We start from the raw sequence: 54934 nt of genomic DNA, 5'->3' as shown, positions 1-54934 counted from the left end.
TGCTGGCGCAGCTGGGGCCGACTCCCGGGGCGTGACCTGCCCGGCAGCTGTAACGGGCAGCGGCACTGCGGGACGCCGTGTCAGGGCTGCAGCCTTGCCACGGCCTCCTGGCGCATCTCCACTTTGCGGACCTTCCCGGACACGGTCATGGGGAACCGATCACGGACCTCGACGTAGCGGGGAATCTTGTAGTGGGCCAGCTTCCCCCGGCAGTACGCGGCAAGCGAACCCGCGTCCAGCGGCTGGGCGCCGGGCTTGAGGATGATGCACGCCATCAGCTCCTCGCCGTACCTGGCATCCGGCACCCCGATGACCTGCACATCCTGGATGGACGGGTGGGTGAAGAGGAACTCCTCAATCTCCCGCGGATAGATGTTTTCGCCGCCCCTGATCACCATGTCCTTGATCCTGCCCTCGATGACGACGTACCCGTCGTCGTCCATCCGGGCAAGGTCGCCGGTATGCATCCAGCCCTCGGCATCGATGGCCTCGGCGGTCTTGTCCGGCTGGTTCCAGTACCCCTCCATCACGGCATATCCCCGGGTGCAGAGCTCCCCGATCCGGCCCCGCTCCAGCACTTCCCCCGATACGGGATCGATGATCCTGCTTTCCAGGTGGGGCATGGTGCGTCCCACCGTCTCGGTGCGCTGCCGCAGGCTGTCCCCCAGCCGGGTCATGGTGGACACCGGCGACGTTTCGGTCATGCCGTAGCAGATGGCCACATCCACCATGTTCATCTCCGACATCACCCGGTTCATCACCTCGACGGGGCACAGCGAGCCGGCCATGACACCCGTGCGCAGGGTGGACAGGTCGTAGGAAGCAAAGTCCGGCAGCGCCAGCTCGGCGATGAACATGGTGGGCACCCCGTACAGGGAGGTCCCGCCGAAATCCTGGACGGCCTCCAAGGCGGCGGCCGGACTGAAGCCCCGGCCCGGGATGATGGTGGCAGCGCCGTGGCTGAGGGCGTTCAGGTTGCCGATCACCATCCCGAAGCAGTGGTAGAACGGCACCGGGATCACCACCCTGTCGTGCTCTGTGTACCCAAGCAGTTCGCCGATCGAGAACCCGTTGTTGAGGATGTTGTGGTGCGTGAGCGTTGCCCCTTTGGGGAAGCCCGTGGTCCCGGAGGTGTATTGCAGGTTGATGGGATCGTGCGGGTCAAGTTCATCCATCCGGGCCTGCAGTCCGGCATGGCCGACGTCGTCCGCCCGCCGAAGCAGCTCGGCGTACGTCAGCTCCGCATCACCGAGGGGGACGCCGGCGTCGAACCCGTCCTCCGCGGGCGCGGGCAGGAAGACCAGCTCGCGCAGGTCCGGGCACTCCGCGAGCGCTTTCCGGGCCATCCCCACGTAGTCGCTGTTCGTATCCGACGGGGCAGTGACCAGCATCCGCATGCCGTTCTGCCGCACCACGAATTCCAGTTCGTGGCTGCGGTAGGCAGGGTTGACGTTGACCAGGATGGCCCCGGCCTTGGCGGTGGCGTACTGGAGGAGGGTCCATTCGGCGCAGTTGGGACTCCAGATTCCCACCCGGTCACCCTTGGCGACGCCCAGGGCGAGGAGCGCACGCGCGAGCCGGTCGACGTCGTCGTTCATCTTGGTGTAACTCCAGCGGCGGGCGTCGGCGCCCGGAACAGGTGCCGCCTCGATCAGCGCGTCGTGGAAGGGAAAACGGGCCGCCACCCGCTCAAAGTTCCGGCCGATGGTTTCATGGAGCAGCGGGACGTCAGTGTCCCCGGCTGTGTAGGCGCGCATGCTGGCACGCTACCAAGTGGCTTCCGGCAATGAAAGCACCAGCGGAAGCGGTGTCCGGCGCAACAGAACGAAAGCCGTCCGCAGGTGCCGGTATTGTGAAATCCATGACTTCTCCCATTGACCTGCAGGCAACGTTCATCCCCAACGACGGCGAGTTCCACCGCGTCAAGCTGGCCCTCGAAATCGCCATCGACGAGGTGGTGAATGAGCCCGGCTGCATCCGGTACGAGCTGACGGAAGCCACCGAGGAGAAGCTGGTCCTGACGGAGCAGTGGGCGTCGGAGGAGGACCTGGCCAAGCACTCCAAGGGCATCGCCGTGCAGGACCTGAACGAATCACTGAGCGCGCTCCTGGCCGAGCCCGTCAAGGTGGAGCGGATCTAACTGCCTTAACTAAAATGCGGGACCTCCCAGTGGGAGGTCCCGCATTTTGCGTTATACAAGCCTTAGGCGTCCGGGATCTGCGTGCCGTCCTGCGGACCGGCCGGTTTGCCGGCTGCGGCGGCAGCCTCTTCCCGCTGCCGTGCCACGTGGGCGTGGACTTCTTCCATGTCCAGCGCCTTCACGGCGTCCACCACCTGTTCAAGCTGCTGGGCGTTCAGCGCACCGGGCTGGGAGAACACCAGCACCTTTTCGCGGAAGGCCATCAGGGTGGGGATGGACGAGATGCCTGCCTCGGCGGCGAGCTGCTGCTCCGCCTCGGTGTCCACCTTGGTGAAGAGGACATCCGGGTGCTTCTCCGAGACGGCCGAGTACGTGGGACCGAACTGCTTGCAGGGCCCGCACCATTCCGCCCAGAAATCCACCAGGACAATGTCGTTGCCTTCGATGGTGGATGCGAACTGTTCACCTGTGATGTCAAGGGTAGCCATGGGTCAACGGTACGCGCCGCTCCCCCGGCCTGTCCCGCCCGCGGCCCCTTGTTCGCTCCCCGCGTCATCGGGAATAACACGGGCAGCCGCAATGTACAGGGCAGCCGGCGGCGCCTAGTCTTGGGTCATCGCCCCGCGTGCGTACCCAGGAGGTCTGATGGCGTCCGCTATCTCAGCGAAGTCCCTCACCAAGAAATTCGGGCGCCGCGAAGTGCTCCACGGCGTTGATTTCGAGGTGGAGGCCGGCTCCGTCTTTGGTGTGATCGGCCCGAACGGTGCCGGAAAGACCACCACCATGCGCTGCCTGCTGGACATCATCCGCCCCACCAGCGGGACCATCCGGGTGCTGGGGACGGATCCGCGGGCCGGGGGCCCGGAACTGCGGCGCCGCATGGGCTACCTTCCCGGGGAGCTTTTCCTGGCGGGCCGGGTAACGGGGCGCGCGCTGCTGGCCCACTATGAGGCAATCAGCGGGCCGGTGCCGCCGGGCCGGGTGGACCAGCTGGCGGAGCGGCTGGGACTGGACCTCACCCGCCATATCCGCAAGCTGTCCAAGGGCAACAAGCAGAAACTGGGCCTGGTGCAGGCCTTCATGCACCAGCCCGAGCTGCTGGTCCTCGATGAGCCCACCAGCGGCCTGGACCCCCTGGTCCAGCAGGAGTTCCACACCATGGTGCGCGAGGCGAGGCACCGCGGCCAGACCATCTTCCTCAGTTCGCACGTCCTAAGCGAGGTCCAGCAGACAGCGGACACGGTGGCCATCCTCCGGGACGGCAGGATCATCGCCGTCGAATCCGTCAGCGGACTCCGCGAAGGTGCCGTGCGCCGCGTCCGCTTCACCACGTCCGGCATTGCAGCGCACGACGCCGTTGCGCTGCTCAGTGGGGTGCCCGGCGTCGGACACGTGGAGGTGCTGGAGGCCGACGGCACGGCGACGCTGTCCGCCACCATTGGCGGGGACATCCAGCCGCTGGTGAGGATGCTGGCTTCCCTCCGCCTGACCGACCTCGTCCTGGAAGAGCCGGACCTGGAAGAAGCAGTGCTGACGATGTACGCCGCCCCGCAGGAGGAGGCACGGTGACGGCTCTTCCACTGTTCCGCCGGGCCTTCTTTGACACCTGGCGCTCCACCCTGGGCTGGGCGCTGGGCCTGGCCGCCGCCATCTTCCTCTATCTGCCGCTGTACCCGTCCATCGGGGGCAGCGCGCAAATGCAGGACATGATCGATGCCCTCCCTCCGGAGATGACCAAGGCGCTGAACTATGACCAGATAGCCACCGGCCCGGGCTACACGCAGGCCACGCTGTTCGGGCTCCTCGGCTTCCTCCTGATGACCATCGCGTCGGTCTCCTGGGGCGCCGCGGCCGTGGGCGGGGACGAGGAGTCGGGCCAGCTGGAACTGACCCTGGCGCACGGGGTGCGCAGGGTGCAGGTGGTCCTGGAACGCGCCCTTGCCCTGCTGCTGCGCGTGGTGCTGCTGGCGGCCGTGGTCTGCTCCCTGGTGTGGCTGCTGAACGGGCCGGCGCAACTGGGCATTGGGCTGGGCAACCTGCTGGGCGCCACGGTGCTGTTCGCCGGGCTGGCACTGCTGAGCGGAACAACTGCCCTCTGTGTTGGCGCTGTCACCGGCCGCCGTACGCACGGGCTGGCAGCCGGCGCCGCCGTCGGGGTGCTCGGGTACGTGTTCAACGCGGTGGGACGGCAAAGCAAGGACGTGGAGTGGCTGCTGAACCTCAGCCCCTACCACTGGGCCTACGGAAACTCACCGGTGGCGAACGGGGCGGACTGGCCGGCAGCGGCATGGCTGTGGGCCATCTCGGCCGCGCTGGTGGTACTCGCCGGCGTCGCCCTGGAGCGGCGGGACGTGGGCGCGTAGGCCACTACGCTTTCCAGCTGTGCGGTGCTGGTGTCCGGCTCCCGGGCAGCGTGCTGGACGCCCGCCATTCGTGGATCCAGTCGGGAAGCTCCAGGTCCGCAGGCGGTTCGCCGAACTCCTTCAGGATGTCCGCCTGGCTGACGGGCCGCCCCTTGTGGACCAGCCGGGTGGCGATGTACGCGCGGGCGTACACCTCGCCGTCCGCCACCATGCGCTGTTCAAAGAAGATGGCTTTGGCATCCAGCCCGATGATGCGGGTCTCGATGGAGTAGTGCTGCCACAGCTGGAGGGACTTCCGGAAGGCGATGGTCTCCGCCGCCACCACCGGGCCCCAGCCGCGCCGTCGCATCCGCTTCCAGACTCCGCTGCGCACCATCAAGTCGAACCGGCCCAGGTCCATGAGGGACAGGTACATGCCGTTGTTCACGTGCATGGCAATGTCGATGTCCGTCGGCAGGACCCGCAGCGGCAGTGAGGAACTGTCCCAGACGGTCAGGGGCGGGCGGCGCGACGAACGGACCAGCATCAGCAGGGTTCTTAGGAGGAGGTGCATCCCCCAATGCTACCCGCCAGTAACATTGCGTTCGCAGCGCACCATGGCGCTGCCAGTAGGATTTCGTGCATGACGCAACAACGCTACCGGGACCTGGCGGACTGGCCGCTCACGGTGACGGCGCTCGTCTTCCTGGGGGCCTACGCGTGGCAGGTGATTGGCCGGATCGAAGGCAGTGCAGCCCTCCTCCTAGAGGCTGTCATGTGGGCCACCTGGGGCATCTTTGCCGTGGATTACCTGGCCAACCTGTGGCTGGCAGCCAACCGCGGAAGCTGGTTTGTCCGGAACCTGCACGAACTGGTGATTGTGGCGCTGCCGTTCTTCCGGCCGCTGCGCCTCCTGCGGCTCGTGACACTGTTGTCCGTGCTGCACCGGACACTGGGCGACACCCTGAGGGGCCGGGTGGTGACCTATGTGGTGGGCTCAGCCACCATGCTGGTGTTTGTGGGCGCCCTGGCGGTCCTGGACGTGGAGCAGTCGGCCCCGGACGCGAAGATCGTCACCTTTGGCGATGCCTTGTGGTGGGCCATGACCACCATCACCACCGTGGGTTACGGCGACATGTACCCGGTGACGCCGATCGGGCGGATGGTTGCCGCTGCCCTGATGATGAGCGGCATTGCCGTGCTGGGTGTGGTCACGGCGTCCATCGCCTCCTGGCTGGTCCAGCGGGTGGAGGATACAGCTGAGGCAGTCTCCGAGGCCGAGGAACCGGTCCGTGCGGAAGTAGCGGACCTCGCGGCCGAAATTGCCGCGCTGCGGCGTGAGATCGCTGCCCTCCAGGAACGGCGCACGCCCTAGGCCAGGGCTGTCCGGAAAACACTGCTGCCCGGCAAGTACCGGGGCTTCGGCGTTTGAGTAGCATGTTCCCCGCCACCAAGTACCGCACTCAAATATTCGGGTATTTCCTACTGGTGCCGCCTTCGGTGCGCCCTTCCTAGACTCGGGATTCCTAGGACCGAACACAGTGCCGGCGGTCCCCCGGAATTGCTTCCCGGGGTCCCGCCCCTCGCGGAGCCTCCGTATTTTCTGGGTATGCGGATGCCTCCATCCCGCGCCTTTCCTGCGGCCCCGCATCAACGGAGGCTGCCGGCGCGTTCCCCTCGATCCGTCCCGCCCGCCGAAGCGCACGTCTCCGGCCCGGCTGGACCGAGCCTGGACGGGCTACCCATGAACCAGCCATACCTTTCCACCCCCGAAGGTCCCAGCAGGAGCTTCGCCACGGATGAACCCCGCACCGAGATCACCACTGGACGGCCGGCCATCAGCAACAGGCTGTGGGCCGGCATGGCAACGGCCGCCGTGGTGGCGGCCGTTGGCGTAGGCGCCCTGGCGGCGCCTCCCGCGTCAGTGGACCAGGGCACGACGACGGTGGGCCAAGTTGCCGAGGCCGCGTTGCCGGAAGCGCCCAACGCCGCAGCAGCCGCCGAAGCCCCGCCCGCGGCCGTGGCCGCCGCCGAGGCTGTTTCCGAGGCTCCCGCCCCCGCGGCGGCGGCCGAACCGGCGCCACCGCCACCGCCGGCGCCGGAGCCAGCACCTGCGCCCGCTCCTGCTCCTGCTCCTGAACCCGCACCTGCTCCGGCGGGTGACCCAAACCTGTACACCGTGGTTCCGGGCGATACGGTCGGAGCCATTGCCGCCAGGCACGGCGTGGACATGAATGCCATGCTCGCAGCGAACGGACTGGGCCACTACAGCATCATCGTTCCGGGCCAGACGCTGGTGCTGACCGGACCGCCCGTTGCGGTCGCTTCAGCTGCGCCCGCCCCTGCGCCGGCACCGGCACCGGCACCGGCGCCCGCACCGGCGCCCGCCGCACCCGCAGCAGCTCCCGCCCCTGCCCCTGCCTTCGTCCCGGCCGCCCCGGCCATCCGCACCATCTACGTGGCCGGCGCCGGCGGGCAGTCCATGGTGGACGCCTGCATCGGGCCCATCCACTACACGCCCAACGACGGCTACTCGCTCTTTATCACTGAGCACGATTTTTGTGGCGGCTGGGCCCGGTTCTCCGGCATAGGCGTAGGGGAAACCGTCAGCATCCCGGGCTACGGAACCTATACCGTCTCAGCACGGGGACAGGTGCCCAACCCGGGTACCACCAACGACGTCCTTGCTGTCTTCGGCGGCTTCCCGCGGGCGATCCTCCAGACCTGCATCCCCGGCACCAGCCAGATGCTTCTGATTGCGCTGAACTGATTTGCACTGAACTGACGGGAATGCCTCACTGGCACCCTGGCCCGTGCGGTTGAAGATCCCCAATTTTCCCAAGCTTGTCCGCGGTTCCTAGCCTTGACGGCGGGGAGCCGCGGGCAAGGCCATGGCCGGACACAAAGAAACGCCACGGAGGGGACCCCGTGGCGTTGGTAGCGGGAAACCCTAACGGGGAGATCCCACCTATGCGTTCATCCGTTTGCGCTCCGAGATGTGCTCCACGAGCTCACCCACGCGCTGCTCGGAGTAGTTCCGGGCAATGTCGCCCTGGCTGATGATGCCCACCAGCTTGTGGTCGGCGATCACCGGGAGCCGGCGGACCTGGTGGGTTTCCATCATCTCGATCGCCTCGTCAACGTTCGCGTCCGCGTCGACCCAGTGCGGCCTGCCCGAGGCGAGGTCGCGGGCCATCATTTCGCGGGGATCGCGTCCTGCTGCCACGCACTTGAGCACGATGTCGCGGTCGGTGATCATGCCCTTCAGCTTGCCGTCGTCACCGCAGATGGGCAGCGACCCGCAGTCAAGGTCCATCATCATCTTGGCGGCATCCACCAGGGACTGGTTTTCCTTAATACACTGCGCGTCCGTCGTCATGAACTCACGTACGGCACTCATTGGTCCTCCTTCATCGATGGGGATATCGACGCAGGGTACCGGGGCACATGCGCCGATGCTGCCAGCCTACGCCGGGCCCCTGCTGATGTCGACGGCGGTTTTCCACGGTTCCGAAAGGGGACTTCCGCCCCCGGCGCCGGCTCGTTTCCCGGCTTCCCGGCCTTCCTCGCAGGCCAAGACCTTTCATGGGCTGGACTCGCGAACAAGCCCGTGACTCAGGCGCTGGATCCGGCGGCGGGCACAAAAAAGCCTCCGGAACCATTCGGTTCCGGAGGCTTTTCCTTGGGTGGCAGATGAGGGATTCGAACCCCCGTAGGCGTTGCCAGCTGATTTACAGTCAGCCCCCTTTGGCCGCTCGGGTAATCTGCCGAACTTCAAAAGAAGTACCCGCCGATGCAGTCTGCGAACCGTCCGTTTCCGGGCCGTTCCGCTTCCAGTAACCGCGGGCAAGACAACTTTACAGAACTTCCGCCGAAGAATCGAATCGGGCCGCAGAGGCCTCCAAAACCCTTGCAATACCAGGGGAAAGGGACGGAATCAGGCCCCGCCCAGGATCCTGCCGGCGAGGCGCGCTTCGAACTTCACGGCCTGATCCTCTGTGATCTGGTTCAGCTGGACAGCCCTGAGCAGGTCCTCGTGGACACCTTCCATCCGGGCTGAGGCGTCCGGCACGGGACTGAAGATGATGGCCGCAGCAACTGCCGCGGCCGCAACGGAACTGGCGGCCCCTGCAACCGCTCCGGCAGCTGCTGTGGTGGTTCGCGTGGCGTACCGGACGGCCTTGCGGTGCATGGTGTTCCCTTCGTGCAACTTCCCAACTCGTTCAACTCTGCGGCGGCCTCCTTCGTTCCCTCCGGGTGTCCGCTGAGAGGGAACTGTAAACCCGGCTTCCCCACGCTCCCTCACCAACACCAGCATCCGTATTAGGCTTTTAGGCAGCGATCAAGCCCTGTCCGCGCACAGGGTTCCCACCAGCACAAGGAGAGTCATGGCAGGCGAGTCAACGTTCGACGTCGTAAGCAAAGTGGACAAGCAGGAAGTGGCCAACGCGCTGAACCAGGCACAGAAGGAACTGGCCCAGCGCTACGACTTCAAGGGCGTGGGAGCCGAGGTGGACTTCAGCGGCGACAAGATCCTGATGAAGGCCAACTCGGAGGAACGCGTACTGGCGGTGCTGGACGTCCTCCAGTCCAAGCTGATCCGCCGCGGCATCTCGCTGAAGTCCCTGGACACCGGCGAACCGTACGCCTCCGGCAAGGAGTTCCGGCTCGAGGCCTCCATCAAGGAGGGAATCGCGCAGGACCTGGCGAAGAAAATCAACAAGCTCATCCGCGACGAGGCCCCCAAGTCCGTCAAGTCCCAGATCCAGGGCGACGAACTGCGCGTGACGTCAAAGTCCCGTGACGACCTGCAGGCAACCATGGCCCTGCTGAAGGACTTCGACGAAGCCGACCTGCAGTTTGTGAACTTCCGCAGCTAGTCCTTGCCGTCGGTTTTCGACGGCAGGATCCAGGCCGCCAGCCGTACGTCAGGCTGGCGGCCGGCCCGCCATCCGCTCCAGCCGCGCAATCCGGTCCCGCATGGGCGGATGGGTAGCGAACAGTTTGTTCATCGCCCCGCCGCGGAACGGATTGGCGATCATCAGGTGCGAGGCGTTCACAAGGCGCTGGTCCTGGGGCAGCGGGGCGATACTGACGCCGCGCTCGATCTTGCCCAGGGCTGAGGCGAGGGCCAATGGATCGCCGGTCAGCTGCGAACCGTCCTCGTCGGCGTCGTACTCCCGGGTCCGGGAAATAGCGAGCTGGATCAGGGAGGCCGCGAAGGGGGCCAGCAGCGCCATGGCGATCATGGCCAGCGGATTCGCATTGCGCCGGTCGCCGCCGAAGAAGAGGAGCATCTGCCCTACCGAAGTGATCACGCCGGCCACGGCGGCCGCCACCGACGAGGTGAGGATGTCCCGGTTGTAGACGTGCATCAGCTCGTGTCCCAGGACCCCGCGAAGTTCCCGGGCGTCCAGCAGCTGCAGGATGCCCTGGGTTACGCAGACCGCGGCATTGCGCGGATTCCGGCCGGTGGCGAAGGCGTTGGGGTTCATGGTGGGCGAAAGATAGATGCGCGGCATGGGCTGGTTGGCCCGGGCCGACAGCTCGCGGACCATCTGGTAGAGCTGCGGGGCCTGCGCCTCGGCCACGGGAATGGCCTGCATGGACCGGATGGCGATCTTGTCGCTGTTCCAGTATCCGTAGGCGGTGGTAAACACCCCCACCAGGGCCATAATCCAGATGGGCGCGGAGCTGCGGGTGCTGGTGCCGATTACCGCCCCGAGTCCGAGGAGCACCGCCCACAGCACCCCGAAGAGCGCCGCCGTCTTGAGGCCGTTGTGATGTTTGTGCACGTCTCCTCCTTACTCACTAAGGAAACGGCTGTCTAGGGAACAGGGTTCCGGGCGTCGTATTCCCTGAAGCCGGGCTGCAACTTTGCGGCCGCCCACGCGCCGGCGACGCAGAGGAAGCCGCCAATCAGCAGGACCCAGCCCTCTGCCACGACTTTAGTTGCGCCGCCTGCCAGGAGGTCACCGATCCTGGGGCCGCCCGCCACCACCACGATGAACACACCCTGGAGGCGCCCGCGGAGGTGGTCCGGCGTTGCTGCCTGCAGGATGGTGTGGCGGAAGACGCCGCTGATGGAATCGGCAATCCCGGCCAGCGCGCAGCACAGTGCCGCAGGCAGCAGCCACGGCGTCACCGCCCCGTCCGGCGCGCGCCCGGCCAGCAGCACCACCAGCCCGAACCCGGCAATTGAGGCGCCCCACCCCATCACCGAGAAGACCACGGCGCTCCCCTGCCGGCGGACATTCCCGAGCGGTCCGGAGAACAGCCCGGCCAGGAAGGCGCCGATGGCGGTGGAGGCGAGGAGGATGCCCACGGTGGCCTCGCCGCCGCCGATCATGACCGCGCCGATGGCCGGCATGAGCGCCCGCGGCTGGGCCAGGATCATGGCGATCAGGTCAATGACGAAGGTCATGCGCAGGTTGGGCCGGGTGCCCAGGAAGCGGAAGCCCTCGACGACGGAGCGGAGCCCTGGCCGGCGCGGAGTTCCCGACGGCGGGAGGGGCGGCAACCGGTACACCGCCCACAGCACGAATGCGAAGCTGATGAAGTCGAGCGTGTAGGTCCAGGCGAACCCTATCCAGGCGACCAGCACGCCGGCCAGCAGGGGACCTGCCGTCATGGCAAGGCCGAAGGACATCATGCTGAGCGCGTTGGCTGCGGGCAGGAGTTCCTTGCGGACCAGCATGGGGAGGATGGCGCTGCGGGCCGGCTGGTTGATGGCCTGGGCTCCGCTCTGCGCCGCCACCAACAGGTACAGGAGCCACACATTATCCAGCTGCAGCCAGGACTGCAGGGCAATCACGCCTGTCGTGAGCCACAGGACAGACGAGGCGAGCAGGGCCACCTTGCGGCGGTCGTGGGCGTCGGCGATGGAACCGCCCAGCAGCCCGCCAATGACCAGCGGCACCAGGGCGAAAACGGCCAGCAACCCCACGTAGAAGCTGTCCTGGGTCAGGCGGTAGACCTGCAGGCTGACTGCCACCAGCGTGAGCTGGCTCCCGACGGCGGACACGGCGGATCCCAGCCAGAGCCTGCGGAACGCCGGGCTCTCCCGGAGCGGCGTAATGTCAGCGAGCAGTTTCCCCACCCTGCAACCCTAGTGGTGCGGATGTGGCTGCTGGTTCCCGCGAGGTTAGTCCAGCCTTATTGTGAGATGTTCATAATAAGTGCTTCAATGGTGTCATGACGGAACACTTTGACGGCCACGAAGCATGGGCTGCCGCCCTGCGCGCCCACGGCCGCAGGGTGACCAAACAGCGGCTGGCGGTCCTGTCCGCCGTCGAACGCCATCCCCATTCCCCCGCCGAAAGCATCCTGAGCGCCGCCCGTGCCGAGCTTCCCGAGCTGACGGCCCAGTCCGTGTATGTGGTGCTGGGCGACCTGACGGACCTGCATATGCTCCGCAGGTTTGAGCCCCCGCACTCCCCCGCCCTGTACGAAACACGGGTGGGAGACAACCACCACCACGCCATCTGCATCAGCTGCGGCCGCGTGGAGGACGTCGACTGCGCAGTGGGCCACGCGCCCTGCCTCACCCCCCACTGGGACGAGGAAACCAAGCCGATGACCATCCAGATCGCCGATGTCATGTACCAGGGCATCTGCCAGGACTGCCAGCAGTCCCAACAACTTCCTTCCAATCGTCCCTCTGAAGAACCACAGAAATAAGAGAAATAGGAGAACAATGACTGCCATTTCAACAACCCAGTCAGGTGCCCCAGTTACGTCCGACGCGCACTCCAAGTCAACCGGTGCCGACGGTGCCATCATCCTGACTGACCACTACCTGGTGGAAAAGCTCGCCCAGTTCAACCGCGAGCGGGTTCCGGAGCGCGTAGTGCACGCCAAGGGCGGCGGCGCATTCGGCACGTTCAAGGCCACCGAGGACGTGTCCAGGTACACCAAGGCAGCCTTCCTGCAGCCGGGCGTCGAAACCGAGATGCTGATCCGCTTCTCCTCCGTGGCCGGCGAAAGCGGCTCCCCGGACACCTGGCGCGATCCCCGCGGCTTCGCCGTGAAGTTCTACACCTCCGAGGGCAACTACGACCTCGTGGGCAACAACACCCCCGTCTTCTTCATCCGCGACGGCATCAAGTTCCCGGACTTCATCCACTCCCAGAAGCGCCTCCCCGGCACCCACCTGCGCGACGCAGACATGCAGTGGGACTTCTGGACCCTGTCCCCCGAGTCCGCCCACCAGGTCACCTGGCTGATGGGCGACCGCGGCCTGCCCGCCTCCTGGCGTGAAATGCAGGGCTACGGCTCGCACACCTACCAGTGGATCAACGCCGAGGGCGAGCGCTTCTGGGTCAAGTACCACTTCAAGTCCAACCAGGGCGTGAACTCCATGGGCAGCGAGCAGGCAGAGCAGCTGGCCGGCTCGGACGCGGACTACTACATCCGCGACCTGTCCGAGAACATCGAAGCCGGCAACTTCCCGTCCTGGGACCTGCACGTCCAGGTCATGCCGTACGAGGACGCCAAGACCTACCGCTTCAACCCGTTCGACCTGACCAAGGTGTGGCCGCACGGCGACTACCCGCTGATCAAGGTGGGCACCATGGAGCTGAACCGGAACCCGGAGAACTACTTCGCACAGATCGAGCAGGCCACTTTCGCGCCGTCGAACTTCGTTCCGGGCATCGCCGCTTCGCCGGACAAGATGCTGCAGGCCCGCATCTTCTCCTACGCGGACGCGCACCGCTACCGCGTGGGCACCAACCACGCCCAGATCCCGGTGAACCAGCCCAAGAACCAGGTCAACAACTACAGCCAGGACGGCGCCGGGCGGTACCACTTCAACGCCCCGTCCGTTCCGGTGTACGCCCCCAACTCCGTGGGCGGCCCGGCTGCCGTGGAGCCGCAGAACCCGGCCGGCGGCTGGGAGAACGACGGCGAGCTGACGCTGGCTGCGCACTCCCTCCACGCTGAGGACAGCGACTTTGTCCAGGCCGGCACGCTGTACCGCGAGGTTTTCGACGACGGCGCCAAGGCCCGCCTGCTCGAGACCATCACCGGTGCCGTGGGCGGCGTGAAGAGCCCCGGCATCAAGGAACGCGCCATCCAGTACTGGACGAACGTTGACGCCGACCTCGGCGCCAAGCTGCGCGCCAACCTCGGTGCCGCAGACGCCCCGTCAGCGCCGGCTTCGGACGCAGAATCAGCCAACAAGATCGGCTAATCCAGCCTTTCCTGAGGTTGCTCCAGGGGCCACCCCGTCACGGATTCCGTGGCGGGGTGGCCCCTTTTCCACATAGGGCAGCATGTGCACATAGCGGATCCGGGCACTGTCCTCCGGTGCGGGGCGCCCCTAGGCTCGCACCATGACAACTTTCCAGGGCATCCCGGCCGGCGCTTTTGGGTTCTACGAAGAGCTTCAGGACAACAACAACCGGGAGTGGTGGCAGGAACACCGGGCGGGGTACCAGTCGCTGGTCAAGGAACCGCTGGCATCACTGCTCGCAGAGCTGGAGCCCCGGTTCGGTCCGGCGAAGCTTTTCCGGCCCAACAGGGATATCCGGTTCTCCGAGGACAAGTCCCCGTACAAGACGGCCCAAGGTGCGGTGGCGTCCGTCCAGGAGGGTGTTGGCTACTACCTGCAGATCAGCGCTGACGGCCTGCTGGTGGGCGGGGGCTGCCACTCGCACACCCCTGCGCAGCTGGCCCGCTACCGCAACTCGGTGGACGCCTCAGGCACCGGTGAGGCTCTCCGCCACATTGTGGAGGCCGTTGCCGCAACCGGCTTCTCTGTTGAGGGCGAGAAGCTGAAAACAGTGCCGCGGGGGTACGCCCGCGAGCATCCGCGGGCGGAACTCCTGAAGCACAAATCCCTCTCAGCCAGCGTCAGCCTGGGCCGGCCGGACTGGCTTGCCACCCCCGGCGCGGTCCATGAAATCGCGGAGCTGTGGGATGACCTGCGCCCGTTGGTGGACTGGGTCAGCCGGCACGCTGCCCCTTGAGCGGTGTACCCCCTTGTGCGAATTCCCTATTCGGTGCCTGCTCCCCCGGAGGTAGCCGCCGCCGGCCGGTGTCCCTTCTTGGCCAGCTGGATCTGCTCGTAGACGTGGTGGCGCAGCTCGGTGAAGCGCGGCAGGGAACGGGTGTTCAGCTGGTCACGGTCCGCCGGGAGGTCGATCTGGATGTCCTCCTGGATCACCGTGGGAGAGCTCGACAGGATGATGACCCGCTCGCCAAGGTAGACGGATTCGTCAATGTCGTGGGTCACGAACAGCACCGTCACGCCGAGCTTCTTCCAGACAACCCGGATCAGGTCCTCAAGGTCGGCGCGGGTCTGCGCATCCACCGCGGCGAACGGCTCGTCCATGAGCAGGACCTCGGGCTGGTAGGCGATGGCCCGGGCGATGGCGACGCGCTGCTGCATACCGCCGGAGAGCTGCCAGGGGTAGGACCGCGGGACGTGGGAGAGGCCCACGGCTTCGAGGGCGTCGTCCACCAGCCGGTCGCGTTCGCCCTTGGGGACACCCTGGTTCTTCAGTGGCAGTTCCACGTTGTCCCGCACCCGCATCCACGGGAACAGCGAACGCCCGTACTCCTGGAAGACCACCGCCATCTTCTTGGGCGGGCCGGTCACGCGCTTGCCGTCAAGGAGCACCTCGCCCTCGGTGGGCGCCATGAGCCCGGAGATGCACTTGAGCAGTGTGGTCTTGCCGGACCCGGAAGGCCCCACCAGGCAGGCCAGCTCCCCGGCGCGCAGGTCGAAGGTGAGGTTGCGGACAGCTTCGACGTCGCCGCCGTCGGTCTGGTAGACCTTCTTCAGCCCCCGTACGGAAAGCGTGGCCTCCGTGTTTGCTTCAGTGGCGTCAGGCTGCATTTTCTACCTCTTTCTGGCCGTGGTACCAGCGCAGGATGTTGCGTTCGGCCCACTGGAAGATGAAGGACATGGCCACGCCCAGCAGGCCCAGGACCACGATGCCGGACCACATTTCGGGGATGGCGAAGGAGCGCTGGAACTGGACGATCGTAAAGCCCAGCCCGGAGGACGAGGCAAACATTTCGGAGATCACCATCAGGATCAGCCCGAGGGACAGCGACTGGCGGACGCCGGCCATGATCTGCGGGCTCGCGGAGGGCAGCACCAGGTACCGGACCCGCGCCCAGCCGCTAATGCCGTAGGTGTGGGCGGAGTCGGAAAGGACAGGGTCCACGGCCCGGACGCCTTCGATGGTGTTCAGCAGCACCGGCCAGACGCAGCCGGAGATGATCACCATGACCTTCATGGAATCGGTTATTCCCATGAGCAGCATGAGGACCGGCACCAGGACCGGAGGCGGGATGGCGCGGAAGAACTCCAGCGTTGGCTCCAGGAGGGCCCGCAGCCAGCGGACGGATCCGATCAGGACACCGCCCACCACCCCGATGAGGATGGCAGCGGCGACGCCCACCACAAGCCGGCCCAGGCTGGGCAGGACATCCGAAAAGAAGCGCTCACCGAACCAGACCTCGCCAAACGTCTCCACGAGATCTGCCGGTTTGGGGACAAAAAAGTTGACTGAACCCAGGGTGGACAACCACCAGACCAGGACCAGCAGCACGGGCAGCCCCAGGATGTAGCCGATGTTCCTGGCCGTCCTCATACGATCACCTCCGACCGGATGGACGAGTGCCAGCCCAGGATCCTTTTTTCAATCTGGCGCATCAGCATGTTGATGAGGACGCCGATCAGGCCCGTGGCCAGCACCAGGGCGTACATGCCGGAGATGGCGCCGCCGGACTGGGCCAGGGCGATCTCCCTGCCAAGTCCCGGTGATCCGATGACGAGTTCCGCGGTGATGGCCAGGACCAGCGCCACGGCGGCGGCGAGCCGCACCCCCGTCATCAGGTAGGGCAGGGCGGTGGGAAAGACCACGTACCGGATCCGGGCCAGCCTGCCCAGGCCGTACGTCTTCGCGGTGTTGTTGGCAACCATGTCCACATCGGCCACTCCGTACAGCACCTGGATCAGGACCTGCCAGAAGGAGGCGTACACAATCAGGAGCAGGGACGACTCGATTTTCACGCCGAAGAGCAGCACGGCCAACGGGATGAGGGCAACCGACGGGATGGGGCGAAGGAATTCGATGGTGGAGTTGGTGGCCTTCCGCAGGAAATCGCTGGAGCCGATGATGAAGCCCAGCAGGACGGCGGCCGCCACTGCCATCAGCAGGCCGAGGAACCACGCCTTCATGGTCTCGCCCACCGCAACCCAGAAGGCCGTCAGTCCGAAGTCGACAACCAGGGCGGCTATGACCTCGCTGGCGGGCGGGAGGAACCGTTCATCGATCAGGCCGAGCCGGGGAATGAGCTCCCACGTTCCCAGGAATCCGATAATGCCCAGGATCCCCAGCAGCTGCTTCGACGCCCCCTTGCCCGCCTTCCGGCGCTGCCGCTCCACGGGTGGAGCGGCACCGCCGGCGGCCAGGGTTCCAGGGCTCACGGGAGGAGGTCGTCCGCACTGGGGGCTGTGGAGAGCGTGCCGTACTTGGCTGCCGCGTCGCCCAGCGTCTTGAACGCGCCCTCGTCGAACTCAACTCGGTAGCGCGGGAGGATCATCTTCGCCCGCGTGGCCTCGTCGATCTTGGTGTACGTGCCCACGATCTCGCGGACTTCGTCCGGGTGCTCCTGGGCGTATTCCAGGGACTTGTTCATGGCGCGAGTGAACTTCTCCGTCAGGTCGGCTTTACCGCTGATGGTGTCGCCCTTGGTGAAGTAGCCGGCGATATCGAGTTCCGGGCTCATCTCCACGAAGTTCGACGACACCACCGTTCCGCCTTCATCTACGGCCTTGGACAGGAACGGCTCGAGGATCCATGCTGCATCCACCTGCTTGTTGGCCAGCGCCGCAGGGGCGTCCGGGAAGGCTACTTCCACGAACTTCACCCCGCTGGGATCGCCGCCGTCCTTCTCGATGACCGATTTGATGGTGGTGTCGCCGATATTGGAGAGGTTGTTCACGGAAACAGTTTTCCCGGCGAGGTCCTTGGCGGACTGGATGTCCGATCCGGCCGGGACAACGACACCGCCGATGTCCTTGCCCTCTTCACCCGTGGTGGAGGCGCCGTTTGCCACGAACTTCAGGTCCAGACCCTTGTCCTTGGCCACCATGACCGAGATCAGGTTGGAGAAGGCGAAGTCGAAGCTGCCGCTCACCACGCCGGGGACAATCGCCGCGCCGCCGGTGGCTGTCTGGATATCCAGCTCAAGGCCCTCTTCCTTGAAGAATCCCTGCTTGTCACCGAGATAGATGGGCGCGCAGTCGACAATGGGGATGACGCCCACGCTGACCTTGGTCAAACCTTCTTCCCCGCCCCCGGTGGCGGGTGCGGTTCCGCCTCCCGTGGAACTGGGCGAACCGCTTCCGCAGGCCGCCAGTCCAAGGATGGAGGCTGCTGCGAGGACGGAAATAAGACGACGTTTCATGTTCACTCCTTCGTGCACATGACTGGGAACTTCTGCGTTCCCTAGCCCTGGTGTTCGCCATTCGAACAATCGTTCGATTACTCTGATTCAATCATGGTACGACGGTCAGGCCACCCATATACGGCTCATTGTTACAGCTCTGAGACGGCGGCGTAAGGGACACGCAGCGGCAGGGTGCTGCCGCCGTCGAGGGGCCAGCGAGTCCGAAGGGCAGGGCTGCTCAGCCGTCCTGTCCGCCTGCCGCCAGCCGGGTCTCAAGGTTGTTGAAGAAGACCGTGAGCATCAGTTCGAAGGCCTTCGTGGCTGCCTCCGGCTCGTTCATGACCACGAAGTCGAACTGGAGTCCATAAAAGGTGGAGGTGAAGAGCCGCGCGTCCGTATCGGCGAATTCCTCCGGTATCCCCTGGACCATCAGCCAGTCGCGGGTCTTGTGGTGGAGCATCCGGAAGTGTTCCTGCGACGTTCCCCGTGGCTCGGCGGCCACGATGTCCTGCGCCGTCGCTTCAAATTCGAGCCGCGTGAGGTGCCGGTTGCGCTGCGCCATGGTCCACTGCCAGGAATCCAGCAGGAAGTCCCGCCAGGCGGCGCGGTCGATGTCCCGCACGTCGGTGTTGCGCATCCGGTCCAGCCGGGACTCGATGGAAACAACGATGTCGTTGATGAGCTGGTCGCGGCTTCCGAAGTGGTACACCAGCACGTAGGCGCTCATCCCCAGGCCCTCGGCCAGGCTCCGGAAGGTGAGCTCGGCCAGCGTCTTGTCCATCAAATAGTCAAGGATGGCGGCGAGGAGTTCGGCCTTGCGTTCGTGTCGTGTGGGGCGGGCCATAAGTCCAATCCTAGGTGGCGGCTCCATCCTGGAAGCCGGGCATGCGAATGCCCGCCCGGGCGGCCAGGGCGGGCATTCGGGGAAGGGGATCAGACGCGGGTGAGCTCGTCGCCGTCGCGCACCTCGCCTGAAGCCGTTCCGTTGACCGCACTGCTGGCGTCGCCGAACCGCTCGTTGAGGCGGGAGTGGCGCTGGCCGTAGGCGAAGTAGATCGCCATGCCGATGACCAGCCAGATGGCAAAGAAGATCCACGTCTCCACCGCAAGGTTGGTCATGAGGTAGAGGCACAGCACCGCGGACACGATGGGCAGGACCTTTCCGAAGGGGACGCGGAAGGCGGGCTTCAGGTCAGGGCGCTTCTTGCGGAGCACCAGGATGCCGAGGCTTACCACCACGAACGCGGACAGCGTTCCGATGTTGATCATTTCCTCCAGCAGGTCCACGTTGGTCAGGCCGGCCACCAGTGCGACGCCGGCGCCGCAGATGACCTGGAGGCGTACCGGCGTCGAACGCTTCTCGCTGGTCCTGGACAGCGCCCGGGGCAGGAGGCCGTCGCGGCTCATGGCCAGAACCACGCGGGACAGGCCCATGAGGAGAACCATGATCACGGTGGTCAGGCCCACCAGCGAGCCGAAGGCGATGACCTTGGCGGCTGACGTGTCGCCTACGGCTTCGAAGGCGGTGGTGAGGGTGGGGTTCTCAGCTTCGGCCAGCTGCGTGTAGGACACCATGCCGGTCAGGGCCAGCGAGACCAGGATGTAGAGCAGGGTCACCAGGGCCAGTCCGCCGAAGATGCCGCGCGGCAGGGTCTTCTGCGGGTTCTTCACTTCCTCGGCGGAGGTGGCCACCACGTCAAATCCGATGAACGCGAAGAACACCAGCGCGGCACCGGCAAAGATGCCCAAGGTGCCGTACTGGGCCGGCGCGGCCCCGGTCAGGAAGCCGAAGAACGACTGCTTGAGGACGTCGGCGGTGCCCGTGCCGCCGGTGGGCTCAGCGGCGGGAACGAACGGGGCGTAGTTTTCGAACTTCACGTAGGTGAAGCCCACCACGATCACGAAGAGGACGACGCCGATCTTGATCAGGGTGAAGATGTTGCCTACGCGGGCGGACAGCTTGGTGCCAAGGACCAGCAGCACGGTGAAGACGGCGACGATCAGGAAGGCGCCCCAGTAAAGGTCAACCCCGCCCAGGGAGACCGCCGGCGGAATGTCGGCCCCCATGAGGGCGAACACCTTGCTGAGGTAAATGCCCCAGTACTTGGCGATGACTGCTGCGGCGGTGAAGAGTTCCAGGATCAGGTTCCAGCCGATGATCCAGGCGAGGAGTTCGCCCATGGTGGCGTAAGTGAAGACGTAGGCGGAGCCTGCCACCGGGATGGCGGTGGCGAACTCGGCGTAGCACATGATGGCCAGCGCGCACGTGACCGCGGCAACGGCAAAGGACAGCGTCACGGCCGGTCCCGAGAAGTTGGCTGCCGCTTTGGCGCCCACGGAGAAGATGCCGGCGCCGACAGCCACCGCGACGCCCATGATCATCAGGTCCCAGGTGCTGAGGGAGCGCTTGAGCTTGCGTCCGGGCTCATCGGCGTCGGCCATCGACTGCTCGATGGATTTGGTCCGGAGAAGGTTCATAGGGGAATCACAATCCTGGTTTCGGCTGGAAACAGACCTCCTAACGCTAGTGTCCATCCACTGGACGGGCCGAATTGTCCCGAATGGTGAGATGCGCGATGTGCCAAACTTTGTTCCGGTGAATGCACGTGGGACCCACCGGTTGGAGGGTCCCACGTGTGCTTCGGCCGAATTATTAGGCAGGCCAGTCCATGAGGGTGGAACGGATCAGGAACCGTTTGCCCTCCGGCGCTTCCACGGAAAACCCGCTTCCCCGCCCCGCAACCACATCCACGGTCAGGTGGGTATGGCTCCAGTAACTGAATTGTTCCCGTGACATCCAGAATTCCAGCGGCCGCGGTTCCAGTCCGTCGGAGAGGTCGAAGAGGCCCAGCAGGACGTCTGCTTCCGCGGTGATGAAGTCGCCCGCCGGATAGCACATGGGCGAGGACCCGTCGCAGCAGCCGCCGGACTGGTGAAACATGAGCGGCCCGTGCTGGAGCCACAGCTTCCGCAGCAGCTGCACGGCGGCCGGGGTGAGCGCCACCCGGGAGAAGTCTTCCCCGGGCAGCGTCACCGCGGCCTTCAGCGTGTCCGGCATCAGAACCTCAGGACCACGCGGCCGTCGATCTTGGCGTGCTTCATCTCATCGAGCACCGCGTTGATTTCCGAGAGCTCCCGCACTGACACGGTGGGGTGGATCTTGCCCTGCGAGTAGAAGTCCAGCGCTTCCTCCATGTCCTGCCGGGTTCCCACGATCGAACCGCGGACTGTCAGGCCCTTGAGCACAATCTCGAAGATCGGTGCGGGAAAGTCGCCGGGCGGCAGCCCGTTGAACACGATCGTCCCGCCACGGCGTGCCATGCCGATGGCCTGGCCGAACGCCGACGGGTGCACGGCCGTGACCAGGACACCATGGCAACCTCCGGTTTCGCGCTGGATGACTTCCACCGGGTCCTCGTGCAGGGCGTTGACCGTCAGTTCGGCGCCGTGGGCCTTCGCCAGGGCGAGCTTGTCGTCGGCGATGTCCACCGCCGCAACCCGGAGGCCCATGGCCACCGCGTACTGGACGGCGATGTGGCCCAGGCCGCCGATGCCGGAGATGGTGACCCACTGGCCGGGCTTGGCCTCGGTCATCTTCAGGCCCTTGTAGACGGTGACGCCGGCGCACAGCACCGGCGCCACCTCGACGGGGTCGGATCCCGCCGGTATGCGGGCGGCGAACCGCGAGTCCACCAGCATGTACTCGCCGAATGAGCCGTCCACGCTGTAGCCGGCGTTCTTCTGCACTTCGCAGAGCGTCTCCCAGCCGGTGCGGCAGTACTGGCAGTCGCCGCAGGCGGACCAGAGCCAGGCGTTGCCAACCAGGTCACCGACGGCCAGGTCCGTGACGCCCTCGCCGAGGGCCACCACTTCTCCCACGCCCTCGTGGCCGGGGATGAAGGGCGGTGAGGGCTTGACGGGCCAGTCACCTTCTGCTGCGTGGAGGTCGGTGTGGCAGACGCCGGTGGTCAGGACCTTGACCAGGGCCTGTCCCGGACCGGGGGTGGGAATCTCGAGGTCCTGGACCTGGAGGTCCTTGCCGAACTCGGTTACTACTGCTGCTTGCATTCTCGTCGTCATTGGCGAAATCCTTGCGTCGTTGTAGCTGGGTTGGAGCGGGGGTGCAGCGGCGGCTCCTAGAAGAAGCCGAGCTTGTTTTCGTTGTAGCTGACCAGCAGGTTCTTGGTCTGCTGGTAGTGGTCCAGCATCATGGAGTGGTTCTCACGCCCGATGCCTGAGGACTTGTAGCCGCCAAACGCGGCCCCGGCCGGGTAGGCGTGGTAGTTGTTCACCCAGACACGGCCGGCCTGGATTTCCCGGCCCGCCCGGTACGCGACGTTGCCGTTGCGCGACCAGACTCCGGCGCCGAGGCCGTACAGGGTGTCGTTGGCAAGGCCCATGGCGTCGTTGTAGTCGCTGAACTTCGTCACGGCGACCACCGGGCCAAAGATCTCCTCCTGGAAGATCCGCATCTTGTTGTGGCCCTCAAAGACCGTGGGCTGGACGTAGAAACCGCCGGCGAGGTCGCCGGGCAGTTCGGCCCGGGCGCCGCCGGTCAGGACCTTGGCGCCTTCCTGCTTTCCGATATCGATGTAGGACAGGATCTTCTCGAGCTGGTCGTTGGAGGCCTGGGCGCCCACCTGCGTCTCGGTGTCCAGCGGGTTGCCCTGCACCATCTTCTCCACCCGGGCAACGGCGTCGGCCATGAAGGACTCGTAGATGTCTTCCTGGACCAGGGCGCGGGACGGGCAGGTGCACACCTCGCCCTGGTTGAAGGCGAACAGCGCGAAGCCTTCCTGTGCCTTGTCGTAGAAGGCGTCGTTTTCCTGGGCGACATCGTTGAAGAAGATGTTGGGGCTCTTGCCGCCGAGTTCAAGGGTGACAGGAATCAGGTTCTGGCTGGCGTACTGGCTGATCAGCCGGCCCGTGGTGGTCTCGCCCGTGAAGGCGATCTTGCGGATGCGGGGGCTGGACGCGAGCGGCTTTCCGGCCTCGACGCCGAAACCGTTGACCACGTTCAGGACGCCGGCGGGGAGCAGGTCGCCGATGAGCTCCATCAGGACCAGGATGGACGACGGCGTCTGCTCGGCAGGCTTGAGCACCACGGCGTTGCCGGCGGCGAGCGCGGGAGCGAGCTTCCAGACGGCCATCAGGATGGGGAAGTTCCAGGGGATGATCTGGCCGACGACGCCGAGCGGCTCGTGGTAGTGGTAGGCGGTGGTGTCGTCGTCGAGCTGCGAGAGCCGGCCCTCCTGGGCGCGGACGGCGGAGGCGAAGTAGCGGAAGTGGTCTGCGGCCAGGGGCATGTCGGCGTTGAGGGTTTCGCGGATGGGCTTGCCGTTGTCCCAGGACTCGGCGACGGCCAGCATTTCCAGGTTCTCGTCGATCCGGTCAGCGATTTTGTTCAGGATCGCGGCGCGCTCGGCCACGGAGGTTTTGCCCCAGGACGGTGCAACCTTGTGCGCGGCGTCGAGTGCCAGTTCAATGTCCTCGGCTGTTCCGCGGGCCACCTCGCAGAAGACCTTGCCCGTGACGGGGGTGACGTTTTCGAAGTACTGGCCCTTGACGGGGGCCACCCACTCGCCGCCGATCCAGTTCTCGTAGCGGTCCTTGAAGGTGACCTTCGAACCCTCGGTACCGGGCTGGGCGTAAACAGTCATTGCTAGCTCCTTTGCTGTGCATGGGGCGGAGGCCGGGTCATGGCGTCCGCCGTTGCACTCAGCGTAGGAGGGCAAAGGTTGCAGTCAGGTTGCACCGGAGTGGTCCAGCTCACAGAAAGGTCGCCGGATGGAACGACGGCGGCAGGGGCCTAGGCGCTGAGTTCGGCTTCCAGCCGCTCGAGGTCGGCGACGACGGCGGCACGCTTGGGCGAGCGGGCAGGCAGCAGTTTCAGGGCGGCACGGCGGACCCCGACGTCGTCCCTCGCCTCCGGCAGCTCCGCGTACCTGAGCAGCGTTTCGGCGCTGCCGTCGGTGAGGACGGCTTCCCGCATCAGGGATGAGACCCTGTCCCGAAGGTCGATGATGCCGGGCGCCTCGGACTTGGGCAGTACGGCGCCGCGGTAGATCTCGAGCGCGATCCGGTGGGCGCCGCGCTGAAGGCAGTTCAGGACCTGGCCGCTGTCCGGCACAAGGTCCATGCTGAGCTTGTACGGCCGGGACTCCGGCACGGCGGCAGGGTTGAGCTGCTGCAGGACCTTGCGCAGCCTGACCATTTCGGCGCGCAGGGTCATGGTGGAGCCGTCGCCCGGGTACAGGAGGACGCTGAGTTCCTCGGCGCTCAGTCCTTCAGGGTGCGAGCTCAGCAGGGCGAGGATTTCGCTGTGCCGGGCGGACAGCACCACGGTTTTGCCTTCGATGCTGAGGAGGGCCTGGTCGCGGCCCAGCAGCTGGAGGCTGTTGCGGTACAGGCTGCCTTCCTTCGCCCCTGCCCCCGGAGACCGGGAAGCGCTGCCCTGGCTCCGCCGTCGTGCGGGCCTGCTGGCCAGCGACGCCGCCAGCTGCAGCCGTTCAACCCGCAGCTGCGCCTGCGCGGCGGCCACGGTCGCCTCGACGAGCGACAACGTGTGGGGTGCTACCGCCGTGGCCGTACCCGTAATGTCCACCACGCCCAGGACGGCTCCGGAATCCGGATCGTGGAAAGGAACAGCGGTGCAGCTCCACGGGTGGACCGTCCGCTGGTAGTGCTCGGCACCGGATATCTGGATGCCCCGGCCCAGGGCCAGCGCGGTTCCGGGCGCGCTGGTGCCAACGGTGGCTTCGGACCAGTCGGCGCCCGGGACGAACATCATGCCCTCGGCCCGGCGCTGCAGCGCGGGGTCCCCGTCAACCCACAGCAGCCTGCCCACTTCGTCGCCCACTGCCACCAGCAGGCCGCTGTCATGGCTGGGCTGCACCAGGAGTTTGTTGATCACCGGCATGATGGCGGCCAGGGGGTGCTGCCTGCGGTAGTCGTCCAGTTCGTCCAGGTCCATGGCCAGCGGGGCCGCCGGATTGTCCGGGTTCGCTTTGAAACCTGCCGACCGCTGCCAGGATTCGCGGATCAGGGCACGCAGGCCCGGCAACTCAGGCGCATCGGCGAACGTACCGCCGTCGAGCTGCTCATGCGCGGCCAGGGCGTGGAGCTGCAGCGACTCGCCGGCGCCGGGCTGGGTGAGGTTCGTCATCGAACTCCTGGTTGCGCAATCCGTCTGCAAGGGGGCACGGCCGCAGGCTGCCGGCCAAGGGGTGGTGGCCATTGTAGCGCGGCCCCTCTCCCCCACCTAGCCTCGGAGCCGGGAACGCGGGGTGGGTCAGCCGCGGGAGATGCGGATCATCTCCTCGCGGGGCACCACCTTGATGCGTTCGCGGACCACGTGGTCCAGGCCCTCCGGACCGGTCCAGGCCGCACCAAGCCCTGCCTCGTGGGCGTCCAGCCTGTTCCAGCCCTCCCACGTGGTGTATTCGATGCCACGCTCTTCCAGCAGGTCGATGATGGCCTGGGGGTCGGGGTTCTGGGCCGGCGGCAGGGTAAGCCTGTCCTCGAGCAGGAAGCCGATGGTCTCCAGGGCGTCGCCCTTGGTGTGGCCGATCAGGCCCACCGGTCCGCGCTTGATCCAGCCGGTGGCGTAGATGCCCGGCACCGGGTCGCCCGCGGCGTCGAGCACGCGGCCGCCTTCGTTGGGGATGACGCCACGTTTGGCGTCGTACTCAAGTTCGTCCAGGGCGGACCCGTGGTAGCCGATGGCCCGGTAGACCGCCTGGACGGGGTATTCGATGTACTCCCCGGTGCCTTTCACGTTGCCGGTGCCGTCGAGCTGCATGCGCTCGAACTTGATGCCGCCCACTTTACCCGTGCCGCCTTCGCCGAGTATTTCAACCGGGCTGTGCAGGAAGTGCAGGTGCAGCCGCCGGGACGAGGGGTTCTCCGACTCGGTGTGTTCCTCCACCAGCCAGTTGGTGAGGGTGTTCACCATGGTCTTGATCTGGTTGTTGCTGCGGATGGCTTCATCGGAGGCTTCGTCGAATTCGAAGTCTTCGGGGTAGAGCACAATGTCCACGTCGTTCATGTGGCTCAGTTCGCGGAGCTCCAGCGGCGTGAACTTCACCTGGGCAGGGCCGCGCCGGCCGAACACGTGCACGTCCGTGACCGGGGAAGACTTGAGGCCGGCGTACACGTTGTCCGGGATCTCGGTGCTCAGCAGCTCTTCGGGGTGCTTGACCAGCATCCGCGCCACGTCCAAGGCCACGTTGCCGTTGCCGATCACGGCGATTTCCCTGGCGTCCAGCGGCCATTCGCGGGGCACGTCCGGGTGGCCGTCGTACCAGGAGACGAAGTCCGCGCCGCCGAACGAGCCCTGCAGGTCGATGCCGGGGATGTCCAGGTCCGCGTCCTTGACGGCCCCGGTGGAGAAGATCACGGCGTCGTAGAAGGCGCGGAAGTCGTGGAGGGTGAGGTCACGGCCGTAGGTCACGTTGCCGAGGAACCGGATGTCGCCGCGGTCCAGGACCTTGTGCAGGGCATTGACGATGCCCTTGATGCGGGGGTGGTCCGGGGCCACGCCATAACGGATCAGGCCGTACGGCGCCGGGTAGGCCTCGAAGAGGTCGATGCTGACCTCGAAGTCGCCGTCCTTGACCCCGCTGGACTTGGTCAGGATGTCCGCAGCGTAGACGCCCGCCGGTCCCGCGCCCACAATGGCAACGCGGAGGGGACGGGAAGAGGTGGTTTCGCTGTGGTTGGACACCGGAAGCCCTTCTGAACTGATCATCTGATGCATGACGTCGCGCCGAACAGGTAGCGCACAGTCCCCTATTCTAGGCCTCAGCCGCTTTTCGCCAGCGGAACCACGTCGCCTTCCCGGTACAGCAGCGCCCGGAGCTCGGCCTCGGCGGAGTCCGGGCGTTTGGGGTCGATGGTTTCGCCCTCGTGGTAATGGTCCAGCACGCGCGGGTCCACGTAGCTCTTGCGGGCGATGGACGGAGTGTTGCCCAGCACCTCGGACGCGTCAATCATGGCCCGGCTGATGGCGCGTTTGCGCTTGGCGGCCGTCCGCTGCGGGCCGGTCCGGGCCAGGCTGGCAGCGGCAGCCGCGGTTCCGCGCAGGGTCCGGAAGTCCTTGGCGGTGAAGTCCGAGCCGGTCCGCTCCTTCACGTAGGCGTTGATGTCCGCGCTGGTGACGGGACGCCAGCGCCGGCCCTCCTTGTATGCCAGGAGCCTGGCGTTCCCGCCGCGGCGCTTGAGCAGGCGCAGCAGGGCGGCGAGGTCGGCGTCGCGGATTTCCGATTCCCAGTCCTTGCCGCTCTTGGCCGGGAAACTCAGGTGGACCCGGTCCTTGCGCACCTGCACATGGGCACACAGCAGGGTGGCGAGCCCGTGGCTGCCGTTCTCGTTCGTGTACCGTTCGGACCCCACCCGCAGGGACCCGCTGTCCAGCATCCTGAAAGCGCCGGCGAGGACGCGCTCGCGCGGGAACCCCTCCCCGCGCAGGTCCATGGTGACCCGGCGCCGGGCAGCGGGCAGGGACTCGGCCAACTGCAGGGCGCGGTCGAACTTGACCCGGTCCTTCCGTTCCCGCCATTCCGGATGGTAGATGTACTGGCGCCGGCCCACGGCGTCCAGCCCGGTGGCCTGGATGTGCCCGTTTTCAAACGGGGCAATCCAGACGTCGGTCCAGGCCGGCGGGATGCCAATGCTCTCCAGCCGGTCCCGGACAGGGCCGGCCGGCAGTGTTGAACCGTCGAGGTCCCGGAAGCTGAAGCCCTTGCCGGCGGCGACACGGCGGTAGCCCCGGCCTGAGGCGTTGCTGCGGCGGAGCCTCACAGGGCCGTGCCCGGCCGCTTCGCGAATGTCATGAAAGCAAGCCTACTGACTATTTCCCGGATTGCATGTCCTGCCTGCTGGAATACCTGCCAATGAGGTGGTGTTATGGGTTTCGTGCCCTCTCCCGACGGATCGTCCTCCCCCAGCGCCCCGGCTCCCGCGGCTGCCGCCGGCCCTCCTTCCCCGGCAGCGGGCCCCAAGGCAGTGGGTCCCAAGGCAGTGGACAAGGAGACGACGGCGGGAGTCCTCTTTGGTATCGCCGCCTACGGGCTGTGGGGGCTGCTCCCGCTGTACTTCTTTGTGCTCATGCCGGCCGGCGCCGTCGAGATCGTGGCCAACCGGGTGGTGTGGTCGCTGCTGTTCTGCGCCCTCCTCATCACGGTGACCCGCGCCTGGTCAGCCCTGGCCCAGGCCCTTCGGAACCGCGCCGTGTTCGGTTCCCTGGCCCTGGCCGCATTGCTGATCGCCGTCAACTGGCTCACCTACACCTATGGGGTCACCACCGGGCAGGCTGTTGAGGCGTCCCTGGGCTACTTCATCAACCCGCTGGTGTCCGTGCTGCTTGGCGTGTTTGTCCTGAAGGAGAAGCTGCGGCCGCTGCAGTGGGCCGCCGTCGGCATCGGGTTTGTGGCGGTGGGCGTCCTGACCTATTCCTACGGCAAGCTCCCGTGGATCGCCCTGACCCTGGCGTTCAGCTTTGGCCTGTACGGGTTCGTCAAGAAACGGGTGGGTCCACGGGTGGACGCCGTCACGAGCCTCAGCGTGGAAACCATGGTGCTGGCCCCCTTTGCAGCGGCCACCATGATCTTCCTGGCCGCCACCGGAACCGACACGCTCACCACGCAGGGTCCCGGCCATTTCTGGCTCCTGGTGGCGTCCGGGGTGATCACCGCGGTTCCGCTGCTGTTCTTCGGCGCTTCCGCCCGCAGGCTTCCCATGACCACCATCGGCCTGCTCCAGTACTGCGCTCCCGTCCTGCAGTTCATCATTGCCCTCGTGGTGTTCAGGGAAGCGATGACCGTGGACCGCTGGATCGGGTTCGGCGTGGTATGGCTGGCCCTGGCCGTCCTCACCGCGGACATGCTGGGGACGGCACGCAGGAACTCGGTGGCCAAACGCGCAAAGCGGGGCACATGACATCTCCTGCCGCGGGAAACACCAGGCGTACCCGCATCCGGATCGCCGTCGCCGCGCTCCTCGCGCTTGCAGTCCTTGCGGCGCTGGTGCTGATCACCAACCTCCCGTCCGGGGACCAGCCGCCCGGACCTGCCAGCCCTGAACCTTCTCCGCCCACCACATCGGCACCGGCCCCGGCGGCCGGGGGACCCACCGTGGAGACGTCCAGCTTTTCGGGGTCAGGAGACGTGGCGGATGACGCGGCCATCTGGGTGGACCCCGCCAATCCGGCCAACAGCGTGGTAATCGCGGACAACAAGGCAGACACGGGCGGGGGAATCGGCGTCTTTGGGATGGACGGCAAACTGATCCACTTCCGTCCGGACGGAAAGATCGGCAACGTCGACCTGAGGACAGGGTTCCCGCTGTCCGGGGAATCGGCCGTGCTGGTGGGCGGGAACAACCGGACGGAAGACACCCTGGCCCTGTGGACCCTGGACCCAAAGACCCGGGAGCTCACACCCGTTGCGGCGGGCAGCATCAGGACGTTCGCGCCCAACTACGGCTTCTGCATGTACCGCAGCAGCACCAGCGGCAAGTTCTACGCCTTTGTCACCCCGAACGAGGAAGGGCCCATCCAACAGTTCGAGTTGGTTGACGACGGCGAAAGCCGGGTGGAGGCGGAGCTCGTCAGGGAGCTCCCGGTCAGCAGCATCACGGAAAGCTGCGTGGCGGACGACGAGCTGGGGCACCTCTACATCGCGCAGGAGGACGTCGGTGTGTGGAAGTACAGCGCCGAACCCGACGCCGGCAAGGAACGGACCGCCGTGGACAAAACCGGCGCAGGGCGGCTCGTGGCAGACGTGGAGGGGCTGGGCATCAGCTACGGCCCCGGCGGATCAGGGCACCTTTTCGTGTCCAGCCAGGGCGACTCCACCATTGCCATCTATGAGCGGTCCGGCAGCAACGCTTTTGTCAGGAAGTTCAGTGTGGGCGGAAACGGGGATATCGACGGCGTGTCCGGAACCGACGGCCTGGACGTGACGGCACTGGACGCCGGGCCGCAGTTCGAAGAGGGACTTCTGGTGGTCCACGACGAAGAGAACAGCGGCGGGACAACGTCCAACCTGAAGTACATTCCGCTGGCCTCCATCCTTCGCTGATCCGGACCGCCCCGGCAGGGGTTCCCCGGGCATCCCCTGCCGAAGCAGGAAAGCCCCAGGTCCCGGGAAGCATGCGCTCCGGGGCCTGGGGCTGCGTGCGCCCTCGCGGGGTGTTGGTTATAGGTAGGTGTTACGCGTTGGCCCGGATGGCGGCGGCGAGGACGTCCAGGCCGTCGTTGAGCAGCTCATCGGTGATGACCAGCGGCGGCAGCAGACGGATCACGTTGCCGTAGGTTCCGCAGGTCAGGATGATGACGCCTTCCTTGAGGCAGGCAGCGGCAACGGCCTTGGTCAGTTCCGGGTTGGGGTCTTTGGAGCCGGCCTGGACCAGTTCAATGGCCAGCATGGCGCCGCGGCCGCGGATGTCACCGATGACGGCAGTCCCGGCGGCGGCGAGCTCGGACTGGAGCTCGCGGAGCCGGCCGGTGGCGAGTTCCTCGATGTGGCGGGCACGCCCGTTGAGGTTGTACTCCTCCATGGAGCCGATGGACGCAAGGGCAGCGGCGCAGGCAACCGGGTTGCCGCCGTAGGTGCCGCCCAGGCCGCCCGGGTGGACGGCGTCCAGCAGGTCTGCCCGGCCGGTGATGGCGGACAGCGGCATGCCGCCGGCGATGCCCTTGGCCATGGTCAGGATGTCCGGGACAACGCCTTCGTGGTTGACGGCGAACCATTCACCGGTGCGGCAGAAGCCGGACTGGACCTCGTCCGCGATGAAGACGATGCCCTTTTCCTTGGCCCACGCGGCCAGTGCCGGGAGGAAGCCCTCGGCCGGGACGATGAAGCCGCCCTCGCCCTGGATGGGTTCGATGATGATCGCGGCAACCTGGTCCCCGCCGATCTGCTTTTCGATCATGGTGATGGCGCGCTTGGCGGCCTCGGCACCGGTGATCTCCGGGTTTTCCTCGCGGTAGGGGTAGCTCATGGGCATGCGGTAGACCTCGGGCGCGAACGGGCCGAAGTTGGTCTTGTACGGCATGGCCTTGGCGGTGAGCGCCATGGTGAGGTTGGTCCGGCCGTGGTAGGCGTGGTCGAAAGCCACGACGGCGTCGCGTCCGGTGGCGAGGCGGGCCACCTTGACGGCGTTCTCCACGGCCTCGGCGCCGGAGTTGAAGAGGACGGTGCGCTTCTCGTGGCTGCCCGGGGTGAGGCGGTTCAGCTGTTCGGCCACTGCCACGTAGCCCTCGTAGGGGGTCACCATGAAGCAGGTGTGGGTGAAGTGCTCCACGGCTTCCTTGACGGCCCCGACGACGGCGGGATCGGACGCGCCGACGCTCGTCACGGCGATGCCCGAGCCGAGGTCGATGAAGGAGTTGCCGTCGACGTCGTGGATGATCCCGCCGTCGGCGTCGGCAACGTAGACGGGGACGCTGGAGGCGACGCCGGCGGCGACGACTGCCTTGCGGCGTTCCGTCAGCGCCACGGACTTGGGGCCGGGGAAGTCAGCCTGGACCCGGCGCTTCTGCTCCAGGCGGAAGGTGATGTCTGATGCTGTGGTGGTCATGGGGAGGCCTTTCTTTGAAGCCTGGGATTTGGTGCGGTCGAAATGGAAGGCGCGGTTACGCGTCGAGGGCGGACATGACGTGCTTGATGCGCGTGTAGTCCTCCACGCCGTACATGGAGAGGTCCTTGCCGTAGCCGGACTGCTTGAAACCGCCATGGGGCATCTCGGCTGTAAGGAGGATGTGGGTGTTGATCCAGACGGCACCGAAATCGAGGTCCCGGCTGAGCCGCATGGCCGTGCCGTGGTTGCTGGTCCAGACGCTCGAGGCCAGGGCGTAGTCAACGTCGTTCGCCAGCTCAACGGCCTCTTCCTCGGTGCTGAACTTCTGCACCGTGATGACGGGTCCAAAGGTTTCCTTCTGGACAATGTCGTCGGTCTGTTTGGCACCGGTGACGATGGTGGGTTCGAAGAAGTAGCCCTTCTCCCCCGCCCGGTGGCCGCCAGTGACAATCTTGCAGTTCTCCGGCAGGTTTTCCACCACGGAGCTGACGGCATTGAAGTGGTTGATGTTGTTGAGCGGGCCGAAGTAGTTGTCCTCGTCGTTCTGCGAGCCCGTGTGCAGGGTCCTGGTGTGCTCCACCATGGCCGCCACGACGTCGTCGTGCACGGAATCCTCCACCAGCACCCGCGTGATGGCCGTGCAGTCCTGCCCGGCGTTGAAGAACGCGAATTCGGCAATCGCCGCCGCGCTCTTCTTGATGTCGGCGTCCTTGAACACAATGGCGGGAGCCTTGCCGCCAAGCTCCAGGTGCGCACGCTTGAGGCCCTTGGCCGCACCCGAGGCCACCGCGATGCCGGCGCGGACGGAGCCGGTGATGGACACCAGGCCGGGGACCTTGTGGTCAACCATCATGGCGCCGGTCTCGCCGGTGCCCAGCACCACGTTCAGGACGCCGGCCGGGAAGATCTCACCGGCCAGGCGGGCCAGGACCAGGGTGGATTCAGGCGTGGTGTCCGAGGGCTTCAGCACCACGGTGTTGCCGGCCGCCAGTGCGGGACCGATCTTCCAGATGGCCATCAGGAACGGGTAGTTCCAGGGTGCCACCTGCGCCACGACGCCAATGGGCTCGCGGCGCACGTAGGAGGTGTGGCCCTCGAAGTATTCACCGGCGGACTTGCCCTCGAGGATGCGCGCCGCGCCGGCAAAGAAGCGGAGCTGGTCGGCGCCGGCGGCCACTTCCTCCGAGGCGATCAGCGAACGCACCTGGCCGGTGTTGCGGTGCTGGGCTTCCACGAGTTCATTGCTGTTGGCCTCGACGGCGTCGGCGAGCTTGAGGAGCATGAGCTGGCGCTGGCCCGGGGTGGCGTGCTTCCAGGTTGTGAAGGCGTCCTTGGCCGCGGTCATGGCAGCGTCCACATCGGCCTGCACCGAGACGGGCGACTGCGCCACGACCTCGCCGTTGGTGGGGTTCACGATGTCCAGCAGGGCAGTGCCGGCAGGAGTGACGAACTTCCCGTTGATGAAGTTCTGCAAGGTTTGGACCACGGTGTGCAACCTCTTTCGTAGGGGCCGTCCGCGCCCGGGCGGAATTCAGGGCGGAGGGATGGAACTGCCTAGAGCCTATGCCAGCGACCCTGCGCAGTGAATAGCCACCTGCACACCCTTCCTGAACGTGTTTAGTGCGGTTGCCCAGCGCCCCTTTATCCTTGATCCATGGCCATTTCCCTCGCCGCCCTCTTGGGTGTGAACTCCCTGAAGCTGACCAAAGCCGGGCTCGCGGAAACCACCTGGCACCAGGACATCAACTGGGTGGCAGTGACCGAGCTGGAGGATCCGCACCGCTTCATCAACGGCGGTGAACTCATCCTCACCACCGGCCTGCGCCTGCGGTCCGCCCCGGAACAGCGGCGGTTTGTCCGGCAGGTGCAGCGGGCCGGCGCGGTGGGCATTGGCTTCGGCGTAGGGCTCTCTCACGAGGCAGTCCCCCCGGCCCTGCTGGCGGAAGCCAACCGCTGGGGACTGCCCGTGGTGGAGGTCCCCTACGAGACGCCCTTCATCGCCATCGGCAAGCTGGTGGCCGATGCCCAGTCCGCAGACCACTACGCGAAGCTTGAACGGCTGATCGCCGGGCACCAGGTGCTGGCACGGGCACTGCTCACCGGCGGCGGGCTCTCCGAGCTGCTCAAGCACCTGGGCGGTATGCTGCGCACCGATGTTGCCCTGACCCAGTTCACGGCCCAGCTCTACAACAGCAGCAGCGAACCTCCCTCGGCGGACACCTGGTCCTCCTACCCCGTCCCCACCGGCCGGCGGGACGCCTGTACTTTGTGGGTCCGCCAGCCCTTCGAGGATTCAGGCATCATTGGCTACGCCCAGAACCTGATCAGCGTGGAGCTGAACAACATGGTCAAGCAGCGGCAGGCCCAGCGGGCATTGTGCGGCCAGGTCCTCGAGGACGTGATCCACGGGGCCCTGGAAACCAGCGAAGCCCAGCGGCGCCTGGCGGGCGTGGGCGTGAACAGCACCCGCAAGAACGTGGTGCTGCTGGCCGTCTCTGCCGCACACAACAAAGCCCTGGTGAGCACCTCCGTGCCGCGCGAGCTGGAGAACGCCGTGGCCGCCGTTGTGGGCAAGGACCTGGTGCTGGTGATTAATGACGACGGCGGCGGCGCACCTGCGCTGGCCCGCAAGCTGAGCGACCACCTCGCCGAGGCTGGCCTCCATGCGACCATCGGGATCGGCGGGGCGTACACCAAGCCGAACGGCCTGCGCTGGAGCTACTTCGAGGCCCGGGATGCCGCCAGCCACGGTTTGCCCGTCAACGAACCGGAGCGGCTGAGCCTCACGTCGCTGCTGCTGGCCAGCGAGGACGTGCCGCTGGCTGACATGGCCAACGAGTCCCTGAACCCGTTACGGACCTTCGATGCCGCGCACGGTTCGGAACTGATGACCACCTTGGAGAGCTACCTCAACAACAACGGCTCGGTGGCCGCGGTGGCGGAGGAGCTCACACTGCACCGGAACACGGTCCGCTACCGGCTGGCGCAGATCACCGAGCTGACCGGGTACGACCCCGCCGTCACCACGGACCGGGTCCAGCTCTGGCTGGCCCTGGCGGTGGCCCGGCTGGGCGCACGGCAGGGCAAGTAGCCGGCCCTGGCGTCAAAGGACGCCGCGGCGCAGCAGCTCGCGGGATTTCCTGCGGGCTTTCCGGTACTTGGCTTCGGCGTCCTTCATCAGCTCGTCCTGCCGGTTCTCCAGCTCAGCGAAGACCGCGGCCGCAGCTGTCTGCTCCTGGCGCGAGCCCACGGTGATCAGCAGGTCGCGGGCTATCACGGCGTCATGGAAGTCGCCCAAGATCTTCTGCTGCCGTTGCGCCGCCTTGGCCACTTTGCGGGCGCGCTTGCCGCGCACCAGGGCTGCCGTTTCCGCCACGTGCCGGAGCCGCTTGGCATCCTTGCGTACCTGGTGGAGGGCGTTTTCGTGGTCCGTCCCACGCCTGGCACGCGTTGCCGCCTTGTGCGAGCGCCGCAGCCGCCTGGCGGACTTGTCCACTGCTTTCGCGGACTCCCGGCGGCCCCGCGCCACGGCCTCCGACCGGACCGGCGGGGCGTTCCGAAAGGCCTCGAGGTCGTCCAGGAGCCGGAAGTAGCGGTCCGAACGCAGTGCCTCCTGCAGCTGCCGGTACCCGTCGTCGAACGCGCCGCCCACCTTGCGCTCCACCCGGTCACTGGCGGCGGCAACCCCCTGGGACGGCGGCAGTTCACCCAGGTGCCCGCGGAGCCTGTCCAGCAGGACCTCGGCGTCCCGCGGGCCGCCCAGCACCTGGCCCAGCCACTTCAGTTCGTCCCGCACATGCCGCACCGGGCGGGCGGAGTAGAGCTTGCGGTAGGCCGCGAGCGCGGAACGGATCCGCCGGACCGCTGACCGCATATTGTGCACGGACTCGGGTTCCTCCAGCCGAACCCCCGGATCCTGGGCCAGGATTTCCTGGATCTGCGCGGCGACATACACGGTGACGACGGCGGCCGCTGGCGCTTTCCTGCCGGCAGCAAGGTCCGGGGTGCTTCCGTCGTGAACGCTTTCGCCGCCCGCTTCGCCGCCGAGGGCGCGGGCCAGCTTCGAGGCGTGGCCCGCGGGGCGTGCGCCGGCCTGCACCAGCAGTTCCTCAGCCGGGGCAAAGAGCTCGGGCCCGCCATGGACAAGTTCCAGTTCCCACTCGCGCCACTGCTGCTGCCCGCCGGGCCCTGCGCCTTCTCCTTGTCCCGGGTGCAGGCGCTCCGCCGTCACGCGGTCATCGGCCAGGTCCGCCAGGTGCACGCCGTCCCCGCCGTAGAGGGCGTGGGTGGTGCGCCTGGTCTCGAGCCGGACCACCGGCGCCACGGCCGCTCCGCGGAGGTACGCCTGGATGTGGACCAGCAGGCTGTCCGGCACCACGCCGGGCTGTCCCAGCGGGGCGTGCAGTTCCCGCCGCTGCTGGGGTTCTGTTGAGGTCCCGCCGGATTCCAGCGGCGGCAGCTTCAAGTGCCAGCCTGCGTCGGATCCGCCCGTGCGGCGGCGAAGGGTGATCCGGCGGGACGCGAGGATGTGCCGGGCGGTATCGAAGTAGACGGCTTCCAGGACGGCGATGTGGGGTGCCCCCGCCCTGGCCACGCCGGGAAGGCTGTCCAGCGCGGGCACGGCGGCGTCGTCGTCGACGTCGTACTTCTTTTCGATCTCAAGTCCCTGCGAAGCCTTCACAAGCTGTCCCTTCCGCATCCGCGCACGGGTCCGGACCATGGCGTCCGGGCTCCCGCTGGCAGTCTATTGCCCTCCGCCGCGAAGCCGGGAGAGCTTGGCCATAGAACCGCAAACATCAAACGTCTAACCTTTAGACTTGTGGGATGTCCGCCCCGCACCCTCCCGCCGCCCAAGCGCCGCCGGCCCCTGCTCCGGCCGCCGCAGCCCCCGTCCCCACCCCGGCGCCGACAACGGGAACGGCGACCGGAATCGCAACGGCAACGGCAACGGGCCAGGCCAAGCCCCGGTCCGCCGTCGTGTTCGGTGTCATTGCGCTGGTGCTCATCGGACTGAACCTGCGGGCGGGCATCACCGGAGCATCGGCACTGCTGCACGACCTGCAGTCGGTGCTGGGTTACGGCACGCTGGTGGCTGCCATCATCCCGTCCATTCCAACGCTGTGCTTCGCGCTTGCCGGGGCAGGCACGTCCTGGCTGACGGGCCGGCTGGGTGTGGAGAAGGCGATCCTGGTGGCCCTGGCCATGCTGGCAGGCGGACTGCTCCTGCGCGGCATTCCCGCCACCGGCATGCTGGTGGCCGGCAGCGTGCTGGGCATGTCCGGCCTGGCCGTCTGCAACGTTGCCATGCCCTCCTTCATCCGGGAACACTTTGCCCACCGGACGTCCCTGATGACCGCCGTCTACACGGTGACCATGACCACGGGCGCCACAGTCACCGCCGTCGCGGTGGTGCCGCTGGCGCAGGCACTCGGCTCGCCCTCGGCCGCCGTCGGCGCCATTGGCATCACCGCCGTGGCGGCACTCCTGGGCTTCCTTCCCGTGGCCCTGCATGCGCACCGGCACAGTCCCCGGGCAACTGGGCGCCGGATCTCCCCCTGGCCGCTGCTGCGGACCCGCAAAGGGCTGCTCCTCACCTCGATCTTCACGCTCCAGGCCCTGCTCGCCTACGCCCTGCTGAGCTGGTTCCCGTACATGCTGACCACCATGGGCCTGAGCGCTGCGGACAGCGGACTCATGTTCGGGCTGATGCAGCTTGTCTCCGTCCCGGCGGGTATGGTGCTGATCGCCATCGGTTCCCGGCCGCGGATGCTGCGGCCTGCGTTCTACCTGGTCAGCATCACCATGGTGGCCGGGCTGGCATCGCTGCTGGTCCTGCCGGTGGGGCTGGCCGCTGTTCCTGCCGCCCTGCTGGGGTTCGGCCTGGGCATCTTCCCGCTGGTGATGGTGATGATCAGCCGCAGCGGGGTGAGCACCGCCGAAACCACGGCGCTGTCCACGCTGGCGCAGTCCACGGGCTACCTGCTGGCCACCCTGGGGCCGTTCGGCATGGGGCTGCTGCACAGTGCCACCGGCGGCTGGACCCTTCCCCTCCTGCTCCTCCTTGCCCTGGCGCTGGCCCAGATCGTGGTGGCGCACCTGATCACGGGCAAGGCCATGACCAACGCGGTTGGAAGGAAGTAGCAGCCATGGCACTGAGTCCTTCCGCCCGCCCCCCGCTCGCTGACGAGGTCACTGCCAAACTGCGCGCCATGGTGCAGTCCGGCGAATGGCCCCTTCACCAGCGCATCCCGTCCGAGCCTGAGCTGATGGCCAGCCTGGGGGTCTCGCGCGGCACCCTCCGCGAAGGCATCAAGGCCCTCGCCCACAGCGGGATGCTGGAGGTGCGGCGCGGCGACGGCACCTATGTCCGCGCCACCAGCGAACTGTCCGGCGCTGCCCGGCGCATGTACCAGGACCACACCGAGCAGCACATCCTTGAAGTCCGGCTGGGCCTGGACACCCAGGCTGCCCGACTGGCGGCCCGCCATGCAACGGCCGACGACGTCACGGCCCTGCGTGCCCTCCTCGCCGCCCGGGACCAGGCCTGGACGCGGGGAGACTACGAGGCGTGGGCGCGGGCGGACTGGGGGTTCCACGAACGGGTGGCGCAGGCCTCCGGCAATCCCCTGCTGCACGAGCTGTACCTCAGTTTCGGCAGCGCATTCCACCAGGACCTCCTCAAGCAGCAGCGGCGCCCCGGCTTCGACGGCCGCCCGCACGAGGGCCACGACCTCCTGGCGGATGCCATCGAAGCGCGCGACGAGGACGCCGCCGTCGCCACCGTTGACCGGAACCTGAACTCCTGCGCGGAGTGGCTGGCCGGATAGTGCGGCAATGGGGTTTCTTCAGGCCTTAATCGGTCAGTAGGCTTACTATCTGAAGAAGGTAGTCCTGCGCGCCCCCCCATCACGGCGCTGCAGGCACCGCTGACGATGAGGAGTTTCCATGGCGCGATCATCACGCCTGACCAACCACCAGGTGGGCAAAGAGCCCGCGCAACCGGCAGGGACGGATTCACCCGGGACGGACTTGGCAGCGACGCCGCAGGCGCAGCGCCCGGCCACAAGGGTCCCCCGGGACATCAAGTCCCCCTCCCAGCTGTGGGGTGACGGCCTGGGCAGGGTGGGCATCCGTTCGGCCCAGCTACTGCTGATCCTCACCGTGGCGGTGGTCTCCATTTACGCCTTGATGCAGATCAAGCTCCTGGTGATTCCCATCCTGATAGCGCTGATCCTGGCCGCCGCGATCGGCCCGTTCGTGAACATGCTCCGCCGCCGGGGAATGCGCGGCGGACTGGCCACGGGCATCGCGTTCATCGGGCTTTTGCTGGTGCTGGGAGGCGTTGGCACGGTGATCTACTTCTCGGTCCGCAGCCAGTGGGGCGAACTGGCGCAGCAGGCGTCGTCGGGACTGGACGAGTTCGAACGGTTCCTGCTGACAGGCCCGATTCCCATCGACCAGCAGCAGCTTGCCGAGGCGCGGCAGGGAATCATCGACTTTGCCACCAGCAGCCAGGTGCGCTCCGGTGCCATCACCGGCCTGTCCATGGTCACGGAGTTCATTGCGGGCGCCAGCCTCATGGTCATCATCCTGTTCTTCTTCCTCAAGGACGGGGCCAAGATCTGGAACTTCTTCCTGCGCCCCTTCAACGGGGCCCGCGAAGCGAAGCTGCGCCGGGTGGGCAGCCGCACCCTTGAGGTCCTGGGCGGCTACGTCCGCGGCACCGCCATCGTGGCCCTGGTGGATACCGTTGCCATTGGCACGGCACTGCTGATCATGCAGGTGCCGCTGGCCTTCCCGCTGGCCATCATCGTTTTCCTCGGCGCCTTTATTCCGCTGGTGGGTGCAACGGTGGCGGGCATCCTCGCCGCCCTCGTGGCCCTGGTAGCCAACGGGCCCGTGGTGGCCCTGATCGTGGTGGCCGTGGTCATCGCGGTCAACCAGCTGGAGGGCGACCTCCTCCAGCCGGTGGTCATGGGCAAGTCGCTCCAGCTCCACGCCCTGGTAATCCTGATGGCCCTGACGGCCGGCACCATCCTGGCGGGTATCGTCGGCGCGGTCCTGTCCGTGCCGCTGGCGGCCGTCACCTGGGCCATCATCCAGGTGTGGACGGCCGAAGACCCGCACCTTGAAGACATGAACCCAGACCTCCCGCCGGCCGGCACGAAACCGATCTAACCCCCTAGCGCGGGGCACACGCACGACGACGGTCCGGCACTCGGGTGCCGGACCGTCGTCGTGCGTGTGTTGCTTCAGCTGCGGGACAGCCCTGCTGCGTCAGGAGCGGAGGCCCGCGAACACATTCTTGGGCCGCTGCATCTCGCCGTGCTTGGCGCCAAGGACGATCACGGCGCCTGCGAAGGCCGGGATGGCCCACTGGAGCATCTTCAGCTGCTGCTGGGCGGCCTTCAGTTCGTCAGAGGCGTCCGGCCGGGGTTCGGTGGCCCCCTGGGCGCCTTCGGCAGCGAGTTTCTCCACCTTCTTGCCCAGGATGCCGGAGTACAGGGTCACCGCGGCGCCCACCACGGTGACCGCGGTCTTGATGACGGTGTCCCTCGCCACGCCGTCCTGCTTGGCGATGCGGCCCTTGTTCTCCCAGGCGATGGCGAGGTCCGCCACCAGGTGCGAGGCAAATGCTGCCGTCTGGAACGGCGCCCACTTCATCCAGCCGGCGCTGGAGAGCCGCGTCCGCTCGGACGGGTCCTTCGCCTCGGCTGCCGCACCGTTCAAGCCGATGGCGCCCATGAGGGATCCGCCGAACCAGGCCGCTGCCGTGAGATCGTGAACTGAACGGGCAATAAGATTTCCTGCCATGGTGTGCATTCCTATCGTTGAGCTGCCTAAGGTGCCGCGCCTGCGGACTTCACTTGCCGTGTCCCATCAAGGTCATGGTCCGCCCATGGTAAGCACACTTACTAATGTTACGAAAGCCCGTCTTCCGCGGGCGGAACGCGTAATATCGTGGCCATGGGAAACACAGGGACGCTGTTCGGCTGGGCATTTGGTGATCCGGCGCGGGAACAAGAGGACGCATACGTAGGAAAACTGCAGGACGAGGCCTTGGCCAATGCCCGGGAAACCGCAAAGGCCAAAGGGGTTTCCGTCGTGGCTGACTCCCAGGTGTTTACGGTCCTCAGTGCCGATGACTCCCTCGTGGAACTGGACAACGCGCCGGGCAAGCTTGTGGTCCGCTGCACCGTGCACGTGGAGGGACCGGGTGCTGACAAGCTGCGTGCCGAAGGGCCAATGAACGGCTGACGGATGTCGGACGGGGAATCCACCATCAGCCAGGCCGCCGACGCCGTCGAGCAGGCCTCCAACCACCCCGCCCTGGACGTCCTGGCCCGGGCCGGCTTCGCCGTCATGGCCCTGCTGCACGTGATCATTGGCTTCATCGCCATCGCCGTAGCGTTTGGACAGCCCGGGGAAGCGGAGCCTACGGGCGCGATCGAGCAGCTGGCCGCGAACCCGTGGGGTCCGGCGGTGATGTGGTCCTGCGTGCTGGCATGCTTCGGCCTGGGGTTGTGGCAGGCGAGCGAGGCAACGCTGCGGGCACGCCCCCTGCCGCGGAAGGAGCGGCTGTCCAAGCTGATCTCCTCGGGCTTCCTGGCCATCGCCTACACCAGCGTGGGGCTCAGCTTCGCGGGCTTCGCCGTGGGGATGCGCGGGGACTCCGGCGAAAGCACCCGGGATTTCAGCGCCTCGTTAATGACCACACCGGTGGGGCTGTGGGCACTCGTTGCCCTGGGCCTGACAATCATCGGCATCGGGATCTACTTCGTGGTCAAGGGCGTCCGGCGCGGATTCAAGGAAGAGCTCTTCCACTTTGACGGCACCCGGCGCGGCAGGCTGATCGACACCCTTGGCGTTGCCGGCCACATCGCCAAAGGGGTAGCCCTGTTCCTCACCGGGCTGCTCTTCGTCATCGCCGCCGCCAAGCACAACGCCGAGGAGTCTACCGGGCTGGACGGCAGCCTCAAGGCTTTGCGGGACCACCCGTTCGGCCCGACCCTGCTGGTGGCCATCGGCGCCGGATTCATCGCTTACGGAATTTTCGCCCTGGTCCGGTCACGGTTCGGCCGAATGTAGTTCCGGCCGGATTCGGGGTACGAAGGAACCATGACGCACTCCGCAGCGCACGACCAAACCCCCGGCGGCCACAGTGCCGCACCGGGAGACGCCACCCCCGCCGTCACGGAGGCGGCCGGCCGCGCCTTCGCCGGCATGTTCCGGATGCTGAAGCTGGCCCGGCCGGACCGGCCCATCCACCCGCAGGGCATCGGCCTGGCAGGACACCTGGCCAGGACCGGCAGCACCGGGGCTACAAGCGGGCTGGAGTGGCTCGATACGCCCGGCGTTGACCCCGTCCGGGCCCGGTTTTCGCGATCCGTTGGGCTGCCCCAGCAGCTTCCGGACATCCTGGGCCTGGCCCTGCGCGTCACACCATCCCCGGACGGCATCACGGACGTACTCTTCGCCTCCACCGGCTGGCGCCTTCCGGGCAGGTTCCTGCTCCAGCCGAAACTGGGCGTTGCCAGCGCCACCTTCACAACACTCATGCCGTACCGGGGCAGCAAAGGGCCGGTGCTGCTGGGGCTGCGGACCAGCGAGCTGCCGGCCGGCCCACTGACATCCGGGGAATGGGTGCTGCACCTTTATTGGGCCAAACCCACGGGGCCCTGGCACGAATGCGGCGAACTCCGCCTGCGGGCAGAACCGGAACCGGCGGATACTCCCCTGCGCTTCAATCCCCTCGAGAACCAGCCGCCGGGAGCCCAGACCTACGCCTGGACCCGCCGCCTAAGGGAACACTCCTACCGGGCAGCGCAGCGGCCGGCACCTCCCGCCGTCGCACCTTCCGCCTCCGCATCATCCGCATCATCCCCACCCGCAGGCCATACGCCGGGCGGGACGAGCCTCGCCGCTACAGAAAGGAACACCATGTCCACCGTGTCCCAGCTGTTCAACTCCCCCGCCGCCGATGTCTGGAGGGTCATCGCCGACGGCTGGCTCTACTCCGGCTGGGTGGTGGGCACCTCCCGGATCCGTGCCGTGGACGACCGGTGGCCGGAAGCAGGATCACGCCTCCATCACTCCGTGGGCGGCTGGCCGCTGGTGATCGACGACAGCTCCCAGGTGACCGCCGTCGAGCCGGGCCGCCGGCTGGAAGTGGTCGCCCGCGGCTGGCCCATGGGCGAGGCGAAGGTCGTCATCACGCTGGAGGACCGTGGCGGGCAATGCCAGGTCACCATCTCCGAGGACGCCGTCCGCGGTCCGGGCAAGATGGTGCCCAAGTTCCTGCGCGACCCCTTGATCGCTGTGCGGAACCGGGAAACCCTGCGGCGGCTCGAGCTGATGGCCGCGGGCGGCGCCGGTAAATAGCCCGGCAGGGTTAACGAAGCCCCAGTGTCAAAGCACACCCCAGGGTTTAAAGAACTCCGGGGCCCTGCATGCCGGTCCATCAAAGGACTGGCACGCAGGGCCCCGGGGTGGTGAGTCTGCCTAGACCTGCGCGGCCACGCCGTCGCGGGAGATGTTCACCATGTCCTCGCGCGGCACCACCTTGATGCGCTCACGCTTGACCTCAACGCCGTGCGAGCCGCCGGCCTCGGTGGCGGCTGCGCCGAGGGCCAGTTCGTGGGCATCCAGCGCCAGCCAGCCTTCCCAGCTGGTGAACTGCACGCCGCGGGCGTCGAGGAGTTCCACCACGGCGTCGGCGTCGGGAACAGCGGCAACCGGCAGGTCTTCGCGGTCCTCCAGCAGGTAGGTCACCGTCTCCAGGGCGTCGCCCTTGGTGTGGCCGATCAGGCCCACGGGGCCGCGCTTGATCCAGCCCGTTGCGTAGATGCCCGGCACATGGCTGCCGGCGGCGTCCAGGACGCGGCCGCCGTCGTTCGGGATGACACCCTTGGTGTGGTCGAACTCGATCTCCGGCAGGGCCGAACCGAAGTAGCCGATGGCTCGGTACACGGCCTGGACCGGGTAGTCCACGAACTCGCCGGTGCCGCGGGCGTTGCCCGTGCCATCCAGCTCAGTGCGCTCAAACCGCATGCCGGCCACCTTGCCCGGCGTCTCGGCGTCGTCATAGATCTCCACCGGGCTGTGCAGGAAGTGCAGGTGCAGGCGGCGGGAAGCCTTCAGCTCGGAGAGGTCCTCAGGCTGCTCGGCGATCCAGTTGGTGAGCGTGCCCACCATGGTCTTGGTCTGGTTGTTGCTCTGGATCTGGCGGTCCGATTCCTCGTCGAACTCGAAGTCCTCCGGGTACAGGATGATGTCCACGTCCTTGGAGTGGGACAGCTCGCGCAGCTCCAGCGGGGTGAACTTCACCTGGGCGGGGCCGCGGCGGCCGAAGACGTGGACGTCCGTGACCGGGGAAGCCTTCAGGCCGGCGTAGACGTTGTCCGGGATTTCGGAGACCAGCAGGTCGTCGGCGTGCTTGGAGAGGACACGGGCCACGTCCAGGGCCACGTTGCCGTTGCCGATCACGGCGATTTCCTTGGCGTCCAGCGGCCATTCGCGCGGAACGTCCGGGTGGCCGTCGTACCAGGAGACGAAGTCGGCGCCGCCGAAGGAGCCTTCCAGCTCGATGCCGGGGATGTTCAGGTCCGCGTCCTTGATGGCGCCGGTGGCGAAGATGACGGCGTCGTAGTGGGTGCGGAGGTCCTCGATGGTGAGGTCTGTGCCGTAGTCCACGTTGCCGAAGAACCGGATGTCGCCGCGGTCCAGGACCTTGTGCAGGGCGTTGACGATGCCCTTGATGCGGGGGTGGTCCGGGGCCACGCCGTAGCGGATCAGGCCGTAGGGTGCCGGGTAGCGGTCAAAGAGGTCGATGCTCACGGTCAGCTCGCCGCTCTTGACGGCTTCGCTCTTGGTGAGGATGTCGGCGGCGTAGACGCCTGCCGGGCCGGAGCCCACGACGGCGACGCGCAGCGGACGATCGGCAGAACCTACGGTGGTGCTTGATGACACGGCTGTGTTCCTTTTTCTTCGATCCGGCCCAACTAAGTAGCAGTTGATGTCGTTTTGAGGGCTCATAACGACATCTGCTGCTACCTAGTTGGGTGGTGGCTAGGTGGTGAGGACTCGGGGCTTGCTGGTGCGGGGGCTGTTCGGGGTGGTGGTGCTGTAGTCAGCGGTTTTGAAGTGCGACGGCGCGAAGGGGCTCACGCGCACAACGTCGCCGATGACAATGACTGCGGGATTTGCGACGCCGGCGGCTTCCGCCTGGTCCGCAATGGAACCAAGCGTGCCAATGGTCACGCGCTGGTCCGGCAAATAGCCGTTTTCCACGATACCAACTGGCGTCCCCGCCGGCAGGCCGGCTTTGCCCAGGGCGGACGCGGATTCGCGCAGCTGGCCCACGCCCATCAGCAGGACGATGGTGTGGTCGGCCCGGGCGGGAACCTCGGAGAGCTCCTCGTGCCCGGTCACCACGCTGAAGCCCTTGGCGAGGCCCCGGTGCGTGACGGGGATTCCCGCGGCCGCCGGAACGGAGATTGCGGACGTGACACCGGAAACCACTTCGACCTCGACGCCGTGCTGCCGGCAGTACTCCGCCTCTTCGCCGCCGCGGCCCAGGACGTAGGGATCCCCGCCCTTCAGCCGGACCACGCGGTGACCTTTGAGGGCCTCCTCGACGAGGATGCGGTTGATGTCCATCTGCGGCACGGGATGGTGGCCGGGGGTCTTGCCCACCTCGATGACGCGGACGTCCGGGGCAAGTTCGTTGAGGAGTTCGCGGGGGCCCAGGCGGTCTGCCACCACAACGTCGGCCTGGCCCAGCAGGCGTCGGCCGCGGACGGTGATCAGCCCGGTGTCGCCGGGTCCGCCGCCCACCAGCGCCACGGAACCGCGGTGGGCCCGGCGGCGGCGCAGCGGAAGGTCGCCGGTTTCGAGTGCGGTAGCAACGGCGTCGCGGACGGCCATGGCGCGGCGCGGGTCTCCCCCGGCGTTCACGGCGATCTTGACGTCGTCTACTTCGGCAACAGCGGGAGTCCAGGCTGCAGACGCTTCGTGGTCGGAGGCGTTGACGCACCAGACGCGCTGCGCCTCGGCGTCGGCCGAGACCTGCGCGTCCACGGCGGAATCGCCGGTGGCCGTCTGGACGAACCACACGCCGTCGACGTCGGAGGGAAGGTAGGTGCGCGGCTCCCAGGTGAGGAGGCCGGCGTCGGCCAGTTCCCGGAGCGCAGCGGAGGCAACAGGCGCCACGACGGTGACCCGTGCACCGGCGTCGAGCAGCCCCTTGGCGCGGCGGGCTGCAACGGGGCCGCCGCCCACCACCAGCACGGGGCGCCCAAGGAGGCGCAGCGCCGTGGGGTAGATATCCTGAATTGCCATGAATCAACGGTAGGGCGGCCTCACATGTGCCAACAACGGCGCAGCAACACCAGTTCACGTAAGGTAACGCTGCGTCACAATGGCGCGGGACCGCCGTCGTCCGCGGTCCTGGGGCCCATTGGCGGGGGTCAGGACCGTGGACACCGAGATCTCCGGCGAGTCCGTGTCAATGTGCCCCGGTTCAGCTGCTGATGCCGGCCAGGAACCGCCCGCGGTCCCGGATGAGCCGCTGCAGGTAAGGCTGCAGGACCAGCTTCCCGGCAGCGCGGCCCAGGAGCCCGAACGGCGCCGTGAACTCCACCCGGTCCGTCATGATGCAGCCTCCGGGCGTGGCCTCGAATTCGTGGACGTGGCGGAAGGACCTGAACGGGCCGCGGACCTGCTCGTCAGTGAAGCTGCGGGGGAAGTCCACCTGCGTGACGCGGCTGGTCATGGTGAGCGGAAGCCCGAAGTGCCGCGCCCGCCAGGTGACCTCCTGCCCTTCGCCGATCAGCCCTGATGTCACCCCGGCCACCGCCCGCTCCCCCGAGCCCTTCTGTGACTCCACGTGGGCGTCGACGCTGCGGGCCAGGTCGAACAGCCGCTCCGGCGGAAGGGAGCTCTGGGTGCGGCACACGAAACTGGCGCTCATGGGGCCAGTCTGCCACCTTGCTCATGTGGGTCGGCGGGCACGGCAAAGCCCGACGGCGGGAGGCGCCGTCGGGCTTTGCGGGGTGCGTAAGGCGGGGGCGCTTAGCGGGTGCTGCCGGCCAGGAGCCCGCGGCTGCGGAGGAGTCGCTTTTCGATGGGCCCGAAGACCAGCAGTTCGATCAGGATGCCGACGGCGAGGATCAGCAGGATCGCCGACATCACCACCGTCATGTCGGACAGGATCCGGCCCTGGTCCAGCAAGGAACCCAGGCCGAAGCCGATGGTGCCGCCCACGGCGATTATTTCTGCGGCCATGAGGGACCGCCAGGAGAAGGCCCAGCCCTGCTTCAGGCCGCCCAGGTAGCCGGGCAGTGCGGCGGGGAGGATGATCTGCAGCGCCATCTCCAGCCGGGACGCACCCAGGACGGTGCCCACGCGCCGGTACTGCGGCGGGATCTGGTCCACACCGGAAATCAGGCCGTTGATGATGGACGGGATGGCGCCCATGAACACCACGAAGTACACGGTGGCATCGGTGAGGCCGAACCAGATGATGGCAGCCGGGACCCAGGCAACCGACGGCAGCACCTGAAGCCCGGAAATCAGCGGACCAAAGGCCCGGCGCAGCGGCGCGACCTGTGCCAGCAGGAGGCCCACGGGCGTGGCGATGGCCACCGAAATCAGGAAGCCCACTAGCCCGCGCTGCAGTGATGTCCACACGGCTTCCTGGAGCTTGCCTTCGTTCCAGAGGACGCCCACCTGCGCTGCGACATCCAGCGGGCCTGGCACCAGGTCGCGCCGTTTCAGGCCGAGCGAGACGTAGAACTGCCAGATCAGAACCAGCACCACCAGTGCGGCGATGGGCAGCAGGATGCGGCTCCAGTCGATGCGGTTCTTGCGGGCGGCGTCGGACTGCAGGGAGTCGAGCCCGGACTCGAGTTCCCGCAGGTCCTCGTTGCCGGTGGAGGTGCGGGTGAGTGCGGCGTGGATGTGCCGGGGTTCGGCGGGTTCGGCGGAAGCTTCAGCCAGGGGCGTTGGGTTACTTGGCATGGCGGCGGATCTCCTCCCGGAGCCGGGCGGTGATGACCCCGGTCAGCTGGCCGGCGAGCCCGGCGTCGGTGCGGTGTTCCTCGGTGACGGCCCATTCCTGGACCACGCGGCCGGGGCGGGAGGACAGCAGCAGCACGCGCTGGCCCAGCCGGACGGCTTCGCGGACGTTGTGGGTGACAAAGACGATGGTGCGGCCGGTTTCCTTCCAGATCCGCTCCAGCTCATCGTGCAGCAGGTCGCGGGTGATGGCGTCGAGGGCGGCGAAGGGCTCGTCCATGAGCAGCAGCTGCCGGTCCTGCGCGAGCGACCTCGCCAGGGACACGCGCTGCCGCATGCCGCCGGAGAGCTCGTGCGGGCGCTTGTCCCCCGCCGCACCCAGGTGCACCAGTTCCAGCAGCTCCTGGGCCTTGGCCTTGCGGTCTGCCTTGCCAACGCCGCGGAGTTTCAGGGCCAGTTCGATGTTCTCCCGGGCGGTGAGCCAGGGGAACAGCGCGGCGTCCTGGAACATAAAGGCGGCACCGTCGCTGGGCACCTCCAGGGCGCCCGACGACGGCGGCTCCAGTCCCGCGATGATGTTCAGCAGGGTGGATTTGCCGCAGCCGGAGGCACCGAGGAGGGCAACGAACTCGCCCTTCCCGATGGTGGCGTTGACGTCGTCCAGTACCGGGGCGCCGTCGCCGAAGCGCTTGCCCAGGTGTTCCAGTACGACTGGCATGGTGCCGTCCTTAAGTTGGTGGGTGGATCAGTCCTGGCCGAGGCCGGCTGCTGAAATCTTGCTGCTGGTGTCCGCGCCGGCAAGGTCTGCGCCGGCGGCAACCTCGTTGAGCGGCCGGAGGTCGAAGAGGCCGGTGATGTCGGCCTGCTTGGTGGTGCCGGCCTCGACGCCGTCCTCCAGCAGCCGCGGGTAGCTTCCGGCCAGCGGGTCCAGGGTGAACGTGATGTTGGCCAGGGACCGGGCCAGGACGTCATCGGCCAGGGCTGCCCCGGCCGATTCCTGCAGTGCCGAGTTGATGACGCTTGCCTTTTCCTCGGCGGGGGCTTCGTTGAGCCAGGCCACCGACTCCGCGTGGCCGGCCAGGAGGGCCTTGACGGTGTCCGGGTGGTCAGCGGCGAACTTCTGGTTCACGATCAGGACGGTGGTGGGGAATTCACCGGGCTTGCCCGTGGCGGTCCCGTCCCAGAGGTCCTTTTCGTCCACCAGCACCTTCGCTCCGGCCTGGAGCACCAGCCGCGAGGCCCATGGCTCAGGCAACCACGCGCCGTCGAGCTTTCCGTCCTGGAACAGCTTGAGCGTCTGCGCGTTCTCCGTGGGGTTGATGGCCACGTCGCCGCTGCCGTCCACGTTGGTCTGGTATCCCTCGGAGGCAAGCCAGGACCGGAGGGCCACGTCCTGGGTGCCGCCGAGCTGCGGGGAAGCGAGGATCCTGCCCTTAAGGTCCGCGGCGGAGTTGATCTCAGGCTTGACCACCAGCTGCGCACCGCCCGCCGCGGCGCCGGCGATGATGCGCACGGACTGGCCCTGGCTCTTGACAAAGGAGTTGATGGCCGGGTTCGGGCCGATGTAGGCGGCGTCGATGGCACCGGCGTTCAGGGCCTCGATGGCCGCGGGCCCGGCATTGAACGTCTCGGTGCTGAGCGCGGTGCTGCCCAGGGCTTCGGCCAGGAAGCCCTGCTTGATACCCACCAGGGCCGGGGCGTGGGTGACGTTGCCGAAGTAGCCCAGTTTAAGGTCGGCGGCGGGCGTGGGTTCAGCGGCCTGCGCCTCCGTGTTGCGTGAAACGGTGGAGGCCACCACGGCGCCGACGGCGATCAGCAGGACCAGCCCGATGGCCAGGGCAGCCTCGATGGCACGCTTGCGCTTGGGTACCGCGCTTTCGCCTGCCACGATGCGGGTCATCCCGGGCTTGGAACTAGTCATTGTTTCACCATAGGGAGTGCCCCAAACCCGTTCAATGACGCGGAAACGGGGGGTCACGCAGGTTCATCTAGCGTCATATTCGGACGCCATCCGCCGGGGTCGCCGGAACGGTGCCCGCTCGCCGTTCCGCTCCGGCGCCGTGGCACCGTTCCGGCGAACGCGCGCGGCCCGGGTGCCCGTGACCGGCTCAGTTTCCTTTGACGTTGACCAGCTGCCGCAGCTTGTGCCGGACGGTGACCAGGTCCGCCGCGTCCTGCATCACGACGTCGATGGGTTTGTAGGCCGCAGGTATCTCGTCGATGAACGCCTCCGAGGCCCTGAACTCGATCCCCCGCATGGCCTTTTTCAGTTCGTCGAGGGAGAAGGTTTTCCGGGCGGCGTTGCGGGAGTACTCACGGCCTGCCCCGTGCGGCGAGGAGTTCAGCGACGCCGCGTTGCCGAGTCCTTCCACCACGTACGACGACGTCCCCATGGACCCCGGAATAAGTCCGGGGTCGCCGTGGGCGGCTTTGATGGCGCCTTTGCGGGACACCCAGACGGACTTGCCGTAGTGGACCTCCTGCCGGGTGAAGTTGTGGTGGCAGTTGACCCTCTCGAGTTCCTGCACCGTCCCGCCCACCCAACGGCCGAACTGGGTGCTGACGCGGTCCATCATCTCTTCGCGGTTCAGGAGGGCGAAGTGCTGGGCCCAGCTCAGCTCCGCCATGTACCTCTCGAACTGGGACGTGCCCTCCTCGAGGTAGGCGAGGTCCGGGTCCGGCAAGTGAATCTGTTGCTTGGCCACCGCGTGCTGGGCGACGCCGATGTGGTGCTGGGCGATCTTGTTGCCGATGCCGCGGGAACCTGAGTGCAGGAACAGCCACACGGCGTCGGCCTCGTCCGCGCAGACCTCAATGAAGTGGTTGCCCGATCCGAGCGAGCCCAGCTGGAGGTCCCACTTCTCCACGTACTGTGCCGGGTTGAAGCCGGCTTTCGCGGCCAGCTTCTTCAGCTCGGCTATCCGCGGCTCCGCCGTGGCCTGCACCGTCCGGTTGTTGTGGCCGGCGGACAGCGGGATGGCCTGCTCGATGTCCTCGCGCAGCCTCTTCCGGTCCCTGGGCAGGTCCTTCAGTGCGTACTGGGTCCGGACGGCGATCATGCCGCAGCCGATATCCACCCCCACGGCCGCCGGAATGATCGCGTGCAGGGTGGGGATCACCGAGCCCACGGTGGCGCCCTTTCCCAGATGGGCATCGGGCATCAGGGCGAGGTGCGGGTAAATGAATGGCAGCTGCGAGGTCTTCACCGCCTGCTCACGCGTCTTGTCATCCAGGATCGAGGCCCAGTTCAGCAGCTTACTGTTGATGGCTTCCATGCGGGGCCTTCCATGGGACGGCTGGGGACTAACGTGGTTCCTAGGCTAACCCCGGGCAGGTTATCTGGCCGGTCCACGCTGACAAGGAGACGCACGTATGGTGAACGTCCAGACCGGCATCCTCATCCGCAGGCCGCGCGCGGAGGTGGCGGACTATGCGGCCAACCCGGACAACGCCCCCACGTGGTACGCCAACATCCACAGGTCGCAGCGCCTGAACGCCGGACCGCTGGGTACCGGATCCAAGGTGGCCTTCACGGCAAAGTTCCTGGGCCGCGAGCTCCGCTACACCTATGAGTTCGTGGACTATGTCCCCGGCGAGCGGCTCGTCATGCGGACGGCGCAGGGCCCGTTCCCCATGCAGACCACCTACACCTGGACGGACGACGACGGCGGGACGCGCATGACGCTTGGCAACACCGGGAGCCCCTCGGGTTTCTCGAAGCTCGCGGGGCTGTTCATGGCACCGATGATCCGCCGGGAAACCCGCAAGGACCTGCAAAAACTCAAGACCATTCTGGAGTCATGAGAAGTCTGGAACCTACGCAGCCTTGCGGTGCAGGCCCCGGGTCTGGTTCCGGCCAGGGCCCGCCTGCGGCTCACGCAGCAGGCGCAGGTTGTACCAACAGAACATCGCGAGCCCCAGGTAAAGGGACAGCTCCATCGCCTCGGCATACTCCGAGATGACGAACGTGGGCTCCGGCCAGATCAGCAGGCGGAACAGGCGGTAGCCGGCGGCCAGCAGGAAGGCCGGCACAAGGCACAGCGGCGGGACCAGCAGGCGCCTGTTCTTCAGGTGCTCCCACCGTTTTCCAAGGGCAGTCCATACCAGCGGGGCACACACGCCATAAAGGCTCGCAAGGAGCATGGCCGCGGGCACCAGTTCCTGCACGCCGCGGATATTGTGCACTGTGGTTTCGCCCTGGCGGTTGACCTCGTTCAAGGATTCCGGCGTGGCCCAGCCGAAGATGCGCTGTCCCCAGGAGATCTCCTCGCCCGTCAGGAACCAGACCCCCAACGTAACAACCCCATAGAGCACAGCCATGCCCCAGCGTTTGGCACGGACCAGGTACACGGTGATGAGGGGCAGGAAGATGCTTGCCGCCAGCAGGCACGCGAACTGCAGCCATTCGACAACGGAGTCCTCGTTAACCAGCCAGAGGTAGAAGTCCTTGAACGGAAGGGTTGCCGCCACCACCACGGCGATGATGAACGGGATCAGGATCAGCAGGCGCGCATGGCGGGGTTCGATCCTCCAGTCCTCGGAGTCTCGCCGGAGATGCTCAGCCGCCCGGGTTTTCCACTCTTTGATGGCCGGCATTGTGCCTCCTCAGGTGTTGCGTCCAGATCCAAAGGAAGCTCGTGCCCCCGCTGACCATTAAGTCGTGGTGGCGCAGCGGCCCGCACGAGTAGCGAGTACTTGCATTTGAACAAGGCAGCACTGAGGGCTGTTGCCAGTACTCACTGCCGAAGACAACAAAACCGCGGCCTGTTCGCGGATCCGAACCATCAAGGCCAGGATCTGCGAACAAACCGCGGTATCAGGGGAAATCAGATGCTGTAGCGCTCGTCCTCATGGTCGCCCGGGTGGTCCTTGACCAGTCCGGCGGCGAGGGTGTTGCCGTCCAGCGGGTCGATCACCAGGAAAGCTCCGGTCCGGCGGTGGTGGAGGTAGTTCTCCAGCGGCAGCGGCGCGGCGAGCCGGAGCTGCGCGTTGCCAATGTCGTTGAGTTCCAGGGTGGACGCCGGTTCCAGCTTGAAGGAGGCAAGGTCCAGCTTGCCGCCGACGTTGCGGACCAGGGCCTGGACGGTGCGGGTGCCGTGCTTGACCAGCACCTTCTGTCCCTCGCGCAGCGGCTTCGGGGACAGCCAGCACAGCGCTGCGTACAGGTCTGCGGTGGCTTCGCGGACGGTGCCGGCGGCGGCGATGGTGTCACCCCGGGCGACGTCGAACTCGTCAGCCAGGCGAACAGCCACGGACTGCGGGGCGGCGGCTTCCTCCAGGGACTTTCCGGCGAAGTCGATGCCCACCACGGTGGTGGTGCGCGGGGCCTGGCCCGGCGTCAGCACGGATACCTGGTCCCCCACCTTCACCGAGCCTTCGGTGATCTGGCCGGCGTACGCGCGGTAGTCGCGGTAGGCCTCCACGTCCAGTCCGGCTGCCACGGCGTCGGGAGCCAGCGCACCCTGAGGGCGGACCACCAGCTGCACCGGGAAGCGGAAGCTCTCCAGGTGGCTTTCCAGTTCATCGGCCGCCGGGAGGGTTTCGAGGACCTCGAGCAGTGCCGGGCCGGTGTACCAGGGGGTGCGCTCGGAGCGTTCCACCACGTTGTCGCCGTCGAGCGCGGACACGGGAACCACCAGAAGGTCGCTGATTCCATCGGATCCCAGACCGAGTTCGCGGCCCACCTGCTGCACGTCGGCTTCGATCTCGCGGAACACGGACTCGCTGAAGTCCACCAGGTCGATCTTGTTCACGGCCACGATCACGTGCGCCACGCGCAGCAGCTGCAGCACGGACAGGTGCCGGCGGGTCTGCTCCAGCACGCCCTTGCGGGCGTCAATGAGTACGACGACGGCATCCGCCGTGGACGCGCCGGTCACCGTGTTCTTGGTGTACTGCACGTGCCCGGGGCAGTCGGCCAGGATGAAGCTGCGGCGGTCAGTCGCGAAGTAGCGGTACGCGACGTCAATGGTGATGCCCTGCTCGCGCTCGGCACGCAGGCCGTCGGTCAGCAGGGCCAGGTCAATCCCGCCGGCAGCGCCGCCAAAGCCGCGGTCCGCCGAAGTGCGCGCAACGGCGTCGAGGGTGTCAGCCAGGATGGCCTTGGAATCGTGAAGGAGGCGGCCCACCAAAGTGGATTTGCCGTCGTCGACCGATCCCGCGGTGGCGAAGCGGAAGAGTGTTGTTGGGAGGGCCGCTTCCAGCCCCTGAACTGCCAGGGTGTCTGTGCTCATTAGAAATACCCGTCCTTCTTGCGGTCTTCCATGGCGGCCTCGGAGATGCGGTCATCTGCACGGGTGGCGCCACGTTCGGTCAGGGTGGAGGCAGCGACTTCAACCACGACGTCGGCCACCGTGTACGCGTCGGACTCCACGGCGCCGGTGCAGGACATGTCCCCCACGGTGCGGTAGCGGACGGTCTTGGTGATGACGTCCTCGTGCGGCAGCGGCTGGGACACCTCGCCCACTGCGCGCCACATCCCGTCGCGGGCGAAGACCTCGCGCTCGTGGGCGTAGTACAGGCCGGGCAGCTCGATGTTCTCGCGCTCGATGTAGCGCCAGATGTCCAGCTCGGTCCAGTTGCTGATGGGGAACGCACGGACGTGCTGGCCCACGGTGTGCCGGCCGTTGTAGAGGTTCCACAGCTCGGGGCGCTGGTTGCGCGGGTCCCACTGGCCGAACTCGTCGCGGAGGCTCAGGATGCGCTCCTTGGCGCGGGCCTTGTCCTCATCGCGGCGGCCGCCGCCGAAGACGGCGTCGAACTTGTTCTGCTGGATGGCGTCCAGCAGCGGGACGGTCTGCAGCGGGTTGCGGGTGCCGTCGGCGCGCTCGGCGAGCTCGCCGCGGTCGATGAATTCCTGGACGGAGCCCACCACGAGCTTCAGGCCGAGCCGCTCAACGGTGCGGTCGCGGAAGTCGATGACCTCGGGGAAGTTGTGGCCGGTGTCCACGTGCAGCACGGGGAACGGAACCTTGCCGGGCCAGAAGGCCTTGGTAGCCAGGTGCAGCATCACCACGGAGTCCTTGCCGCCGGAGAACAGCAGGGCGGGCTTTTCGAACTCGGCAACAACCTCGCGGATGATGTGGATGGCCTCGGACTCCAGGGTGTCCAGGCTGCTCAGGCGCGTGGAAACGGCAGCGTCAGTCACCTGGGTGGTCTCCTCGGTTAGATAAGTGCTCATACGTGTAGTCCGCATTCTGTCTTGTCGGTCCCTGCCCATCGGCCGGCGCGGGGGTCGTCGCCCGGCGCCACCTTCCGGGTGCAGGGCTGGCAGCCAATGGAGGGGTACCCCTGGGAAAGCAGCGGGTTGACGGGCAGGAGGTTGTCGTCCGAGTACTGGACCAGCTGGTCGAACGTCCACGCAGCCACCGGATTCACCTTGACCAGGCCGTTGACCTCATCCCAGGTGACCAGCGGGGTGTTGGTGCGGGTGGGGGCCTCGTCG

General features: G+C 66.9%; 54 protein-coding genes and 1 tRNA gene (2 of these 55 running past the window's edge). 20 read left to right on the top strand and 35 right to left on the bottom strand.

All coding sequences use genetic code 11. The annotated features are described in order from the left end of the window. Window positions 1–35 carry the 3' portion of an ester cyclase gene (locus tag IEX33_RS02015; RefSeq protein ID WP_188727311.1) on the top strand. The gene continues 388 nt to the left of window position 1, outside the view, so 35 of the gene's 423 nt are visible here — the last part of the coding sequence; its start codon lies off the left edge, out of view; it ends in the stop codon at window positions 33–35. Between the two features lie 45 nt (window positions 36–80). On the opposite strand, the gene IEX33_RS02010 is transcribed toward IEX33_RS02015, so the two are convergent. After that, window positions 81–1757 carry an AMP-binding protein gene (locus IEX33_RS02010; RefSeq protein ID WP_188727309.1) on the bottom strand — a complete coding sequence of 559 codons (1677 nt, stop codon included), beginning with the start codon at window positions 1755–1757 and terminating at the stop codon, window positions 81–83. A gap of 104 nt (window positions 1758–1861) precedes the next feature. On the opposite strand from IEX33_RS02010, the gene IEX33_RS02005 reads away from it, so the two are divergent. Beyond that, entirely contained in the window at window positions 1862–2140 is a 279-nt protein-coding gene (locus IEX33_RS02005) for a putative quinol monooxygenase (RefSeq protein WP_066278079.1), read from the top strand. A 62-nt stretch (window positions 2141–2202) separates the two neighbouring features. Here IEX33_RS02005 and IEX33_RS02000 read toward each other — a convergent pair whose 3' ends face one another. Continuing rightward, window positions 2203–2628 (bottom strand): thioredoxin family protein, encoded by a 426-nt coding sequence (locus IEX33_RS02000; RefSeq protein ID WP_104184401.1) that lies wholly within the window; start codon window positions 2626–2628, stop codon window positions 2203–2205. 157 nt (window positions 2629–2785) lie between these two features. Here IEX33_RS02000 and IEX33_RS01995 point away from each other — a divergent pair, with 157 nt between their 5' ends. Together IEX33_RS01995 and IEX33_RS01990 are read left to right on the top strand one after the other, a co-directional pair. Then, a complete protein-coding gene (locus IEX33_RS01995; RefSeq protein WP_188727307.1) occupies window positions 2786–3709 on the top strand; it encodes an ABC transporter ATP-binding protein in 924 nt (307 codons plus the stop codon). Further along, window positions 3706–4503 (top strand): ABC transporter permease subunit, encoded by a 798-nt coding sequence (locus IEX33_RS01990; RefSeq protein ID WP_188727305.1) that lies wholly within the window; start codon window positions 3706–3708, stop codon window positions 4501–4503. Before IEX33_RS01995 ends, IEX33_RS01990 begins: the two co-directional genes overlap by 4 nt. Window positions 4504–4507: 4 nt before the next feature. Here the strand turns inward: IEX33_RS01990 and IEX33_RS01985 are convergent, their stop codons facing one another. Beyond that, window positions 4508–5056 carry an acyl-CoA thioesterase gene (locus IEX33_RS01985; protein ID WP_188727303.1) on the bottom strand — a complete coding sequence of 183 codons (549 nt, stop codon included), beginning with the start codon at window positions 5054–5056 and terminating at the stop codon, window positions 4508–4510. A 69-nt stretch (window positions 5057–5125) separates the two neighbouring features. Between IEX33_RS01985 and IEX33_RS01980 the strand changes: the two genes are divergently transcribed. Continuing rightward, window positions 5126–5857: a potassium channel family protein gene (locus IEX33_RS01980; RefSeq protein WP_188727302.1), complete on the top strand. Its 732-nt coding sequence runs from the start codon at window positions 5126–5128 to the stop codon at window positions 5855–5857. A gap of 369 nt (window positions 5858–6226) precedes the next feature. Then, complete coding sequence (locus tag IEX33_RS01975; protein WP_188727300.1) at window positions 6227–7252, top strand: LysM peptidoglycan-binding domain-containing protein; 1026 nt, start codon at window positions 6227–6229, stop codon at window positions 7250–7252. A 198-nt stretch (window positions 7253–7450) separates the two neighbouring features. Here IEX33_RS01975 and IEX33_RS01970 read toward each other — a convergent pair whose 3' ends face one another. From IEX33_RS01970 to IEX33_RS01960, 3 genes are all read right to left on the bottom strand, one after another. Further along, the gene (locus IEX33_RS01970; RefSeq protein ID WP_188727298.1) at window positions 7451–7882 is read right to left on the bottom strand and encodes a CBS domain-containing protein; all 432 of its coding nucleotides are present in this window, start codon (window positions 7880–7882) and stop codon (window positions 7451–7453) included. A 287-nt stretch (window positions 7883–8169) separates the two neighbouring features. Continuing rightward, window positions 8170–8251, bottom strand: a tRNA-Tyr gene (locus IEX33_RS01965). A 168-nt stretch (window positions 8252–8419) separates the two neighbouring features. Next, window positions 8420–8674, bottom strand: coding sequence for a hypothetical protein (locus IEX33_RS01960; RefSeq protein ID WP_188727297.1), 255 nt, complete (start codon window positions 8672–8674; stop codon window positions 8420–8422). A 196-nt stretch (window positions 8675–8870) separates the two neighbouring features. On the opposite strand from IEX33_RS01960, the gene IEX33_RS01955 reads away from it, so the two are divergent. Further along, complete coding sequence (locus IEX33_RS01955; protein WP_104184409.1) at window positions 8871–9362, top strand: YajQ family cyclic di-GMP-binding protein; 492 nt, start codon at window positions 8871–8873, stop codon at window positions 9360–9362. Between the two features lie 48 nt (window positions 9363–9410). On the opposite strand, the gene htpX is transcribed toward IEX33_RS01955, so the two are convergent. Next, entirely contained in the window at window positions 9411–10277 is an 867-nt protein-coding gene (htpX, locus tag IEX33_RS01950; RefSeq protein WP_188727294.1) for a zinc metalloprotease HtpX, read from the bottom strand. A 32-nt stretch (window positions 10278–10309) separates the two neighbouring features. Then, a complete protein-coding gene (locus IEX33_RS01945; protein WP_188727292.1) occupies window positions 10310–11581 on the bottom strand; it encodes an MFS transporter in 1272 nt (423 codons plus the stop codon). A 95-nt stretch (window positions 11582–11676) separates the two neighbouring features. On the opposite strand from IEX33_RS01945, the gene IEX33_RS01940 reads away from it, so the two are divergent. The 3 genes from IEX33_RS01940 (at window position 11677) to IEX33_RS01930 (ending at window position 14453) form a co-directional block, all read left to right on the top strand. Beyond that, window positions 11677–12162, top strand: coding sequence for a Fur family transcriptional regulator (locus IEX33_RS01940; protein WP_188727290.1), 486 nt, complete (start codon window positions 11677–11679; stop codon window positions 12160–12162). A 16-nt stretch (window positions 12163–12178) separates the two neighbouring features. Beyond that, window positions 12179–13675: a catalase gene (locus IEX33_RS01935; protein ID WP_188727288.1), complete on the top strand. Its 1497-nt coding sequence runs from the start codon at window positions 12179–12181 to the stop codon at window positions 13673–13675. A gap of 142 nt (window positions 13676–13817) precedes the next feature. After that, the gene (locus IEX33_RS01930; protein ID WP_188727287.1) at window positions 13818–14453 is read left to right on the top strand and encodes a DUF2461 domain-containing protein; all 636 of its coding nucleotides are present in this window, start codon (window positions 13818–13820) and stop codon (window positions 14451–14453) included. A gap of 26 nt (window positions 14454–14479) precedes the next feature. Here the strand turns inward: IEX33_RS01930 and IEX33_RS01925 are convergent, their stop codons facing one another. The 12 genes from IEX33_RS01925 to IEX33_RS01870 form a co-directional block, all read right to left on the bottom strand. Beyond that, window positions 14480–15325: an ABC transporter ATP-binding protein gene (locus IEX33_RS01925; protein WP_104184414.1), complete on the bottom strand. Its 846-nt coding sequence runs from the start codon at window positions 15323–15325 to the stop codon at window positions 14480–14482. Further along, window positions 15315–16088 carry an ABC transporter permease gene (locus IEX33_RS01920; protein WP_188727285.1) on the bottom strand — a complete coding sequence of 258 codons (774 nt, stop codon included), beginning with the start codon at window positions 16086–16088 and terminating at the stop codon, window positions 15315–15317. Before IEX33_RS01920 ends, IEX33_RS01925 begins: the two co-directional genes overlap by 11 nt. Beyond that, window positions 16085–16927 (bottom strand): ABC transporter permease, encoded by an 843-nt coding sequence (locus tag IEX33_RS01915; protein WP_188727283.1) that lies wholly within the window; start codon window positions 16925–16927, stop codon window positions 16085–16087. The genes IEX33_RS01920 and IEX33_RS01915 overlap by 4 nt, the downstream gene beginning before the upstream one ends. Further along, complete coding sequence (locus IEX33_RS01910; protein ID WP_188727281.1) at window positions 16924–17910, bottom strand: ABC transporter substrate-binding protein; 987 nt, start codon at window positions 17908–17910, stop codon at window positions 16924–16926. The genes IEX33_RS01915 and IEX33_RS01910 overlap by 4 nt, the downstream gene beginning before the upstream one ends. 220 nt (window positions 17911–18130) lie before the next feature. Next, the gene (locus IEX33_RS01905; RefSeq protein WP_188727279.1) at window positions 18131–18736 is read right to left on the bottom strand and encodes a TetR/AcrR family transcriptional regulator; all 606 of its coding nucleotides are present in this window, start codon (window positions 18734–18736) and stop codon (window positions 18131–18133) included. An 89-nt stretch (window positions 18737–18825) separates the two neighbouring features. Next, window positions 18826–20370, bottom strand: coding sequence for an amino acid permease (locus tag IEX33_RS01900; RefSeq protein ID WP_188727278.1), 1545 nt, complete (start codon window positions 20368–20370; stop codon window positions 18826–18828). A gap of 175 nt (window positions 20371–20545) precedes the next feature. Next, window positions 20546–20950, bottom strand: a complete 405-nt coding sequence (locus IEX33_RS01895; protein WP_188727276.1) for a DUF779 domain-containing protein — start codon at window positions 20948–20950, stop codon at window positions 20546–20548. Further along, window positions 20950–21972 (bottom strand): alcohol dehydrogenase AdhP, encoded by a 1023-nt coding sequence (gene adhP / locus IEX33_RS01890; RefSeq protein WP_188727274.1) that lies wholly within the window; start codon window positions 21970–21972, stop codon window positions 20950–20952. Before adhP ends, IEX33_RS01895 begins: the two co-directional genes overlap by 1 nt. Window positions 21973–22028: 56 nt before the next feature. Further along, entirely contained in the window at window positions 22029–23552 is a 1524-nt protein-coding gene (gene exaC / locus IEX33_RS01885) for an acetaldehyde dehydrogenase ExaC (protein ID WP_188727272.1), read from the bottom strand. Between the two features lie 149 nt (window positions 23553–23701). Then, on the bottom strand, window positions 23702–25057 hold the full coding sequence (locus IEX33_RS01880) for a helix-turn-helix domain-containing protein (RefSeq protein ID WP_188727270.1): 1356 nt from the start codon (window positions 25055–25057) through the stop codon (window positions 23702–23704). Between the two features lie 126 nt (window positions 25058–25183). Further along, window positions 25184–26641: an FAD-dependent oxidoreductase gene (locus tag IEX33_RS01875; RefSeq protein ID WP_377089733.1), complete on the bottom strand. Its 1458-nt coding sequence runs from the start codon at window positions 26639–26641 to the stop codon at window positions 25184–25186. Window positions 26642–26694: 53 nt separating this feature from the next. Beyond that, complete coding sequence (locus IEX33_RS01870; protein ID WP_188727269.1) at window positions 26695–27693, bottom strand: DNA topoisomerase IB; 999 nt, start codon at window positions 27691–27693, stop codon at window positions 26695–26697. A 105-nt stretch (window positions 27694–27798) separates the two neighbouring features. Between IEX33_RS01870 and rarD the strand changes: the two genes are divergently transcribed. Beyond that, on the top strand, window positions 27799–28830 hold the full coding sequence (rarD, locus tag IEX33_RS01865; RefSeq protein WP_188727267.1) for an EamA family transporter RarD: 1032 nt from the start codon (window positions 27799–27801) through the stop codon (window positions 28828–28830). Further along, entirely contained in the window at window positions 28827–29972 is a 1146-nt protein-coding gene (locus IEX33_RS01860) for a phytase (RefSeq protein ID WP_188727265.1), read from the top strand. The genes rarD and IEX33_RS01860 overlap by 4 nt, the downstream gene beginning before the upstream one ends. A 130-nt stretch (window positions 29973–30102) precedes the next feature. On the opposite strand, the gene gabT is transcribed toward IEX33_RS01860, so the two are convergent. Continuing rightward, the gene (gene gabT, locus IEX33_RS01855; protein ID WP_188727263.1) at window positions 30103–31473 is read right to left on the bottom strand and encodes a 4-aminobutyrate--2-oxoglutarate transaminase; all 1371 of its coding nucleotides are present in this window, start codon (window positions 31471–31473) and stop codon (window positions 30103–30105) included. Between the two features lie 55 nt (window positions 31474–31528). Next, window positions 31529–32959, bottom strand: coding sequence for a gamma-aminobutyraldehyde dehydrogenase (locus IEX33_RS01850; RefSeq protein ID WP_188727261.1), 1431 nt, complete (start codon window positions 32957–32959; stop codon window positions 31529–31531). A 168-nt stretch (window positions 32960–33127) separates the two neighbouring features. On the opposite strand from IEX33_RS01850, the gene IEX33_RS01845 reads away from it, so the two are divergent. Beyond that, complete coding sequence (locus tag IEX33_RS01845) at window positions 33128–34564, top strand: PucR family transcriptional regulator (RefSeq protein WP_188727259.1); 1437 nt, start codon at window positions 33128–33130, stop codon at window positions 34562–34564. A 12-nt stretch (window positions 34565–34576) separates the two neighbouring features. On the opposite strand, the gene IEX33_RS01840 is transcribed toward IEX33_RS01845, so the two are convergent. Beyond that, complete coding sequence (locus IEX33_RS01840; protein WP_188727257.1) at window positions 34577–36154, bottom strand: CYTH and CHAD domain-containing protein; 1578 nt, start codon at window positions 36152–36154, stop codon at window positions 34577–34579. Window positions 36155–36297: 143 nt separating this feature from the next. Here IEX33_RS01840 and IEX33_RS01835 point away from each other — a divergent pair, with 143 nt between their 5' ends. From IEX33_RS01835 to IEX33_RS01825, 3 genes are all read left to right on the top strand, one after another. Beyond that, on the top strand, window positions 36298–37614 hold the full coding sequence (locus IEX33_RS01835) for an MFS transporter (RefSeq protein WP_229675193.1): 1317 nt from the start codon (window positions 36298–36300) through the stop codon (window positions 37612–37614). Between the two features lie 5 nt (window positions 37615–37619). Further along, on the top strand, window positions 37620–38300 hold the full coding sequence (locus tag IEX33_RS01830; protein ID WP_188727255.1) for a FadR/GntR family transcriptional regulator: 681 nt from the start codon (window positions 37620–37622) through the stop codon (window positions 38298–38300). Window positions 38301–38418: 118 nt separating this feature from the next. After that, a complete protein-coding gene (locus IEX33_RS01825; RefSeq protein WP_188727252.1) occupies window positions 38419–39651 on the top strand; it encodes an AI-2E family transporter in 1233 nt (410 codons plus the stop codon). Between the two features lie 99 nt (window positions 39652–39750). On the opposite strand, the gene IEX33_RS01820 is transcribed toward IEX33_RS01825, so the two are convergent. After that, window positions 39751–40287, bottom strand: coding sequence for a hypothetical protein (locus tag IEX33_RS01820; RefSeq protein WP_188727251.1), 537 nt, complete (start codon window positions 40285–40287; stop codon window positions 39751–39753). 153 nt (window positions 40288–40440) lie between these two features. Here IEX33_RS01820 and IEX33_RS01815 point away from each other — a divergent pair, with 153 nt between their 5' ends. Genes IEX33_RS01815 through IEX33_RS19280 form a run of 3 tightly spaced genes read left to right on the top strand, consistent with a single transcriptional unit; the run spans window position 40441 to window position 42855 of the window. Further along, window positions 40441–40731 carry a hypothetical protein gene (locus IEX33_RS01815; protein WP_188727249.1) on the top strand — a complete coding sequence of 97 codons (291 nt, stop codon included), beginning with the start codon at window positions 40441–40443 and terminating at the stop codon, window positions 40729–40731. A 3-nt stretch (window positions 40732–40734) separates the two neighbouring features. Then, window positions 40735–41562: a DUF1206 domain-containing protein gene (locus tag IEX33_RS01810; protein ID WP_188727246.1), complete on the top strand. Its 828-nt coding sequence runs from the start codon at window positions 40735–40737 to the stop codon at window positions 41560–41562. Between the two features lie 30 nt (window positions 41563–41592). Then, a complete protein-coding gene (locus tag IEX33_RS19280) occupies window positions 41593–42855 on the top strand; it encodes an SRPBCC family protein (RefSeq protein WP_229675192.1) in 1263 nt (420 codons plus the stop codon). A 120-nt stretch (window positions 42856–42975) separates the two neighbouring features. Here IEX33_RS19280 and IEX33_RS01800 read toward each other — a convergent pair whose 3' ends face one another. The 7 genes from IEX33_RS01800 to IEX33_RS01770 form a co-directional block, all read right to left on the bottom strand. Next, window positions 42976–44442: an FAD-dependent oxidoreductase gene (locus IEX33_RS01800; protein WP_188727244.1), complete on the bottom strand. Its 1467-nt coding sequence runs from the start codon at window positions 44440–44442 to the stop codon at window positions 42976–42978. Window positions 44443–44541: 99 nt separating this feature from the next. Continuing rightward, complete coding sequence (gene cobA / locus IEX33_RS01795; RefSeq protein WP_188727241.1) at window positions 44542–45813, bottom strand: uroporphyrinogen-III C-methyltransferase; 1272 nt, start codon at window positions 45811–45813, stop codon at window positions 44542–44544. 181 nt (window positions 45814–45994) lie between these two features. Further along, the gene (locus IEX33_RS01790) at window positions 45995–46444 is read right to left on the bottom strand and encodes an SRPBCC family protein (RefSeq protein ID WP_188727239.1); all 450 of its coding nucleotides are present in this window, start codon (window positions 46442–46444) and stop codon (window positions 45995–45997) included. A gap of 101 nt (window positions 46445–46545) precedes the next feature. Beyond that, window positions 46546–47493: an ABC transporter permease gene (locus IEX33_RS01785; protein WP_188727237.1), complete on the bottom strand. Its 948-nt coding sequence runs from the start codon at window positions 47491–47493 to the stop codon at window positions 46546–46548. Further along, a complete protein-coding gene (locus IEX33_RS01780) occupies window positions 47483–48208 on the bottom strand; it encodes an ABC transporter ATP-binding protein (protein WP_104184437.1) in 726 nt (241 codons plus the stop codon). Before IEX33_RS01780 ends, IEX33_RS01785 begins: the two co-directional genes overlap by 11 nt. Before the next feature lie 27 nt (window positions 48209–48235). Beyond that, on the bottom strand, window positions 48236–49390 hold the full coding sequence (locus IEX33_RS01775) for an ABC transporter substrate-binding protein (protein WP_188728152.1): 1155 nt from the start codon (window positions 49388–49390) through the stop codon (window positions 48236–48238). A gap of 208 nt (window positions 49391–49598) precedes the next feature. Beyond that, a complete protein-coding gene (locus IEX33_RS01770; RefSeq protein ID WP_188727236.1) occupies window positions 49599–50765 on the bottom strand; it encodes an RtcB family protein in 1167 nt (388 codons plus the stop codon). A 97-nt stretch (window positions 50766–50862) separates the two neighbouring features. On the opposite strand from IEX33_RS01770, the gene IEX33_RS01765 reads away from it, so the two are divergent. Further along, window positions 50863–51294: an SRPBCC family protein gene (locus IEX33_RS01765; RefSeq protein ID WP_188727234.1), complete on the top strand. Its 432-nt coding sequence runs from the start codon at window positions 50863–50865 to the stop codon at window positions 51292–51294. 12 nt (window positions 51295–51306) lie between these two features. On the opposite strand, the gene IEX33_RS01760 is transcribed toward IEX33_RS01765, so the two are convergent. The 4 genes from IEX33_RS01760 to IEX33_RS01745 form a co-directional block, all read right to left on the bottom strand. Beyond that, a complete protein-coding gene (locus IEX33_RS01760) occupies window positions 51307–52086 on the bottom strand; it encodes a hypothetical protein (RefSeq protein WP_188727232.1) in 780 nt (259 codons plus the stop codon). A gap of 230 nt (window positions 52087–52316) precedes the next feature. Further along, window positions 52317–53723 (bottom strand): sulfate adenylyltransferase subunit 1, encoded by a 1407-nt coding sequence (locus IEX33_RS01755; protein WP_188727230.1) that lies wholly within the window; start codon window positions 53721–53723, stop codon window positions 52317–52319. After that, entirely contained in the window at window positions 53723–54670 is a 948-nt protein-coding gene (cysD, locus tag IEX33_RS01750) for a sulfate adenylyltransferase subunit CysD (protein ID WP_066278202.1), read from the bottom strand. The genes IEX33_RS01755 and cysD overlap by 1 nt, the downstream gene beginning before the upstream one ends. Then, window positions 54667–54934: the 3' portion of a phosphoadenylyl-sulfate reductase gene (locus IEX33_RS01745; protein ID WP_377090012.1), read on the bottom strand. It continues 491 nt past the right edge of the window; the window shows 268 of its 759 coding nt (coding positions 492–759); its start codon lies beyond the right edge, outside the window — the gene reads right to left on this strand; its stop codon occupies window positions 54667–54669. Before IEX33_RS01745 ends, cysD begins: the two co-directional genes overlap by 4 nt.

The organism is Pseudarthrobacter scleromae, assembly GCF_014644515.1.
GTDB classification, from domain to species: Bacteria; Actinomycetota; Actinomycetes; order Actinomycetales; family Micrococcaceae; genus Arthrobacter; species Arthrobacter scleromae.
This window is presented reverse-complemented; position numbering and strand designations above follow the sequence as displayed.

What these genes read in the sequence shown, in the direction of transcription:
- IEX33_RS02010 (WP_188727309.1), bottom strand. Translation starts at nt 1,757, where the DNA reads ATGCGCGCCTACACAGCCGGGGACACTGACGTCCCGCTGCTCCATGAA.
- IEX33_RS01995 (WP_188727307.1), top strand. Translation starts at nt 2,786, where the DNA reads ATGGCGTCCGCTATCTCAGCGAAGTCCCTCACCAAGAAATTCGGGCGC.
- IEX33_RS01975 (WP_188727300.1), top strand. Translation starts at nt 6,227, where the DNA reads ATGAACCAGCCATACCTTTCCACCCCCGAAGGTCCCAGCAGGAGCTTC.
- IEX33_RS01910 (WP_188727281.1), bottom strand. Translation starts at nt 17,910, where the DNA reads ATGAAACGTCGTCTTATTTCCGTCCTCGCAGCAGCCTCCATCCTTGGA.
- IEX33_RS01820 (WP_188727251.1), bottom strand. Translation starts at nt 40,287, where the DNA reads ATGGCAGGAAATCTTATTGCCCGTTCAGTTCACGATCTCACGGCAGCG.
- IEX33_RS01955 (WP_104184409.1), top strand. Translation starts at nt 8,871, where the DNA reads ATGGCAGGCGAGTCAACGTTCGACGTCGTAAGCAAAGTGGACAAGCAG.
- IEX33_RS01770 (WP_188727236.1), bottom strand. Translation starts at nt 50,765, where the DNA reads ATGGAAGCCATCAACAGTAAGCTGCTGAACTGGGCCTCGATCCTGGAT.
- IEX33_RS01960 (WP_188727297.1), bottom strand. Translation starts at nt 8,674, where the DNA reads ATGCACCGCAAGGCCGTCCGGTACGCCACGCGAACCACCACAGCAGCT.
- IEX33_RS01905 (WP_188727279.1), bottom strand. Translation starts at nt 18,736, where the DNA reads ATGGCCCGCCCCACACGACACGAACGCAAGGCCGAACTCCTCGCCGCC.
- IEX33_RS01880 (WP_188727270.1), bottom strand. Translation starts at nt 25,057, where the DNA reads ATGACGAACCTCACCCAGCCCGGCGCCGGCGAGTCGCTGCAGCTCCAC.
- IEX33_RS01765 (WP_188727234.1), top strand. Translation starts at nt 50,863, where the DNA reads ATGGTGAACGTCCAGACCGGCATCCTCATCCGCAGGCCGCGCGCGGAG.
- IEX33_RS19280 (WP_229675192.1), top strand. Translation starts at nt 41,593, where the DNA reads ATGACGCACTCCGCAGCGCACGACCAAACCCCCGGCGGCCACAGTGCC.
- adhP (WP_188727274.1), bottom strand. Translation starts at nt 21,972, where the DNA reads ATGACGACGAGAATGCAAGCAGCAGTAGTAACCGAGTTCGGCAAGGAC.
- IEX33_RS01900 (WP_188727278.1), bottom strand. Translation starts at nt 20,370, where the DNA reads ATGAACCTTCTCCGGACCAAATCCATCGAGCAGTCGATGGCCGACGCC.
- cobA (WP_188727241.1), bottom strand. Translation starts at nt 45,813, where the DNA reads ATGGCAATTCAGGATATCTACCCCACGGCGCTGCGCCTCCTTGGGCGC.
- IEX33_RS01930 (WP_188727287.1), top strand. Translation starts at nt 13,818, where the DNA reads ATGACAACTTTCCAGGGCATCCCGGCCGGCGCTTTTGGGTTCTACGAA.
- IEX33_RS01780 (WP_104184437.1), bottom strand. Translation starts at nt 48,208, where the DNA reads ATGCCAGTCGTACTGGAACACCTGGGCAAGCGCTTCGGCGACGGCGCC.
- exaC (WP_188727272.1), bottom strand. Translation starts at nt 23,552, where the DNA reads ATGACTGTTTACGCCCAGCCCGGTACCGAGGGTTCGAAGGTCACCTTC.
- IEX33_RS01830 (WP_188727255.1), top strand. Translation starts at nt 37,620, where the DNA reads ATGGCACTGAGTCCTTCCGCCCGCCCCCCGCTCGCTGACGAGGTCACT.
- IEX33_RS01825 (WP_188727252.1), top strand. Translation starts at nt 38,419, where the DNA reads ATGGCGCGATCATCACGCCTGACCAACCACCAGGTGGGCAAAGAGCCC.
- IEX33_RS01760 (WP_188727232.1), bottom strand. Translation starts at nt 52,086, where the DNA reads ATGCCGGCCATCAAAGAGTGGAAAACCCGGGCGGCTGAGCATCTCCGG.
- IEX33_RS01925 (WP_104184414.1), bottom strand. Translation starts at nt 15,325, where the DNA reads ATGCAGCCTGACGCCACTGAAGCAAACACGGAGGCCACGCTTTCCGTA.
- IEX33_RS01860 (WP_188727265.1), top strand. Translation starts at nt 28,827, where the DNA reads ATGACATCTCCTGCCGCGGGAAACACCAGGCGTACCCGCATCCGGATC.
- IEX33_RS01815 (WP_188727249.1), top strand. Translation starts at nt 40,441, where the DNA reads ATGGGAAACACAGGGACGCTGTTCGGCTGGGCATTTGGTGATCCGGCG.
- IEX33_RS01835 (WP_229675193.1), top strand. Translation starts at nt 36,298, where the DNA reads ATGTCCGCCCCGCACCCTCCCGCCGCCCAAGCGCCGCCGGCCCCTGCT.
- IEX33_RS01785 (WP_188727237.1), bottom strand. Translation starts at nt 47,493, where the DNA reads ATGCCAAGTAACCCAACGCCCCTGGCTGAAGCTTCCGCCGAACCCGCC.
- IEX33_RS01985 (WP_188727303.1), bottom strand. Translation starts at nt 5,056, where the DNA reads ATGCACCTCCTCCTAAGAACCCTGCTGATGCTGGTCCGTTCGTCGCGC.
- IEX33_RS01940 (WP_188727290.1), top strand. Translation starts at nt 11,677, where the DNA reads ATGACGGAACACTTTGACGGCCACGAAGCATGGGCTGCCGCCCTGCGC.
- IEX33_RS01935 (WP_188727288.1), top strand. Translation starts at nt 12,179, where the DNA reads ATGACTGCCATTTCAACAACCCAGTCAGGTGCCCCAGTTACGTCCGAC.
- IEX33_RS01775 (WP_188728152.1), bottom strand. Translation starts at nt 49,390, where the DNA reads ATGACCCGCATCGTGGCAGGCGAAAGCGCGGTACCCAAGCGCAAGCGT.
- IEX33_RS01810 (WP_188727246.1), top strand. Translation starts at nt 40,735, where the DNA reads ATGTCGGACGGGGAATCCACCATCAGCCAGGCCGCCGACGCCGTCGAG.
- gabT (WP_188727263.1), bottom strand. Translation starts at nt 31,473, where the DNA reads ATGACCACCACAGCATCAGACATCACCTTCCGCCTGGAGCAGAAGCGC.
- IEX33_RS02005 (WP_066278079.1), top strand. Translation starts at nt 1,862, where the DNA reads ATGACTTCTCCCATTGACCTGCAGGCAACGTTCATCCCCAACGACGGC.
- IEX33_RS01970 (WP_188727298.1), bottom strand. Translation starts at nt 7,882, where the DNA reads ATGAGTGCCGTACGTGAGTTCATGACGACGGACGCGCAGTGTATTAAG.
- IEX33_RS01790 (WP_188727239.1), bottom strand. Translation starts at nt 46,444, where the DNA reads ATGAGCGCCAGTTTCGTGTGCCGCACCCAGAGCTCCCTTCCGCCGGAG.
- IEX33_RS01920 (WP_188727285.1), bottom strand. Translation starts at nt 16,088, where the DNA reads ATGAGGACGGCCAGGAACATCGGCTACATCCTGGGGCTGCCCGTGCTG.
- IEX33_RS01755 (WP_188727230.1), bottom strand. Translation starts at nt 53,723, where the DNA reads ATGAGCACAGACACCCTGGCAGTTCAGGGGCTGGAAGCGGCCCTCCCA.
- IEX33_RS01845 (WP_188727259.1), top strand. Translation starts at nt 33,128, where the DNA reads ATGGCCATTTCCCTCGCCGCCCTCTTGGGTGTGAACTCCCTGAAGCTG.
- IEX33_RS01980 (WP_188727302.1), top strand. Translation starts at nt 5,126, where the DNA reads ATGACGCAACAACGCTACCGGGACCTGGCGGACTGGCCGCTCACGGTG.
- IEX33_RS02000 (WP_104184401.1), bottom strand. Translation starts at nt 2,628, where the DNA reads ATGGCTACCCTTGACATCACAGGTGAACAGTTCGCATCCACCATCGAA.
- rarD (WP_188727267.1), top strand. Translation starts at nt 27,799, where the DNA reads ATGGGTTTCGTGCCCTCTCCCGACGGATCGTCCTCCCCCAGCGCCCCG.
- IEX33_RS01875 (WP_377089733.1), bottom strand. Translation starts at nt 26,641, where the DNA reads ATGATCAGTTCAGAAGGGCTTCCGGTGTCCAACCACAGCGAAACCACC.
- cysD (WP_066278202.1), bottom strand. Translation starts at nt 54,670, where the DNA reads ATGAGCACTTATCTAACCGAGGAGACCACCCAGGTGACTGACGCTGCC.
- IEX33_RS01895 (WP_188727276.1), bottom strand. Translation starts at nt 20,950, where the DNA reads ATGCCGGACACGCTGAAGGCCGCGGTGACGCTGCCCGGGGAAGACTTC.